Origin of the sequence: Bradyrhizobium lupini (assembly GCF_040939785.1) — a bacterium.
Taxonomy (GTDB): domain Bacteria; phylum Pseudomonadota; class Alphaproteobacteria; order Rhizobiales; family Xanthobacteraceae; genus Bradyrhizobium; species Bradyrhizobium canariense_D.
In genome coordinates this window covers 3,920,702-3,977,914 of sequence record NZ_CP162553.1, presented here as the reverse complement: position 1 = coordinate 3,977,914, position 57,213 = coordinate 3,920,702, and the positions used below count along the sequence as shown (strand labels likewise).

The following is a 57,213-nucleotide window of genomic DNA, read 5'->3' as shown; positions in this document are numbered from 1 at the left end:
GCGCGCGCGCAGGAGCCGGAGGGCTGACGCGCTCGCTCGAAACGCTCCAACCACTCACGCGTGCATGCCCGCCGTACTTCTACGGCTTGGGATTTTCACAGATGGCTAATCATAGGCAGCGATAGTCGCCGGAAACCAGGAGGGTTTCCATGTTCACCTACGAGACCGCGGACCAGAAAGAAGTTCGCCGCTTCCGCATCGCACAGTTCAACGGCCGGATGGCGACGGTGGCCGCTGGCGAGGCGACGGTGACCGGCTTCGTACGTTCGGTGCTGGAGCAGGAATCGAGCATGCCGCCCCGCTGGACCATCACGATCATTCCCAACGTGCCGAAGGACGAGCTCAAGCCGCTGCGGCCCTCGTCGCGCGCGCGTCCCTTCGCCGAAGATTATTTCTGAGCACGGTCGGAGCCGCGGGTCTTTTTCGAGAAATGCCTCACGCTTGGCCCTCGCCCGCTGCCGGGCGGCCCGACGCAAGGCCCTTCAGTCGATCGAATGCAGCAGCGCCGCACGGACGAGGTCCGCCGTGTTGCGCGCACCGAGCTTCCGCATCGCCTCGGCGCGATGGCTCTCGAAGGTGCGCGGGCTGATCTGCATCCGAAGCGCACCCTGCTTGTTCGAATAACCCTCGCTGATCAGCCTCAGCACCTCGCGCTCGCGCTTGGTCAGCCGCTTCTGGCCTGACAGGCCGAGGATTTCGGCGCTCGGCACGCGCTGCAGCTGTGGCGCGCGCGCGAACTTCGATTCGGCGCCCTCGGCCCTGGACGCGATCGGCAGGCCACCCGTGTGAGAACCGGCAAGCTGTTTGACGAGGCCACAAACCCGCTCGGTCTGCACTAGCGCATTCTCCACGACCCGCTGCAAATAGGCACGGTCGCCCGTCACCGGCGCGAGCTGATCGCTGTGATGCTTGATCTCGCCCATGTAGAGCAGGAGCGCCGTGAGGGGACCGTTGAGCTCGCGGGCGATGGCGGCTGCCATTTCGTCGGCCGCCTTGGCACGGGCGGCGTTCAGACGGACGGCATCGAGCTCTTCAGTTGGAGCGGCGTTGCTTTCGTACCATTCCGACGGCCGAGAATCAGTGGCCGTATCATTCTGTGACCCCATGTCACTCGTTTAGCGGAACCCAACGCGGTCTGTAGTTAACTTTTTTGCTCCGTAAGACTACGGTGAATTTGGCAGTTTTGTGCTGAAACCCCGGCACAGGCACACTTTATGCTTGAGTGGCAACGTCCCTCAACATTCTTAGGTTGCTGAACCTGCCCAATTGATAGACGGGTCGCTCGACGCCTTCTTAACGATCAGATCCGCGCCGATTACCTGCGGCCTTGGATTTTACGGATATATTAACGGCGGCTTGCTTCTCTATGTCGCAATTGAGAGCGCGCAAATGCCTCCATGCATGGGGTCGGTAGGCCTGCTGGAAACGTTGCGGAAGATTGCGTGCCATGAACGAGATCGACCAGCTATCGAACTTCCTGCAGAAGCTGACGCCGCTGTCGCGCAGCTGCCTGCTCAGCGAGCTCGAACGGCTTGAGCTGTGCGGCATCGACATGCCGGGCTCGTCCGACCTGCAGTCCCGGTTGCGCGCCGAATTTCGCAAGGACGGATCGAACCAGGCGCGCGCCACCAGTCCCTCGCGCCATTTCTTTGCGCCGCTCGAGCTGCTTCTGATCGACGGCGCGCCCGAGCATGCCAACATGGGGCGGATCTCGCGCAACACCCTCACCCCGATCTGGGAGTGGATCTGCCGCGACCTGCTGCCGACCATGGCACGCGACTACATCAAGGCGATCAACGACCAGGTCGCCGCCAACAACCAGAAGGAAGTGCTGAAGATCGCATCGACCTTCCAGACCAAGGTCGTCAAGGTTCTCGAAAGCACCCTCGCATCAGCGGAGAGCACCGAGTTCGCGCGCGGCAAGCTCGCGCAATACACGGCATCGCGCACCGCCTTCGAGGACGTGAAGAAGATCCAACATGTGCTGCGCGCCGGCGCCGCGCTGCCGAAGTTCAACGACAGGCTGCCCGAGAAGATCGCGAAGTTCGACGACGGCACGGTTGATCAGATCACCGCCCGATTGGACGCCTTCAAGAAGGCCCATCCCGAGGCGCTGCCGTTCGCGCTGACGCTGGTGGCGAGGCGGCTGAAGACGTTCTGGCAATTGGTGCGCCTTGCCACCAAGGCCGCAGCGAGCAAGAGCGCCGCCGATGTCGCCGCCGCGCCCTATGCCTGCGTCGTTCACATGGTGCTCGACCAGCTCGACGACAGGCGCCTCGCCTTGCGCATCGCGCTCCGGCACAACCGGGTGCTGATTGCGCGCGACCTGCTCGCCGAGATCTACGAGACCGAATATGCGCTCAAGGTGCAGATCGACGGCATCGAGCATTGCGAATGGGGCATTCGGCTCCAGCAATTGATGGACGCGATCGCGGCGCTGGTGTCCGCCGAGGTGAGCCGCTTCCCCTCCAATGTCGGCCACATTCTCGGTTCGCGCCGGTTGCGCAGCCACGACACGCTCGGTGGCAAGCTGTCCTATCTGGCCTGGAAGGGACGCGATGCGATTGAGGACGGCGCGGCCGCGTTGCGCAAGCTGATCGGCCAAACCTGATCCCGCGCTAATGCGCGCGCGGCAGGCACAGGAAGCGATCGAGAAATCGCCCTGACAGCACGAACCTGAACCACCAATACATTATTCGCCGCGACGTCATTGCTGCGATCCTCGACAGCCCACCACCGGCTGCCCAGAGCAATAGCGCACGTGCAGCAATCCGCTTGTGATGTGCTTCACATTGGCGCAAGCGCGCACCGACGCATTGTCGCAGAACCGTCACGAGCGAACCGGGAAAATGCGCGCGTCGCGCGAAATAGTGGCGCTCCATTATTCAATTGGACGAGGCGCGCGCGGCTTGGTCCAATTGCAGGACAGTGCGCGACCAGGCAGCCGCACGGCACGTCGCGGAAATCTCCAGTGATTGCCGCAACCCTGCGCCCGACGCGCGGGTAGACGTAAAAACTTCTCGACCGAGATCCAGACAATTTTAGACGTGATGGGCGCTTTAACGTTACCCAGATAATTCGACAATCGACTGAAGCCTTCCATATTTGAAACTGCTCACGTCGCTAACACACCGGCACGGAACGGGAGTGCTTGCGATGAACGACGAAATTGTAGAACTCGCCGTCCGAAGGCCGAAGACCTTCGGACGGCGAAAGGTGAAGCCGCGCGCATGCGTCGCCGACGGCAAGCGCCATCTTCGCGCGTTTCTCGCGGAAGTGCTGGAGGATCTCGGCTTCGTCACCACCGAATGCGCCAGTGCCGAGGAGCTGCAGAGCGTGCTGACAAGCGAATTGCCCGACCTGATCCTGCTCGGCATCGCCGCCGACGGCATCGAGCCCGGCAAATTTTTGGAGACGCTGGTGCGCGAGGCCTTCGACGGCAGGGTTCTGACTGTGGGCGCCCGCGAGTCGATCATCGTCAGGGCCGTGCAGCAGGTCGGCGAGGAATACGGCCTCAAGATGCTGCCGCCGCTGACAACGCCGTTTGCCGCGGAGACGCTGCGCGACCGTGTCGCGATGCTGTTGCCCGAGGAGCCGGCGCCGAGCCCCGCCGTGCATGTCGGCGAGGCCCTGCACGCCGGCTGGCTCGAGCTCTGGTACCAACCCAAGATCGACGCGCGCACGCTGATTCGCAATAGCGCCGAGGCGCTGGTGCGGATGCGGCATCCGACCTGGGGCGTGGTGCCGCCCGCCTATTTCATCCCCGAAGAGCACGACCCGAATATGCGCGACCTCTCCGAATTCGTGATCGAGCGCGCCATGCAGGACTGGCACTATCTGCTGGAGCAGCAGAGCCCGGTCGATCTCGCGATCAATTTGCCGGCGTCCTATCTGAAGGAGCCGCAAGCCGTGCGCGATCTCTGCCGGCGCATGCCGACGCATCCGGCGTTCGGCGGGCTGACGATCGAGATCGACAGCGAGGAGGCGATCCGCGATCTCGATCTCCTGGCCGAGGTCGCCCGCGAACTGCGTCTGCACAATATCGGCCTGTCGGTCGACAATCTCGGCGCCAACTGGCCGTCGCTGATGGACCTTGGAAAAATTCCATTCATCAAGCTGAAGGCCGACCGGCACTTCGTCACCGGCAGCGGCACTGATCGCCTCAAGCGCACGGTGTGCCGCCACATCGTCGAGCTTTCGCATGGCTATGGCGTGCGCGCCATCGCCGAGGGCGTCGAAAGCCGCGCCGACCTCGTCGCCGCCAACGAGCTCGGCTTCGACCTCGTGCAGGGTTTTCTGTTCGGCAAGCCGATGCCGCTGAAGAAGTTTGCGCGGAGCACGCTGACGCGGACGGTGATGGGGTGATTCAGTGCGCGAGCGGCGGATTACGCTGTTGCCGCGCACCCCTCAGCCGTCGAGCGCAGGGAGCTCGTTTCACCATTCGGGCTGTGTGCCTCGACCTGCTCGACGTGAAGCGCGAAGCCGGTCGCGCCGGAATGCCCAAGTCCCGCGCGGAGCCGCATGCTCGGAATCAGGTAATCGCCGCCATTCTGGCGCCGGTAGGGAATCGGCGGTGTGGTCGCAAGCGTTCGCATCCTCTCGCGCAAACGTTCGGCAGTCGCCTGGAAACCCGCTTCGTCCAGTTTGTCGGCCTTGTAGACGACGAACGGCGGAAGCACGTCATATCCCGGATAATAGAGGATGCCGTGATTGATCGGGAACAGCAGGTCGTCGATCGGCCCGTTGATCCCGCGCGCCGAATAATGCTCCTGCCAGCCGCCGGCGGTCACGATCAGCATCGCGCGTTTGCCCGCCAGCCTGCCTTCGCCGTAACGGTCGCCCCAGCGCTTGTCGCTGTGCTCGCCGACGCCATAGGCGAAACCGTAGGCGAACACGCGGTCGACCCAGCCCTTGAGGATGGCCGGCATGCTGAACCACCATAGCGGGAATTGCAGGATCAGGACGTCCGCCCACAGCAGCTTCTCGATCTCGGCCTTGACGTCCGCGGTGAGTGTACCCGACTCGAACGCCTGCTTGGAGGCGGCGGCCGGCGCCAGCCGCCCGTCCGGCGGCAGCAGCGGAAAATCGGCGCGGCCGACCTCGGATGTCCATCCCTCGGCGTAAAGGTCTGACACCCGCACCTCGTGTCCCTCAGCCTCGAGTTCTCTGACGGCAACGTCGCGGAGCGAGCCATTGAGGGAGCGCGGCTCGGGGTGAGCGAAGAGGATCAACACTTTCATGATCAGCACCTTGGTTGACGATTGCGAGCAGCAGGTAGCGCCTCCGACTGCAATCCGGTAGTTGTCGCCGATGGATAGGATCATGCCGAAATATGGATAAATCGGACGTGACGCTCGAACGCATGCGCAGCTTCGTGCGGGTCGCCGAGCGCGGAAGCCTGTCCGCGGTCGCGCGCGAGCTTGGTCTCGGCCAATCGACAGTGACGCGGCACCTTCGGGAACTGGAGCAGGCCGTCGGCGTGCCGCTGCTCACGCGGACCACGCGCAGCGTGACGATGACCGAGGAGGGGCGCCGCTATTACGCCGACTGCGTGCAGATCCTGCGCCTGGTCGAACTCGCCGGCGACGAGGCGCGCAGCACGCGCGGCGCGCCTGCCGGAACGGTGCGCGTCTCCTGCACCGCCGCCTTCGGCGTGCTCCACGTCAGCCGTCTGGTTTTCGCGTTCCAGGACCGCTATCCGGACGTGGCGGTGGATCTCAGCCTGACCGACGAGCGGATCGACCTCGTGCGGGAAGGTGTCGATATCGCTTTGCGTCTGGGGCCGCTCCCCGACAGCTCGATGAAGCTCAGGCTGCTTGGTCAGTCGCGGCGGGTGCTTGTGGCCGCACCGGACTATCTGGCGTCGCGCGGCAGGCCCGCGCGCCCGCAAGACCTCGCCAGCCACGAGGGTGTCAGGATGTCGAACATCGCCGGCAGCGACGTGCTCGTGCTGCACGGGCGCCGCGGCGGCCGTCATGTGGTCCCCTTCGCAGGGCGGCTGCGGGTGGATCACGGGCTTGCCGCACGCGAGGCGCTCGCGGCCGGTCGTGGCATTGCGCCGGCGCATCTTTGGCTCGTCGACGACCTGCTTGCCTCCGGCCAACTCGAGCGCGTGCTTGAAGACTACGCGCCGCCGTCCGTTCCGCTCAACATGCTGATCGTCCCGGAGCGGTCCGGCATCGCGCGGGTCCGGCTGCTGGTCGATTTTCTCGCCAAGGGAATCGCGCAGCTGCCGGGGATTGAAAAACCGCAACCGGGCAAGAGGTAAGGCCGCATCAATCCGGCCTCAGGCAAACCGCCGTGCGAAGAAGACGCAGGCGACCACCAGCGCGGTCGCGACGATCATGCTCCAGGCCACAGGTTCGTGCAGGAGCAGGCCTGCAAGCGCAAGGCCGAAGAACGGCTGGAGCTGCTGCAACTGGCCGACGCGGGCGATGCCGCCGATCGCAAGCCCGCGGTACCAGAAGATGAAACCGACGAACATGCTGAAGACCGAGACGTAGGCGAGTCCGATCCAGGCGGGCACACCGACGCCGCTCCATGTCGACGGCCAGGTTAGAATCGCGACCGGCACCATCAGCGGCAGCGACAGCAGCAGCGCCCAGGAGATCACCTGCCAGCCGCCGAGCCGGCGCGACAGCGCGGCGCCTTCGGCATAGCCGAGCCCGCACAGCACGATCGCCGCGACCATCAGCAGATCGCCGGTCAGCGATGCGGTGCCGTCGTTGGAGAGCGCAAAGCCGGCGACAGTGGCGCTGCCCAGAATTGCAAAGAGCCAGAACATCGGCTGCGGCCGCTCGCCGCCGCGCAGCACGCCGAAGATCGCGGTCGACAGCGGCAAGAGGCCAATGAAGACGATCGAATGCGCCGAGGTGATGTGCTGCAGCGCAAGCGCCGTCAGCAAGGGAAAGCCGACCACGACGCCGATGGCGACGATCGCGAGCGAGACGAGATCCTTGCGCTGCGGCCGCGCCTGACGGAGCAGGCCGAGCACGGCCACACCGATCAGCGCCGCGATGACCGCGCGCGCCGAGGTCAGGAACAGCGCGGAAAACCCGCCGACCGCCACGCGGGTCGCCGGCAGCGATGCGCTGAAGATGATGACGCCAAGAAGCCCGTTGCCCAAGCCGCTGCCGGAAGAGTGCATGCCCATCTCGCCTTGTCGGTGGTGATCCGAACTGGCGAGGCCAGCCGGTGTCGCGACGATTACCTGTAAGCCTCCCAAGGCCCAACAACAAAAAGCGCGAAAACAACCCCATGCACAGTAGCCGGGAGCTGCAAGATCAATGACTTACGCCGGGGCGGAATCGTGTTTCTAGACCGCGATCGTGATGCGGCGGGCGCTGAAGGCGAGCCGGGGATGATTGCCGACGAGCAGCAGGGCTGCGTGGGACACTTAATTCGCCTTGATGCCCGCTTCACTGATCAGCTTGCCCCATTTCGAGCCTTCGCTTTGGATGAAGCGGCTGAACTCCTCCGGTGAGGTCGGTGCAGGCTCTGCGCCAAGCGTCCGGATCTTCTCGACCACCGATGGATCCTTCAGGGCCTTTCCGAAGGCTTCGTTCAACCGGCCGACGATATCGGCTGGCGTGCCGGCCGGAGCAACCAGCCCGAACCAGCCAACGGATTCGAAACCCGCAATACCGCTCTCGGCGAGTGTCGGCACATCAGGCAAGGACGACAGACGCTGCGCAGACGACACACCGATGGCGTTGAGCTTACCTTCGAGGATCAGTTGCCTCGATGCGGGGATATCCAGTACCGCGAAGGGGACATGGCCTGCGAGAACATCGACCGTCGCCGGCGCGGTCCCGCGATAGGGGACCAGCTCCATGGCGATCCCGGTCTTCTGCGTGAACAGTGCCGCGGTCAAGTGCATGGCGGTCGAATTGCCGCCATGCCCGATCGACAACGCGCCCGGCTTGGCCTTGGCGAGCGCGATCGATTCCGCGACCGTATGCGCCGGCACGTTCGCTGACGCAACCAGCACGAAGGGAATTTTCGCGAGCAGGGTGATCGGCGCAAGATCCTTCGGATCGAACGGCATCGACGAATTGAGATGCGGATTGACCGTCAGGCTGCCTGCCGGCGCAATGCCGAGCGTATAGCCGTCAGGCTTGGCCTGCGCGACCGCGGCCATGCCGATGTTGCCTCCAGCACCCGCGCGGTTCTCGATCACGAGACCCTGTTTGAGCTCGGCAGTGACCAGCGGTTCGAGCGCGCGGATGACGGTATCGGCGCTGCCGCCGGGCGGAAAGGTCACGATGATCTTGATCAATTGCTCGGGATAGACCGCTCGGACCGCCTCCAGCGGCAGCACGGCGAAACTCGCGGCCGTCAGCACGGCCAAAATGCGGCGGCTTGCAACGTGAAACACGTTTCCCTCCTGGTGCGAGTCTTTTTTTGTTTTGTGAACCACGACTTTGTAAATCACCTGCCGGCGGACTTCGCCGCGAGACCGTCCGCTTCAAACCGCCTTACGCCGAAGCGCCGGTGATGCGCGTCAGCAAGCCTTGTGAGTCCGCTGGCGCGGCCTGCCCGCGCCAGGCGATGTGCTGATCGGGCCGCGCCAGCACCAGCTTCTCGGCATACGCGCCGTTCGCTTCGTCCGGCGCAATGTCGAGCAGCGCGAGCGGAATGCCGCGCTGCTCTGCGGCAGACTTCAATGGCGCTACATCGATCGCCGGATCGAACCGCAGCAAAGTGTAGCCGACGCCGAAGGCATCGTAGAGCGATCGCCCGTCCCGCAGAAACAGGTGCGGCGCGCGAGCGCCCGGCACGGTGGAGGGGGTGAAGCTGCCCATCGCGTAAGCGGGCGGCGTCTCGCCGTCATAGGCGATGATCGGCGAGGCATCGTAATAGTAGCCGAAGTTCAATCCGGCACAGCAATATTGCTGCACGTTGAGATCGTAGGCCGCCCTGGCCAGCGCTGCGCGCGCGGCGTGGCCGCGCGGCGTGTCGTCCTCGATCTCCGCGGAGACTCCACCACGCTGCGCCATCATCTTCATCGCATGGTCCATGGCAAAGCGCGACACCTGTTCGGTGATGGGCTGACGCTCCGCCTCGTAGGCATCCAGGATCGAAGCCGGCGCCCACCCGTTCAGATGCGCCGCCACCTGCCAGCACAGGTCGACGGCGTCCGCAATCCCCGCATTCATGCCGTAGCCCGCATACGGCATCCACAGATGCGCGGCGTCGCCGCAGATGAAGACTCTGCGGTCGCGGAAGCGATCGGCGACAAGCCGGCGGCCGACCCAGTCCTCCTTGCTGAGGACGCGGTATTCGAAGCGCTCGTCGACGCCGAGAATGGCGCGGATCGCCCAGTCCCGATCGACCGAATCAAATTCGGGCTCGTCTGGCTTCAGGTGATTATGGATCAGCCAGCGGTCCTGACCGTCGATCGCCACCGTCGTGCCTGAGCGTCGCGGGTTGAGCGAGAGCACCATCCAGGCCGGCTTGTGCGCGCCCATCAGCTCCTTGAGCTGCGGCGCTTCGATGAAGGTCGATTGCACGCGCTGGATCACCGGCGTGCCGGACAGGTTGGCGCCGATCGATCTGCGAACCAGGGAACGGCTGCCATCGCAACCGATCACAAAGGAAGCCTCGATGCGGAGCGAGCTTCCGCTGTCGAGGTCGCGCGCCAATGCGACCACATGGTCGTCATTCTGCTCGATGTCCGTGATTTCCGTGCGCGCCAGAATGGTGATGCGCGACTGAGCGGCGGCATGGCTGAACAGGATCGGCTCGAGATAGACTTGGTTGATCCGGTGCGGCGGCTCCGGCGTCGGCCACCAGGTGTCGGGGCCGCCGGTGGCGCTGTAGCGGCGTGCGCGCGAGGGAATGTCGATGCGGCACAGCTCGATGCCGGTCGCCGTGGTCCGGTAGGAGCAGTCGTTCGGGAAATCTGCGGGCAGGCCTGCGTCGCGCAGCTTTGCGGCGACGCCGAGCCGGCGGAAGATCTCCATCGAACGCGCCGAGACGTGATTGCATTTGACGCTGGGCGGATCGCCGGCATGGCGGATCTCCGCGACCACGACGTCGATCCCACGGGAAGCCAGATCCATCGCCGCGGTCAATCCGACGGGCCCGGCGCCCACCACCAGCACCTGTGTCCTCATGTTCGTTTCCAATCCCTTGGCGATCGCCGCTTCACCGACCACGGCATGCATTTTATTGCATGCTCGCTTATGTGATAAGCCGGAAAGAACTCATCAATTCATGAGCTTTGCCTATGAACGTCACCTTACGGCAATTGCAGGCCTTCACCGGCGTGTACCGTACGCGCAGCATCACGCGGGCTGCGCGCGAGCTGGGGATCACGCAATCGGCGGCGAGCCTGTTGATCCAACAGCTCGAAGCGCAGCTCGGCGTCAAACTGTTCGATCGCTCCACTCGTTCGGTGCAGCCGACGCGGGCCGCTGACGAGGCAGTTCATGCCGCCGAACGGATGCTGGGCGATGCGCTGGGCCTGTCGCGGCGCATGCGTGACCTCGCGCAGGCGCGCGCCGGCCGAGTCGCGTTTCTCGCCTCAGCCGGTACCGCATCGGCACTGCTGCCCTCGGTGCTGGCAAAATTCCGGGCAGGCTATCCCGACATCGAAATCGACATGCGCGACGTCGCCGCCGACGATCTCGTTCCACGTCTGATCGCGACGGATGCGGAGTTCGCGATCGGCAGCGTCGAGGGAGAATTCGCGGAGCTGACGATCGAGACGCTGACCCGCGGCCGCCTGAGCGCCATCGGCCGGCGCACCCCCGACTTCGCGGCACGGCGCTCACTGACATGGGACGAATTGGATCAGATGCCGACGATCGCGATGCGGCGCGAGACGCGGATACGCATGCAGATCGATCAGGCGCTGGGGAGCCAGGGCAAGCACCTCAACCCGACCTATGAAGTGACGCTGATCAACACCGCGCTCGCCATGACGGCGCAGGGCCTCGGCCTTGCTATCCTTCCTGCGACGATGCTGCCGGCCGATCAATTTCCAACTCTGATCGCAAAGCCGCTGATACGCCCTGCCATCACCCGCCCGGTGTCGCTGCTGCAGCGCCAGGGTCGGACGCTGTCGCCGGCCGCGCAGGCGTTCGTGGCGACGGCGCGGACGGTGCTGGCGGAGCGAGAGCCGGCAAGATCAGACTGATCTGCCGAGCTTTCTGGAAAGCCGTTTTATTGTGGCGGATGATGTTGGCGGAGAGGGAGGGATTCGAACCCCCGATAGGCTTGCACCTATGCCGCATTTCGAGTGCGGTGCATTCGACCACTCTGCCACCTCTCCTGAAGGCGCCAAGTAAGGAGCATGGCCCCTGTGGTTCGGGCGTTAATAGGCGAGGATGGCGGGCCAGACAAGGCTTGCGAGGGCGAAAATCGGGCCGGTTTTCCGGCTGGACCCACGATGTCACGGTGATGATCGGGGGCGATCGCGGATTTCGGCGGCGGTTTGCGCGGGAATGGGCCTGAGCCGTTCGCCACTGACCCGGCGCGAGCCCGATGCGGCACGTCGGTGCCCGAATCACCGGTCACCGCAAAAGGCGGGGTGGGACCGCCAGACGCGGTAAACACTGGCGGTCCCGGTGCCGCTCATTGAAATACTGGCTGGGAAGGGCGGCTTCGCCGGCCAGGTGAGGCGACGGTTTTGACCGTAGCGTGCGGGCGGTGCACCGCAACGCAATCCGGTCCTTAACCTAACCAGTCAAGGTTACTCCTTGTCGGACTTGGCCTTTTTCTTCCCGTTCTCCGTAGAATCGCGGTCTTTGTCTTTGTCCTTGCCGTTGTCCTTGCGGCGGTTGGTGAAGCGGGCATTGCCGAGGCCGGTGCCGATGGTGAGCACGCCCCAGCGATCGACGTCCTGCATGAACGGCACCTCGGAGAGGCCCTGAACCACGCCGTCATTGTGCATCAGGATCGCGGTGTCGTGCTCGCCGATCTGCGGAATGCCCTCGAGCAGGCTCGCCGGCAGGTTGAACTTGCTGCTCTCCCAATTGCCCGGCAGGTTCTGTGCGCCTTTCTCGATGGAGCCGTCCGCGTTGATCACGCCGGGACAGGCGATGCCGATGAACGGCGCCAGCTTGTAGCCTTCCTTCTCGGCCTCGGTGATCAGCCCCTTCAGCATCTTCGTCAGCCGCTTCACCGCGCCTTCGCGCGTCGGCTCGTCGTCGGCATGACGCCACAGCTCGGACTTCACGACCTTGGCTTTCGACAGGTCTTTTGCCTTTTTCCAGCTGGTCTCAACCAGGCCGCAGCGGATGTTGGTGCCGCCGATATCGACGGCGAGGATGCTGTCATGGGCCTCGAAGATCCACGACGGCGCCAAATGCAGCGCGCCGATCAGGCCGGCCTCGTCGGGATGATGGCGGATCGGCAGCATGTCGATCTTGAAGCCCTCGGCGATGAGGATAATCTCGGTGCGCGCGATCGCGAGCTCGCCGAGCCGGGAATCGCGAAAACCGCCGCCGACCACGATGCGCTCGGTCTTGGCCCAGGCCTTGGACTTGAGGAAGCGGCGGGTGACGTAAGCGAGCTCCTGGGCGAAGTCCTCGATGGCGCTATGCACCACCGCCCAGGCCTCGGTGTCGTCGCCGACCAGGATGGCGTCCAGCGTCTTCTTGCTGATCTCGTCCGACGGCTCCTTGCCGAACGGGTCCTCGCCGGACTTGCGCAGCGGCTTGCGCCAGCGCTCGAGGATCTCGCGGAACGCGCCCTTGCTGGCGCGGTCGCCGATGAAGCCATCCTCGTCCTTCATCTCGATGTTGAAGCTGTCGATATCCACCGACGGCAGCCGCTCCGCGCCGTGATGAGCGATGCCCGTCGTCGTCTTGACCAGCTCGTCTGTTGCCATGGTAAGCCCCTTGCCCGTGTGACTGAATTCGCCGGGACAACGGCGGGGGAACCTGTTGGTTGCGGCGCGGTCCGAAATTCGCCTGCGGGCCGGATCGGGCCCAAATGCTTCAAATCCGGCCGTTTTCGCCGGCTTTTCCTTGACTCCGGGGGATCAGCGGCTATAAATCCCGCAACCGGCGCGGGGCGTTTCTCGCGCCGCTTGTTTTTACGTGGGTTTTCAAAGGGATAACTCCCGCCCGCACAAAACTCGCATAAACCCATAACGACTGACAAAAAGCCGGCCCCGACAATATGTCGCGAGGCCGGGAATGAACACGAAGGAAAACAACGATGTTCGCAGTCATCAAAACCGGCGGCCGGCAGTACCGCGTCGTTCCGGATGATGTCCTGGAAGTAGGCAAGATCGAAGGCGAAGTCGGCTCGATCGTGCAGCTCAATGAAGTTCTCCTGGTCGGCGGCGACACGCCGATCCTGGGTCTGCCCACGGTCGCCGGCGCGTCCGTTGCGGTCGAGGTGCTCGACCACAAGCGCGGTCCCAAGGTCATCGCTTTCAAGAAGCGCCGCCGCAAGAATTCGCGCCGCAAGCGCGGCTATCGCGACGAGATCACCGTGCTGCGCATCTCGGAGATCCTGACGGACGGCGCCAAGCCCACCAAGGGGCCGCGTCCGAAGCGGGAGAAGGTCGCCAAGCCAGAGACCACGACCGAAGAGGCCGCCGCATAATTTGATCACGCGCCGTCACGAAGTGATGCGTGAGAAATTGTGAAATGATTCCGTCAAGGAATTGATCTAGAAATACGTAGAATTTCGGAGACGAGCCATGGCTCACAAAAAAGCAGGCGGTTCATCGCGCAACGGTCGCGATTCCAAGGGCAAGCGCCTCGGTATCAAGGCGTTCGGCGGGGAAGTTGTGATTCCCGGCAACATCATTGCGCGTCAGCGCGGCACCACCTGGCATCCCGGCCTTAATGTCGGCATGGGCACGGACCACACCTTGTTCGCCAAGATCGAGGGCCGCGTAACGTTCCAGGCCAAAGCCAACGGCCGCACCTTCATCTCGGTGCTCCCGCTCGCAGAGGCGGCTGAATAGACGGTGGATCAAATTTGGAGTCCGCCGGGTCCCAGACCGAACCGGCGGAGTCCTTGAGATCAAAAGAGATCGAAGGCTCCAGGGGAGGCGGGAAACCGGCCTCCCCTTTCGTTTGCGTGCTCACTTTTCACTTGAGTGACTTCGACGGAGCCGGACATGTTGCAGGATTTTTCGAGCGTGACCTTGCGGGAGGCGAGACCCAGCGTCGTCGCCACCGAGCGGCTGACGTTGCGGCGGCCGACCCTCGCCGACGTCAGGACCATCGCCCTCCTCGCCAACGATCCTCGCGTTGCCGAAAACACCAGGCGCCTCCCGCATCCCTATTCGCAGGACGACGCCGTCGCCTTCATCCGCGCCACCGCCGCGCCCGGCGGCGAGACGGTGTTCCTGATCGAGCATGACAGCGGCCCCATCGGCATGGTCGGCATCGACTGCTCGACGCCCGGCAATGCGGAGCTCGGCTATTGGCTCGGCGTCGAGCATTGGGGCCGCGGCTTTGCCACCGAGGCCGCGCGCGGCGCGATCGACTTCTTCTTCGAGGAGTTCGAGGACGATCATCTCTATGCAGGCGCGCGCGTCACCAACCCGGCCTCGCGCAACGTGCTGGAGAAGTGCGGCTTCCAGTGGAGCGGCGTCCAGCTGCATCGCTTCCTGGCGCTGGGCTCGTCCACGCCCGTCGACTGCTTCCGCCTCTCACGCGGCGTGTGGGCGTCGCTGAAGAGCTGGAGCAGTGCGCGGCGGGTGAGGTAGGACGGAGGCGGCTCAAACTGTCGTCCTGGCGAAAGCCAGGACGACGCTCGAATTTATTCCGCTGTAATCACGCTGGCGGATTCACATCCGCGTCCCCGCGCCCCAGATCGCGCTCACGCAAATAAATATAGAACCCGGCGCCGATGATGATGGCGGCGCCGACGATGGTGGCGATTTCGGGCACGTCGCCGAACACGACGAAGCCGAAGATCACCGCCCAGACGATCATCGAATATTGATAGGGCACGACGACGCTGGCCGGCGCGAGCTTGAGCGATCGGTTGACGCAGAACAGCGCCGTGACCGAGACGCATCCCGCCAGCGCGAAGATCACGAGGCTGCCCGATGTCGGCGGCACCCAGTGGAACGCCGACAGCACCGCGCCCAGCAAGAACGTGCCGACGAATTGCGACGACGCCATCACGATATCGGGCGTCTTGCGCAGGCTGCGCGTGATCAGCATCAGCGTTGCGAAGGAAAGACTGCCGCCAAGCGCGATCAGCGCCGGCAGGCTCACCGTCTGTGCCGAGGGCCGCAGCGCGATCAGGACGCCGCAGAAGCCGATCAGGATCGCCGTCCAGCGCCGCCAGCCGACCTTCTCGCCGAGAAACATCGCCGACATCGCGGTGACGAAAATGGGCCCGGCGAGATAATAGGTGATGACGTCGGCGAGCGGCAGGTAGACCGTCGCAAGGAAGAAGGCCGCCACTTCCAGCGTCGACAGCACGACGCGAAAGAGCTGGAGGCCCGACCGCTCCAGATGCAGGAACTGGTGACGCTGCCGCCAGACCAACGGCGACAGCAGCAGCAGCGCCGCGCAGGCGCGCAGGAACAGCAGCTGCCCCACCGAATAAGTCCCGACCAGGAACTTGCCCATGGCATCGCCAAACGAGAACATGAAGATCGACAGCACCATGAGCGCAATCCCGGCAAGGCGCGCCGAGCGTTCGTCATAGGCCGATAGATTCTTGAACAGGGGCATCGAGCGCCGTTGTAATGACGCAGGCCGTCACGACAAGCCCGCGTTGGACGAATTGAACGGATTGTCGCACTCTCCGCGTCGCGGTAGCGACAGGTGTCTCACAAGAGAGCCAGGAAAGAGCTTAGCCATGACCGACTTCGACCCGGCCCGCCATCGCATGATCCCCGCGCAACGCTGGTTTGAGGATTTCGTGGTCGGCGAGCGTTTCGTGCTGCCGAGCCGCACGCAGACGACGGCGGTGTTCGCGGCGTTCCAGACCGCGAGCGGCGATACGCACCCGGTGCATTACGACGTGGAGTATTGCCGCAGCCGCGGCATGCCGCATCTGCTCGCCCACGGTTTCCAGACGCTGATCCACACCGCGCCCGGCGCCGGCCTGTTTCCGTTCATGGTCGAGGACTCCTGGTCGGCTTCCTCGAGCAATCCAGCCGGTTCCTCAAACCTGTCTTCGCCGACGACACAATCTATCCCGCGCTCGAGGTCACCGAGCTGGTGCCGGGACGCTCGACCGGCGCGGTGACGCTCAAAAGCACCGTGTTCAACCAGCGCAAGGAGCTGGTGCTGGAGGGCACGCAGAAATTCCTGATCCGGCGCCGGCCAGCTGGTTAAGCAAGGCCACAAATCGCCGGGTTTCGGCCGATTTGCGGGTCCATCCGGGTTGCCGCGCGGGACCGGCTGGCCTACCTATGGCCCATGAAATTCCTAGACGAAGCAAAGGTCTATATCCGCTCCGGCGACGGCGGAAACGGCTGCGTGGCGTTCCGCCGCGAAAAATTCATTGAATTCGGCGGCCCCTCCGGCGGCAATGGTGGCCGCGGCGGCAATGTCATCATCGAGGTCGCCGACGGGCTGAACACGCTGATCGACTATCGCTACCAGCAGCACTTCAAGGCCCAGAAGGGCGAGAACGGCTCGGGCTCGGACCGCCACGGCGCCAATGGCAAGTCGATCGTGCTGAAGGTCCCCATCGGCACGCAGATCTTCGATGAAGATCGCGAGACCATGATCCACGATTTCACCACTGTCGGCGAAAAGTTCGTGCTGGCCGAGGGCGGCAATGGCGGCTTCGGCAACGCCCATTTCAAGACCTCGACCAATCGCGCGCCGCGCAATGCCAATCCGGGCCAGCCCGGCGAGGAGCGCTGGATCTGGCTGCGGCTGAAGCTGATCGCGGATGCCGGCCTCGTCGGCCTGCCCAATGCCGGCAAATCGACCTTCCTCGCCAAGGTCAGCGCGGCCAAGCCGAAGATCGCCGACTATCCCTTCACCACGCTGCATCCGCAGCTCGGCGTCGTGAATGCCGACGGCCGCGAATTCGTGCTGGCGGACATTCCGGGCCTGATCGAAGGCGCGCATGAAGGCGTCGGTCTCGGCGACCGCTTCCTCGCCCATGTCGAGCGCTGCCGCGTGCTGCTGCATCTCATCGATGCGACCTGCGAGCACGCCGGCAAGGCCTACAAGACGGTGCGAACGGAGCTGGACGCCTATGCCGGGCAGCTCACCGACAAGATCGAGATCGTCGCGCTGAACAAGATCGACGCGATCGAGCCGGACGAGTTGAAGAAGCAGAAGGAGCGGCTGAAGCGCGCCGCCAAGAAGACGCCGCTGCTGCTCTCCGCCGTCACCGGTGACGGCGTGCAGGAAGCGTTGCGCTCTCTTGCGGATGTGATCGGCGAGAGCCCGGTGTCTGCGAAAGCGAAGAGCGCGGCCGAAGCGGAGCCGTGGTCGGTTTGATTTTTCGTCGTCCCGGCGAAGGCCGGGACGACGCTGGAGTGTACGGCCGCAGACGCGTGCATCGCTGATAGCTTGTCTTCGCGCCCTCGATAGCGCAGCATCCCACAATCAAGAAACGGCAGGGATCACGCATGGCGCGCGCGAAGAACGTTCTCTGGATCATGTGCGACCAGCTTCGCTATGACTATCTCGGCTGCACCGGCCATCCCACGCTGAAGACACCGAACATCGACGCCATGGCGAAGCGCGGCGTGCTCTTCAGCAAGGCCTATGTGCAGTCGCCGATCTGCGGCCCCTCGCGGATGTCGTTCTACACCGGGCGCTACATGCGCTCGCACGGCTCGCACTGGAACGGCTGGCCGTTGCGGGTCGGCGAGCCCACCCTCGGCGATCACCTCAAGAAGCTCGGCGTGCGCTACGTGCTGGTCGGCAAGACCCACATGGCGCCCGATCTCGAAGGCATGAAGGCGCTCGGCATCCCGCCGGAATCGATGATCGGCGTGCACGTCGCCGAATGCGGGTTTGAGCCCTATGAGCGTGACGACGGCCTGCATCCCACGGGGCGGCCGCGTCCGAAATACGACGAATATCTGCGCCAGCAGGGCTTTGATGCGCCCAATCCCTGGGAGCATTGGGCCAATTCAGGCGCGGCCGAGGACGGCTCGCTCCAGAACGGCTGGCTGCTCGTGCATGCCGACAAGGCCGCGCGCGTGCCGGACGAGCATTCCGAGACGCCCTACATGACGCGACGCGCCATGGATTTCATCGGCGAGGCCGAGACCGACGGCAGGCCGTGGTGCCTGCATCTGTCCTACATCAAGCCGCACTGGCCCTACATCGCGCCCGAACCCTACGCCAGCATGTATTCGACATCGGACATGATCCCGGTGATCCGCTCCGAGCGCGAGCGGCAGAACCCGCATCCGGTGTTCGGCGCCTATATGGACATGCGCTACTCCCGCAACATGGCGCGCGACGATGCCCGCGAGAAGGTGATCCCGACCTATATGGGCCTGATCACCCAGATCGACGCCCAGATGGGCGTGCTGATGAAGTTCCTGGAGGAGCGCGACCTGCTGGACACCACCATGATCGTGTTCACCTCCGATCACGGCGACTATCTCGGCGATCACTGGATGGGCGAGAAGGATCTGTTCCACGAGCAGTCGGCGAAGATCCCGCTCATCATCATCGATCCCTCGAAGGAGGCGGATGCGACGCGTGGCACGCGCAACGATGCGCTGGTCGAAGCCATCGATCTCGCGCCGACCTTCGTCGACTATTTCGGCGGCAAGGTGCCGGGCCATATCCTCGAGGGACGCTCGCTGCTGCCGCTGCTGCGCGGCGAGAGTCCGCCGGATTGGCGCAAGGTGGCGTTCTCCGAATACGACTATGTCATGCAGGACGTGCGGCTGAAGCTGAATCAGCCGATCGAACGCTGTCGCCTGTTCATGGTGTTCGACGGCCGCTGGAAATACATCCACGCCTCAGGCTTCCTCCCGATGCTGTACGACCTCGAAACCGATCCGGAAGAGTTTCTGGATCGCGGCGACGATCCCGAGTGCGCCGGCGTCATCGCTCGACTGCAGGCCGAGCTGTTCGACTGGGCGCTGCATCCCAACGACCACATCACGACGCCGCGCGAGAAGATCGCCGCCTATGCCGACAACCAGCTCCAGGTGAAGGGCGGGATTTTGATCGGTGTTTGGGACGAAGCGGAGCTGGCGTCGATCAAGGACGGGATCGCGCAGCGCGCGAAGCTGTGAGTGAGCGGAAAGAGCCTCTCTCAGCTCGTCATGCCCGGGCTTGACCCGGGCATCCACGTCTTGCGTTAGGTGGCGGTGCACGTGGATGGCCGGGACAAGCCCGGCCATGACGGCGGAGAGCGGAGCGCAAACAGAAACTAATTCTCGATCTTGTACCCCGTCGCCTTCACGACCGGCTGCCAGAACGCGGTGTTGGCGGCGAGCTCCTTGGTCAGACCTTCCGCGCTGCTGCCCACCGGGATCAGACCGATCGCGGTGAGCTTCTCCTTCACCTCGGGCTTGGCGAGCGCGGCGCTTGCGGCCGCGCCGAGCTTGCTTGCGAATTCCGGCGAGCTGCCGGCGGGAAGCCACATGCCGTACCAGGCGTCGGCGACGAGATCGATGCCGCTCTCTTTCAAGGTCGGCACCTCTGAGGCAAAGGGCGAACGTTCCGCGCTGCTCACCGCGATGATCTTCACGCCCTTGGCGCGATGCTGCGCAAGCGCGTCGGCCAGCGTGGTGATCCCGAACGGAACATGGCCGCCGACGAGGTCGTTGAGGATAGCTGCGCTGCCGCGATAGGGCACGCGGCTCAAGGGAATGCCGAGGTCCTTCTCCAGCTTCGAGCCCATGAAATGCGGAATGGTGCCGCTGCTGGGTACGCCGAACGAGGTCCTATCCGGATGTGCCTTCAGCCAGGCCGCGAACGACTTGAAATCCACAGCGTCGACCGCCGGGCTGATCACCAGCGCAAATTCAAAGCGCGCCAGCAGCGAGACCGGGACGAAATCCTTTGCAGCATCGAAGCTCGGAATCGTCTCGACCATCGGCAGCAGGTACATCGTGGGTCCGGTCGTCACCAGCACCATGCTGCCGTCGGGGCTTCCCCCTTCACCGCCTTGATGCCGATCAGGCCGTCACCGCCGGTGCGGTTCTCGACCACGATGGTCCGCTGCAGTGCCGGCGCCATCTCCTGCGCGATCAGCCGGCACAGCGTGTCGCCGCCCGCGCCGGCCGCGAACGGGAAGATGATCTTGGTGAGCCCAGCCTGTGCGCGCGTCGCTCCCACCTGCGCCAGCAGCGGCAGGCTCAGACACCGGACCATGAATTTGCGGCGATCCATGGGTTTCCTCCACCGTTATGGTTGGCAGCATGAGAGCCGGACGGCCGCCCGGGGCAACCCGGCGTTCATCCTTTAGCATGCCGGCGCCTTGCGCGGGCCATCGTCCTGCTGCAAAAGCAGGGCCTCATCGGCGCCGCTCTCGCTCCGCCGTGTCCGATGCAGAGCAATCCGTCACACGCGCCAGCACTTGCACACATGGCCAGCCCCGAACTCAGTCAATTCCGCCGCATCGTCGTCAAGGTCGGCTCCGCGCTGCTGGTCGATTCCGACAAGGGCGAGGTGCGCGCGTCCTGGCTTGCCGCGCTCGCCGACGACATGGCCAAGCTGCATCGCGAGGGGCGTGACGTGCTCGTCGTCTCCTCCGGCTCGATCGCGCTCGGCCGCAGCCGCCTGAAATTGCCGCGCGGCCCGCTGAAGCTGGAGGAGAGTCAGGCAGCCGCCGCCGTCGGTCAGATCGCGCTCGCCCGCATCTGGTCGGAGGTGCTTGGCGCCCACGGCATCGGCGCCGGCCAGATCCTGGTGACGCTGCAGGACACCGAGGAGCGCCGCCGCTATCTCAACGCGCGCTCCACTATCGGCAAGCTGCTGGAGTGGCGCGCGATCCCCGTGATCAACGAGAACGACACGGTCGCCACCAACGAGATCCGCTACGGCGACAACGACCGCCTCGCCGCGCGCGTCGCCACGATGGCGAGCGCCGACCTGCTGGTGCTGCTGTCCGACATCGACGGGCTCTACGACGCCCCGCCGAAGAACAACCCGAACGCCAAGCTCATTCCCGTCGTCGACAGCATCTCCTCCGAGATCGAGGCTGTGGCAGGCGACGCCGAGTCCGAGCTGTCGCGCGGCGGCATGCGCACCAAGGTCGAAGCCGCCAAGATCGCGACCACCGGCGGCACGCATATGCTGATCGCCTCGGGCAAGATCGAGCATCCGTTGCAGGCGATCGCCGATGGCGGCCGCTGCACCTGGTTCCTGACGCCGGCCAATCCCATCACCTCGCGAAAACGCTGGATCGCGGGCTCGCTTGAGCCGAAGGGTACGCTGACGATCGACGCCGGCGCGGTCGCGGCCCTGCGCGCCGGCGCCAGCCTGCTGCCGGCCGGCGTGATCAAGGTCGAGGGCCAGTTCGCCCGCGGCGACGCCGTGATCGTGCGCGGCCCCGACACCAGCGAGGTCGGCCGCGGCCTGATCGCCTACGACGCCGACGATGCCGAGCGGATCAAGGGCCGCTCCTCCCCGGATGTCATGGCCATCCTCGGCATCAGCGGGCGGTCCGAGATGATCCACCGGGATGATCTGGTGGTGGGCGGGTAAGGGCCGACAGACGCCCAAACCGTCATGCCCGGGCTTATCGCGGGCATCCACGTTCTTTCTTGCTGGCGGCAAGGCGTGGATGGCCGGGACAAGCCCGGCCATGACGTCGGAGCTGGGCCAGTGGCCGAGGTGGCACAACACCGGGAGACCAGCCATACCCGCCCCGCCCTTCGCAAAAGCGGGATTTCCGTGCTAGGACACTGCCTTAGCAGAAGGTTGAAACTCCCATGGCCGCCCCCTCAAAGCCGTCGACGGCAATGCCGATCTTCAGGCGCTGATGACCGATCTCGGTACCCGTGCCCGCGCTGCCGCGCGTGGCTGGCGCTGGCGCCGCCGGAGCAGAAGAACCGGGCGCTCGAGGCCATGGCGCGGGCGATCCGCAACAATTCAGCTGCGATCCTCGCCGCCAATGCCGAGGACGTCACCGAGGCCCGCGCCTCCGGCAACGCCACCTCGTCCTTCATCGACCGCCTGACGCTGACGCCGGCGCGGGTGGAGGGCATGGCCGAGGGCATCGGCATCGTGCGCGGCATTGCCGATCCCGTCGGCATCGTCACCGAGAGCTGGCAACGGCCGAACGGCATGACCATCGAGCGCGTGCGCGTGCCGCTCGGCGTCGTCGGCGTGATCTTCGAGAGCCGGCCGAACGTTGCGGCGGACGCCGGTGTGCTGTGCCTGAAGTCGGGCAATGCCGTGATCCTCCGCGGCGGCTCCGACAGTTTCCGCTCCTGCCGCGCGATCCATGACTGCCTGGTGCAGGGCCTGCGCGAAGCGGGCCTTCCCGAGGCTGCCATCACGCTGGTGCCGACGCGCGACCGCGCGGCGGTAGGCCAGATGCTGTCGGGATTGAATGGCGCCATCGACGTGATCGTGCCGCGCGGAGGCAAGAGCCTCGTCGCGCGCGTCGAGCAGGAAGCGCGCGTGCCGGTGTTCGCGCATCTCGAAGGCGTCAACCACATTTACGTCGACGGCAGCGCCGACCTCGCCATGGCGAAATCGATCGTGCTCAACGCCAAGATGCGCCGCACCGGCGTCTGCGGCGCCGCCGAGACGCTGCTGGTCGATCGCGCCGCAGCCGGTAAAAACCTCAAGCCGCTGGTTGAGATGCTAATCGAGGCCGGCTGCGAAGTGCGTGGCGACGACGCCGTGCAAAAGATCGATGCGCGCGTCAAACCCGCGAGCGCGGACGATTGGGACACCGAATATCTCGATGCGATCATCGCAGCGAAGGTGGTGAACGGCGTCGACGGCGCGATCGCGCATATCCAAAATCACGGTTCGCACCATACCGATGCGATCGTGAGCGCCGACGAGACCGCTGCGAAAAAAATTCCTGAGCGAGGTCGATTCCGCGATCGTGCTGCACAACGCCTCGACGCAGTTCGCCGACGGCGGCGAGTTCGGCTTCGGTGCCGAGATCGGCATTGCCACCGGCAGATTCCACGCCCGCGGCCCGGTTGGCGCCGAGCAGCTGACGAGCTTCAAATATCGCGTTCACGGCACCGGGCAGACGCGGCCGTAGACGACGCAGGGCGCGGGGCATTGAGCAACAATTTCGTCGCGCCACGTTTCTTCGCGCAGGCCATACCGACCCATACCTCGGGCATGCGCATCGGCCTGCTCGGCGGCTCGTTCAACCCGCCGCACCAGGCCCATCGCGCGATCAGCCAGTTCGCGCTGAAACGACTCCAGCTCGATCGCGTGTGGTGGCTGGTGACGCCAGGCAATCCGCTGAAGGAGAACGGCGCGCTGCATGAGCTCGGCGCGCGCATGCAGGCGGCGCGCGAAATGGCCGACGATCCCAGGATCGAGGTGAGCTGTCTCGAATCCGTCATTCGCACGCGCTATACCATCGATACGATCAACACCTTGCGCCGCCGCCTCTCGGGCTTGCGCTTTGTCTGGATCATGGGCGCCGACAACCTCGCTCAATTCCATCGTTGGCAGCACTGGCGGCGCATCGCCGACCAGGTGCCGATCGCGGTCATCGACCGTCCGCCGCAGAGTTTTCGCGCCCTCGCCTCTCCCGCCGCCCAGGCGCTCAGGCGCTATCGGATGCCGGAGAATGAGGCCGCCTTGCTCGCGGACCGGCCCGCGCCAGCCTGGGTGTTCCTGACCGGAATGAAGCTGAATCTCTCGTCGACCGGCTTACGGAACCCGGACGGAAGCTGGAAAGGTACGAAGTGAGTCAGATTGTGCGAACGCCATGCGGTCTTCGGGCTCTCTGGCATATTGAAACCCTTAACCCCACATGATGTAGTGTAACCAGTGGGCGCCGGATTCGGCGTTCGCGATACAGTGAAAGGAATGGTCCCTGACCACATCTGTATTGTCCAAGACAGCCTCACCCAAGACGGCTTCACCGAAGTCTGTTTTACCCAAGGTTGCCAAGCCGACGCGTAAAACATCGACCAAAGCTGCGGCCTTGAAGGCGCAACCCGACGCCGACAAGACGCTGAGCCTGATCCTCTCCCGCCTCGACGACATGAAGGCGGAAGAGACTGTGACCATCGACCTTCGCGGCAAATCGGCCTACTCCGACTACATGATCGTCACCACCGGCCGGGTGAACCGGCACGTCGGCGCGATCGCGGAGAACGTCGCCAAAGGCCTCAAGGAAAACGGCATCAAGAACATCCACGTCGAGGGCTTGCCCAATTGCGACTGGGTGCTGATCGATTCCGGCGATGTGATCGTGCACGTGTTCAGACCCGAGGTCCGCGAGTTCTACAGTCTCGAGAGATTGTACACGCAGGGCCCAGGGGCGGCGAAGGCGATCTGAGAGGCTGCTGGCCGATTTCGAATCGGCTGACGCGCATGCTAGCGTCGTGCGCGCGCAGATCGCGCGCGGTCCAGAAAACGCGACCCTGAACATATCATGCGCATAGCCGTCATTGCGGTGGGCCGGCTGAAGCAGGGCCCCGAACGGGAGCTTGCCGAGCGCTATTTCGAGCGGTTCGACGAGGCCGGCCGCAAGCTCGATTCCGCGAGCTCGCCATCCACGAATTGCCCGAAAGCCGCGCGCGCGATACGGCGACGCGGATGGCCGAAGAGGCCGCGGCGATCTCCGCCCATATTCCCGAAAAGTCGGTGCTGGTGGCGCTGGACGAGCGCGGCCAGAATCTGGATTCGACCGTATTCGCACGGCATCTCGGGCGCTGGCGCGACGAGGGTGCCGGTCATACTATCTTCATGATCGGAGGGGCGGACGGACTTTCGCCCGAATTGCGCCGTAAGGCCAAGCTCGTGATCGCGTTCGGCTCTGCGACCTGGCCGCATCAAATGGTCCGCGTCATGCTTCTGGAACAGCTTTATCGGGCCGCCACCATTCTGGCGGGCCACCCCTATCACCGCGCGTGATCCGCGCCACAACGAGCACCTTTGCTTAAAGCGATGCGAGCGCCGATTTTCAACCTGCTGCTGATCGCCGGCGTTGCCGGCGCAAGCCTCGCGCAAGCTCAGACGCCTGCACCGCAGACTGCGGCCGTAGCGCCCGATGCGATCAAGCAGCGCGAGCAGGAGCTCGAAGCCGCGCGCGCCAGCAAGAAGAGCGCTGAGGAAGCGCAGGCCAAGCTCAAGGCCGAGATCACCTCGCTCGGCCAGGACCGCACCCAGCTCAATCAACAGTTGATCGACACCGCCGCCAATGTGCGCACCGTCGAGACCAAGATCGACGAGGCCGAAGCGCGGCTGCGATCGCTGAACGGCCGCGAACAGGCGATGCGCAGCTCGCTCGATTCACGCCGCGCCGACATCGTCGAGGTGCTGGCGGCCTTGCAGCGCGCCGGAAGGCGGACGCCGCCGGCACTTCTGGTACGGCCCGAGGATGCCCTGCAATCGCTGCGCACGGCGATGCTGCTCGGTGCCGTGGTGCCGGAGTTGCGCGGCCGTGCCGAGAAGATCGCGGGCGAGCTCGGCGAGCTCGTGGCCTTGCGCAAGACCATCGCGACCGAGCGCGACCAGCTTGCCTCCGACCGCGACAAGGTGCGCAACGACCAGACCCGGCTCGCGGCTCTGGTCGACGAACGGCAGCGTCAGCAGGCGTCGCGCGAAAAGGACCTCGACGCCGAGAACGCGCGCGCCGTTGCGCTCTCAAGACAGGTCGGCGATCTCCAGGGGCTGATCGCCAAGATGGAGCAGGATCTGCAAAGCGCCGCCAAGGCGGCCGAGAAAGCAGCTGAGGCCGCCAAGCAGGCCGAGGCCAAGGCGGCTGCAAACGCGGCCGCCAGCGCCAAGACCGGCCCCGGCACATTCAAGGATCGTTCCCGCACCACCCCTGCGATGGCCTTCGCCGCGGCCAAGGGCCTCCTGCCTCTGCCGGTTAACGGTAACAAGATCAGGGATTTCGGCGGTTCGGACGGGCTCGGCGGGGTCCAGAAGGGCATTTCGCTGGCGACGCGGCCCGGCTCCCAGGTCACGACGCCGTGTGATGGCTGGGTGGTCTATGCCGGCCCGTTCCGCAGCTATGGACAACTCTTGATCCTCAATGCCGGGGGCGGGTATCATGTGCTGATCGCCGGGATGGAGCGCATTTCGGTCAACATCGGACAATTCGTGCTCACGGGGGAGCCTGTCGCGACCATGGGGTCGACCTCTCAAGTCGCCTCCATTCTCGCCACGAACGCGAGTCAACCTGTGCTCTATGTCGAGTTCCGCAAAGACGGCACTCCAATCGATCCAGGCCCATGGTGGGCCGCAAATGAAGGCGAGAAGGTTCGCGGATGATGCGCAAGACTTCAGTTATCCTCCTCAGCGCGGCCACCGGTGCGGCGCTGACGCTGTTCGTGACGCAACCGCGCGCGGTCTTCATGGGCTCCAGCGCGCGAGCCGCCACTGCGGACACCTATCGCCAGCTCAATTTGTTCGGCGACGTGTTCGAGCGCGTGCGCTCGGACTATGTCGAGAAGCCCGACGACACCAAGCTGATCGAATCCGCGATCAGCGGCATGCTTACCGGTCTCGATCCGCATTCGAGCTACATGGACGCCAAGAGCTTCCGCGACATGCAGGTGCAGACCCGCGGTGAGTTCGGCGGCCTCGGCATCGAAGTCACGATGGAAGACGGCCTGATCAAGGTGGTCTCGCCGATCGACGACACCCCGGCCTCGCGCGCCGGTGTCATGGCCAACGACATCATCACCAATCTCGACGACGAGGCGGTGCAGGGCCTGACCCTGAACCAGGCGGTCGAGAAGATGCGCGGCCCGGTCAACACCAAGATCAAGCTGAAGATCATCCGCAAGGGCCAGGACAATCCGATCGACGTCACGCTGGTGCGCGACAACATCCGCGTCCGTTCGGTGCGCGCCCGCGTCGAGGCCGACGACATCGCCTATATCCGCATCACCACCTTCAACGAGCAAACCACCGAAGGCCTGAAGCGCGAGGTCGCCAACCTCTCGAATCAGATCGGCGACAAGCTGAAGGGCTACGTCATCGACCTCCGCAACAACCCGGGCGGCCTGCTCGAGGAAGCGGTCACCGTCTCCGACTCCTTCCTGGAGAAGGGCGAGATCGTCTCGACCCGCGGCCGCAATGCCGAGGAGACCCAGCGCCGTACCGCGCATACGGGCGACCTCACCAAGGGCAAGCCGGTCATCGTGCTGGTCAACGGCGGCTCGGCTTCGGCGTCGGAGATCGTCGCCGGCGCGCTGCAGGACCACAAGCGTGCGACCATCGTCGGCACACGCTCGTTCGGCAAGGGCTCGGTGCAGACCATCATTCCGCTCGGCTCCGGCAACGGCGCGCTGCGTCTGACCACGGCGCGCTATTACACGCCGTCGGGCAAGTCGATCCAGGCCAAGGGCATCGTGCCCGACATCGAAGTGCTGCAGGACGTGCCGGACGAGCTGAAGTCGCGTACCGACACCAAGGGCGAAGCTTCGCTGCGCGGCCATCTCAAGAACGACGGCGACGAGAAGACCGGCTCGCAGTCCTACGTTCCGCCGGACGCCAAGGACGACAAGGCGCTCAAGCTCGCCGACGATCTGCTCCACGGCATCAAGAACAGCGCGTCCGCGGCGCCCACGCCGGGCGGCGACAAGGCCACAACCGACAAGCCCAAAGCGGCGAACTAGGTCGGCGCATCGCGATCTGACGAAAAGGGCGGCTCCCGGAGCCGCCCTTTTTGCTTGGAACTCCTGATATCCCCCGGCCTATCCCGGCCTGCCGCCGCTTGACCCCGGCGTGGTATCGTCATTGCTGAGTGATTCGGGATCGCGCATGACTGAAACGGCCGATGATCTGAGCGCCCCGCTCGGACGGGACAAGCCGCGCCGGAAACGTCGGCTGCGGCTGCCGTTCACGGCCATGCAGCTGCTCGCGGTCCTGCTCGGACTGTTCCTGGTCACCTTTGCCGGCTTCGCCATCTTCAACAAGGATCCGCTCGGCGGCGAGCCAATGACACGGCTCGCGATCCGCGAACCCAATGCCGCAGACAAGGCTGGCGACGACAAGCCGGCCGCGGCCGGCCATGGCCAGGACAGCAAGCAGGAAAGCAAGCAAGAGACCAAGGACGCACCGAAGCAGGCGGGTGAGCAGAAGACCGTCACCATGATCGACGGTTCCACCGGCATGCGCCACGACGTGGTGATCGGCGGCGATGCCGCCGGCAAAAGCGAGACGGCGGCGGCCTCCGCACCGCCGCCCGTCATGGCCGGGATCGACCCAAAACTTCTTGAGAAATCGCGCTATGGCATGATCCCCGCGGTTTCCGGGGATCTGAAGCCGTTCAACGTCTATGCGGCGGATGCCGACCGCGCCAAGGCCGCCAAGATGCCGGTGGTCGCGATCCTGATCGGCGGCCTCGGCGTCGGCGCCGCCAAGACCACCGATGCCATCATGCGGTTGCCAGCGGCGGTGACGCTGGCCTTCACGCCCTATGGGTCCGATCCAGGAAAACTCGCCGAGCGCGCCCGCGCCCAGCGCCACGAGATCTTCCTCCAGATCCCGATGGAGCCCTATGACTTCCCCGACAACGATCCGGGACCGCAGACGCTGCTGACCTCGCTGAGTGCCGACCAGAACATGGACCGCCTGTACTGGCATTTGAGCCGGATGCAGGGCTATGCCGGCCTCACCAATTTCATGGGCGCCCGCTTCATCGCGACGGAGCCGGCGATGCAGCCGATCATCCGCGAGGCGGCCAAGCGCGGGCTCGGCTTCTTCGACGACGGCTCCTCGCCGCGCAGCATCGCGCCGCAAGCGGCCGGCAGCCAGGCGATGCCGTTCGGCAAGGGCGATATCGCGATTGACGCGGTGCCGACCCCGGCCGAGATCGACCGCGCCCTGACCAAGCTCGAAGCGGCGGCGCGCGAGCGCGGCGTGGCCGTGGGCACCGCCTCCGCCCTCCCGGTCTCGATCGAGCGCATCGGCGCCTGGACCAAGACATTGGGCGACCGAGGTATCCTTTTGGTGCCATTGACAACCGCGATGCTGAAATCAAAATCCAGCTAAATCAACGGATTGGTATGGTACAGGCCCGCGGGGCCTGCTTAAGCCTTACCGACAGCATGCGAGAGGTCTGGCGGAATGGCGCGTTACGAGGATCTGCCCTACCGGACCTGCGTCGGCGTGATGTTGCTCAACAAGGACGGACTGGTGTTCATCGGCCGCCGCGCTGGCGGCATCGAGCATGTCGACGACACCCATGTCTGGCAGATGCCGCAGGGCGGCGTCGATCCCGGCGAGGACAATTGGGAGGCCGCCAAGCGCGAGCTCTATGAGGAGACCAGCGTGCGTTCGGTTGAGCGGCTCGGCGAAGTTCCGGACTGGCTCACTTACGACATTCCGCGCACGGTCGCCGGGCGCACCTGGAAGGGCCGCTACCGCGGTCAGCGCCAGAAATGGTTCGCGGTCCGCTTCACCGGCAAGGATAGCGAGATCAACGTCGAAAAGCCCGGCGGCGGTCACAAGGCCGAGTTCGTGAGCTGGCGCTGGGAGCCGATGAAGAACCTGACCGGGCTGATCGTCCCGTTCAAGCGCCCGGTCTACGAGCGCGTGGTGAAGGAATTTTCCGCGCTGGCGCAGGATTAGTTCAAGTCGCCATTCCAGGTTGATGCTAGAGCCAGTTCCGTTCCGATAGAATCGGGACGGGGCTCTAGTTTTTTATTTTGACGCGTTTTCTTGACGCGAACCGGTATCCACTTCGCTCGAAAACGCTCTAATGCACAGCCTGAAATGACGACGAGAGATCCACGCGTGAGCACTGAAAAACCCTACCGTCCCAATGTCGGAATCGCGCTGTTCAATGCCGATGGCCGCGTGCTGATCGGGCACCGCTTCAAGGGCGACGGACCCGAGATCATCCTGCCGGGTCTGGACTGGCAGATGCCGCAGGGCGGCGTCGACGAGGGCGAGGATTTGCGCGATGCCGCGCTGCGCGAGCTCTGGGAAGAGACCAGCGTCAAGAGCGCATCCTATCTCGGCGAGACCGACTGGTTGACTTACGAATTCCCGCCATATGACGGGCCGCAGACACATCGACTGGCGAAATTCCGCGGCCAGCGCCAGAAATGGTTCGCGTTACGCTTCACCGGCAAGGATGACGAGATCGATCCGCTGACGCCGCGCAACGGGCAGCCCGCCGAGTTCGACGCCTGGCGCTGGGAGCGGCTCGACCGCGTCCCCGATGTCGTGGTGCCGTTCCGCCGCCACGTCTACAGCGCAGTGGCGCAGCAGTTTGCGCCGTTCGCGAACTAAAAACGCGAAAAACAACCCCATGCACAGTAGAACGGGGTTGAAATCATTAGAGAACTTTGCCCGGAAATTTGCGTGAGCCTAGTTGATCGGTCCCACCGTGAACGGGCCGATTGCGATGAGGTGGCAGTCGCTGTCGCGCTTGGCGCAGTCGGCGAGCGCGGAATTGACGGCGGTCTGCTCGTCCGCGGCCTTGAGGCCGAGGCCCGGCCGGCCCGCGGTGCCGACCGCGACGGCGTTCCAGCCCATGCCGTCGGCGAGCTTGCGCACGACCTCGTCGCGCGCATCTGCGATGATCGAGGCGTTCGACGCCGCATGGAAGAAGCCGGTGATCCGGAGCAGGGTCGGGATCGGCACGACGAAATTCTCGTCGACCGCAACGACCAGGCAGGCGACGCCGGCGATCGCACCGCACGATTCCAGTGAACGCCGCGCGGCATCGTCGGTGGACGATGCGCCCATCACCATGAAATATTGGCCGCCGGGGCCGAGCGCGACCGCGCGGGATTTTGCCGCGGGCACGAACATGTTCTCGAGCCGGACCTTGGCGGGATCGCGCACCATCGGAAAGTCTTTCGAGGCGAAGGCGCGCTCGGTCATGGCATCATGCCGGACGAACGGTTGCGGCGGCATCGGCGGTTTGCCGTGCGTGTAGACCACATTGTTGCCGACTGCATAGAGCTCGCAACGCCGCGGCGACTGCGCGGCATCGGCGCGCTTCTGGCACTGATCGAGTGCGGCGTTGCGCGCGGCTTCCTCGTTCGGCTGATTCAACGACGCGCCGGTGAACCCGCCGACATTGAGTGCGAACGCCTTGTAGTCGCCGGCAGCGGAATAGTCGCCGGCCAGGTAGTTGCGGATGCGCTCGTTGATGAAGGGGACGCTGTCGGCAGGAAACTTGCCGGCCATCGGTGAAGCCGATGGTGCCGGCATGGGCATCGGCGCTTTCGCCGCCATGGTGGATGACGGGCTTGGCGCTGCTGCCGCAGCCGCGTTGGGCATCGGACTTGATGCTGGGCTTGGCGCGGTCACTGCAACCGCCGGCGCCCTGGTCGTCTCGAGCTTGGTGAAATAGAGGAAGCCGCCGACGCCGATGGCGACGACGGAGACGACACCGACCACCAGCGGCCACATCCAGTTCGGCGCGGCCTCAGCCTTCGTCACCTTCTTGATCTGCGGCGTCGCGTAGCTACCGTCCCCGCGCCGCATCGCCACCATGTAGGCGTGCACCGGCGTCGGGATGTTCTTGACCTCCTGCGCGCCGATATCGGCGAACTGCACCGACAGCTTGTTGGCGACCTGCTCGTGCACGGCGCGGGAGACGCAGATGCCCCCGACCTCGGCGAGGCCCTCGAGCCGGGCGGCGATATTGACGCCGTCACCGAGCAGATCGCCGTCGCGCTCGACCACGTCACCGATGGTGATACCGATGCGGAACGACATCTGCCGGCTCGGCGGATAGGCCATGTTGCGGGTTCGCAGGGATTCCTGAATGTCGATCGCGCAGCGCACCGCATCGACTGCGCTTGGAAATTCCGCAAGCACGGCATCGCCCGCGGTGTTGAAGATGCGTCCGCCCGCCCTGGCAATGAAATCATCGACGACCTCGCGATAGGCGGCGAGACGCCGCAGCGTCTCCTCTTCGTCTTCCGCAACCAGTCGCGAGTAACCGGCAATATCGGCCGCGAAAATCGCTGCGATCTTGCGTTTCATCTGCGGTCGGCCCCCGGAACAAAGTTCGCGGGCGCAGAATGGCGCTATCGGCGGCGCCGTGCAACAAAGTTTCAGCGCCCGCCACTCCCGTGACGAGCGCTGAACTTATTCAGGAATTTTCAGTTCGGGCCCCGGCGCTGTGCACCGGGGCTTAGTGCATCGCCGTGCTGCTGAGCTGCTGCTGGATGCTCTTGAAGTGGTCGAGCCGGGCGATGGCTTGATCGAGCTCGTTGCCTTCGTGCTCCTTCAAGCCCTCTTCCATCTCCGAGATGGTCGCGGCGAACTGCGCGCGGTCGAGCTCGGCCAGCGAGGTCGCGACGTCGGCGAGTACGGTCAGGCCCTTCTCGGAGACTTCGGCGATACCGCCGAGCACGATGATCTTCTCGTGCTTGCCGCCGGTGGTCACGGTGAGAATGCCGGGCCGGATCGCGGCCACGACCGGCGCGTGTCCCGCCAGCACGCCGAAGTCACCTTCGACGCCGGGGATATCGACCTGGTCGACCTCGCCCGAGAAGGCGAGCTTTTCCGGCGAGACGAGATCGAAGTGGAAGGTGGCCATTGGAAACCTGCGAATGGTGAGTAGCGAATTGCGAATGGAGCGGGAGCGGCGCGACTATTCGCTACTCCCTGCTCGCCCTTCGCAGCTTAGGCCGCCTCGGCCGCCAGCTTCTTGCCCTTCTCGATCGCCTCTTCGATGGTGCCGACCATGTAGAAGGCGGCTTCCGGCAGGTGGTCGTACTTGCCTTCGCAGAGGCCGCGGAAGCCCTTGATGGTGTCCGCGAGGTCGACGAACTTGCCGGGCGAGCCGGTGAAGATTTCGGCGACGTGGAACGGCTGCGACAGGAAGCGCTCAATCTTGCGGGCGCGGGCCACCGTCAGCTTGTCCTCTTCCGAAAGCTCGTCCATGCCGAGAATGGCGATGATGTCCTGCAGCGACTTGTAGCGCTGCAGCACCTGCTGGACCTGACGCGCGGTGTCGTAGTGCTCCTGGCCGACGACGAGCGGCGAGAGCATGCGCGAGGTCGAGTCGAGCGGGTCCACCGCCGGATAGATGCCCTTTTCCGAGATCGCGCGGTTCAACACCGTGGTGGCGTCCAAATGCGCGAACGAGGTCGCGGGCGCCGGGTCGGTCAAGTCGTCGGCCGGAACGTAAATGGCCTGCACCGAGGTGATCGAACCCTTCTGCGTGGTGGTGATGCGCTCCTGCAGCGCGCCCATGTCGGTGGCGAGCGTCGGCTGGTAACCCACGGCGCTCGGGATACGACCGAGCAGCGCCGACACTTCAGAGCCGGCCTGGGTGAAGCGGAAGATGTTGTCGACGAAGAACAGCACGTCCTGGCCCTGGTCGCGGAAGTGCTCGGCGACGGTCAGACCGGTGAGGCCGACGCGGGCGCGAGCGCCGGGCGGCTCGTTCATCTGGCCGAACACCAGCGCGCACTTCGACTTGACGCTCGGATCCGGATTATGCGGATCGGCGTTGACCTTGGACTCGATGAACTCGTGATAGAGGTCGTTGCCCTCGCGGGTACGCTCGCCGACGCCGGCGAACACGGAGTAACCACCGTGCGCCTTCGCGACGTTGTTGATCAGCTCCTGAATCAGCACGGTCTTGCCGACGCCGGCGCCGCCGAACAGGCCGATCTTGCCGCCCTTGGCGTAGGGCGCGAGCAAGTCGACGACCTTGATGCCGGTGACGAGAATTTCAGCTTCGGTCGACTGGTCGGTGTAGCTCGGCGCTTCCTGGTGGATGGCGCGCATGCCTTCGGACTGGATCGGACCGGCTTCGTCGATCGGCTCGCCGATCACGTTCATGATGCGCCCGAGCGTGCCTGCACCCACCGGAACCGAGATCGGCTGACCGGTGTCGGTCACTTCCTGGCCGCGGACCAGACCTTCGGTCACGTCCATCGCGATCGTGCGCACGGTGGACTCACCGAGATGCTGTGCAACTTCCAGCACGAGGCGGATGTTGCCGTTCCTGGTTTCCAACGAATTCAGAATGGCCGGCAGATGGCCTTCGAACTGAACGTCGACGACGGCGCCCATGACCTGGGTGACACGACCGACCTGGGTAGCTGCTGTAGCCATGAAGCTCTCCTTCGAAATTCTTTACTTGAACGACCGTCGTTTGGTTCGTGCGTCAGACCGCCTCGGCGCCGGAGATGATCTCGATCAGCTCCTTGGTGATCTGGGCTTGACGGGTTCGGTTGTAGATCTGGGTTTGCTTGCGGATCATTTCGCCGGCGTTGCGGGTGGCGTTGTCCATGGAGCTCATCTGCGCGCCATAGAACGAGGCGTTGTTTTCCAGCAGCGCACGGAAAATCTGCACCGCGATGTTCCGCGGCAACAGGCCGGAGAGGAGTTCGTCTTCCTCCGGCTCATAGTCGTAGGACGTCGACGGCGCGGTCGCCGCCTTTTCTTCCACGGTCAGCGGAATGATCTGCTGCGCGGTCGGGACCTGGGCAATCACCGACTTGAACTGCGCGTAGAACAGCGTGCAGACGTCGAATTCGCCGTTGTCGAAGCGGGCCAGAACCTTCTTGGCGATGTCGTCCGCGTTGACGAAGCCGAGCTGACGAACGCCGCGCAGGTCGAGATGCTCGACGATCTGCTTGTCGTACAGGCGGCGGAGCTGCTCGTAGCCCTTGCGGCCGACGCAGAAGAATTTAACTTCCTTGCCCTGCGCCAACAGCGCCTGGGCGCGCTCGCGCGCGAGGCGCACGATCGAGGAGTTGAACGCGCCGGACAGGCCGCGCTCGCCGGTGCAGACCAGCAGTAGGTGAACCTGATCCTTGCCGGTGCCGGCCAGCAGCACCGGGGCGCCGGGCGAACCGGCGGCAGCGCTGGCGATGTTGGAGATCACCGCGCTCATCTTGTCGGCATAGGGCCGCGCCGCCTCGGCCGCTTGCTGGGCGCGGCGCAACCGGGACGCCGCGACCATCTGCATGGCCTTGGTGATCTTCTGCGTCGCCTTGGTGGAGGCGATGCGGACGCGCATGTCTTTAAGTGACGCCATTCTTCGTTCACCCCGGCGGTTCGACCCCTTGGATCAAGCCGCTAGCCTATCCCAGTCGTCATGCCCGGGCGTGTCCCGGGCATCCACGTCTTCGTTTCCATGCAGTGAGGCACGGAAGGCCGGGACAAGAAGCCCGGCCTTGCGACCGTTCTCTTATGCGAAGCTCTTGGCGAAACCTTCGACCACCGACTTCAGCTTGGCGGCGGTGTCGTCGGAGAGATCGCGGCTGTCGCGGATCGCGTTGAGGATCTCGACGTTCTTGCCGCGCAGCAGCGACAACAGACCGTCCTCGAACGCGCGCACCTTGTTGACCGGCAGCGGGTCGAGATAGCCGTTGGTGCCGGCCCAGATCACGCAGACCTGCTCTTCCATCTTCAGCGGCGCGAACTGCGGCTGCTTCAGGAGCTCGGTCAGACGCGAGCCGCGATTGAGCAGGCGCTGGGTCGAGGCGTCGAGGTCGGAGCCGAACTGCGCGAACGCCGCCATTTCGCGGTACTGCGCGAGCTCGCCCTTGATCTTGCCGGCGACCTTCTTGGTGGCCTTCGTCTGTGCCGAGGAGCCGACGCGCGACACCGACAGACCGACGTTCACCGCGGGGCGAATGCCCTGGAAGAACAGGTCGGTTTCCAGGAAGATCTGGCCGTCGGTGATCGAGATGACGTTGGTCGGAATGTAGGCCGACACGTCGTTGGCCTGGGTTTCGATGACCGGCAGCGCCGTCAGCGAGCCCGAACCCTGGTCCTTGTTCAGCTTCGCCGCGCGCTCGAGCAGGCGGGAATGCAGATAGAACACGTCGCCCGGATAGGCTTCGCGGCCCGGCGGGCGGCGCAGCAGCAGCGACATCTGGCGGTAGGCGACGGCCTGCTTGGACAAATCGTCATAGATGATGACGGCGTGCATGCCGTTGTCGCGGAAGTACTCGCCCATGGTGCAGCCGGTGAACGGCGCGATGTACTGCATCGGTGCCGGATCCGACGCGGTGGCGGCGACGATGATCGAATATTCGAGCGCGCCCTGCTCTTCCAGCACCTTCACGAACTGGGCAACCGTCGAGCGCTTCTGGCCGATCGCGACGTAGACGCAATACAGCTTGATGTTCTCGTCCGGCTGCGCGTTGAGCGGCTTCTGGTTGAGGATGGTGTCGAGCGCGATCGCGGTCTTGCCGGTCTGACGGTCGCCGATGATCAGCTCGCGCTGGCCGCGGCCGATCGGGATCAGGGCGTCGATCGCCTTGAGGCCGGTCGCCATCGGCTCGTTCACCGACTTGCGCGGAATGATGCCGGGCGCCTTGACGTCGACGCGCATGCGCTTGTCGGCCTGGATCGGGCCCTTGCCGTCGATGGGGTTGCCGAGCGCGTCGACGACGCGGCCGAGCAGGCCCTTGCCGACCGGCGCGTCCACGATGGCGCGGGTGCGCTTGACGGTCTGACCTTCCTTGATCTCGCGGTCAGCGCCGAAAATGACGATACCGACGTTGTCGGTTTCGAGGTTCAGCGCCATGCCGCGGGTGCCGTTCTCGAATTCGACCATTTCACCGGCCTGGACGTTATCCAGACCGAAAACGCGGGCGATACCGTCGCCGACGGACAGCACCTGTCCGACTTCGGAGACTTCAGCTTCCTGGCCGAAATTCTTGATCTGGTCCTTGAGGATCGCGGAAATTTCCGCGGCGCGGATGTCCATCAGCCTGCCTCTTTCATCGCGTGCTTGATCGAATTGAGTTTGGTGCGAAGCGAGCTATCGATCATTCGGCTGCCAAGCTTGACCACGAGGCCACCGATGATCGAGGGATCGACCTTCACGTTGAGCGCGACGTCCTTGCCGGTCACCGACTTCAGGGCAACCTTGAGGGCGTCGAGATTCTTGTCCGAGAGCGCCTCCGCCACGGTGACGTCGGCCGTGGCCTCGCCCTTGAACTTGGCGACCAGGGCGCGATAGGCGCGGATGACGTCAGCCACCGCGAACAGGCGGCGGTTGGCGGTCAGCACTTTCAGGAAATTGGCGGAGATGCCGGCGATGCCGGCCTTGTCCAGCACGGCCGAGAGGGCTCTGGACTGGGCATCGGCCGCGAACACGGGGCTCCGGACGAGGCGCTTCAAATCGGCGCTCTCGTTCAGCATGCCCTCGAATTTCTCGAGATCGGCCTTGACCTCGTCGACCACTTTCTGGTCGCGGGCCAGTTCAAACAAGGCCGTTGCATAACGGCCCGACACACCGGAAACGGACGTATCTTCTGCAGCCACAGACGTGCTCTTTTTGCTGTCAAACTCGCAAGGGAAAAACCGTCGCCACGAAGCGGCGCCTAGCGATCCAAGCCCTTGGAATTCAAGCGGGACTTCGATTTTCGACCCCGCACGGAAGTGCCGGGCTCGTTAAAATCGCGGCTTTGCTAACATAGCAGGCGCGCACGTGCAACATGACGCCAAATTAAAGGCATGACGTTCTGTCGCCAGTTCGTCGCACTCCACGACGACGCGACGACGACCTTGCATGCCGCGGAATTGCCACAGCGCTTAAGCCCACCCCTGAGCCGAGGCCGGCGATTGGTTCCTGCCCTCAGCGCATAGCGGCCATGAACACGGATCGCTGAGGCGTGATTCCGGCCCTCCCGGCTCCACTCGCCGAATACTTTCTGAATTCTAAATGCGGAAATCGATGACTTCGTTTTACAGTATTCGTAAGTAATATAGAGGTTAACAAATCGTTAAATTCCAATATTACGGAATGTCGGCCGAATATCCCTGCCGGTAACAAGATATTACAGGGCGACACAGAACGGATTTACTGCCCAATTCATGCCTCATTAGGAATCGAAACGCGATCCCGCTCGCAAACTTACGGGGGCTCCACTTGCCACATATGTGGCAATACTAGTTAGGGACCAATATATGCTTTGTTTGAAGACGCTGGGCTCAGTGACCCGGCCGCGTACGGCGATCGCCTTCGTTGCCGCAACTCTTCTCATCGGGGGAACTGCCACCGAAGCTTCCGCCAAATCCCGCCATCACCATCGCTATTCCCACCATCATCACCGCCACCACGCCCAGACCGATGCCAACACGACCTCCGATTGGCGTAACGCCAATGCATCGATGACGCCGTCGCAGGGCACCGGACGTTCCTTCTCCGGCATGGCTTCCTTTTACGGGAACGAGTCCGGCAGCAGGACCGCCTCGGGCCAGCGCTTCAACCAGAACGCCATGACCGCGGCGCACCGTTCACTGCCGTTCGGCACCAAGCTGCGTGTCACCCATGGCGGCTCGAGCGTCATCGTCACCATCAACGACCGTGGCCCGTTTATCCGCGGCCGTGTCCTCGACCTCTCCACGGGCGCTGCCCGTGCCATCGGCCTCACCGGCGCCGGCGTCGGCCGCGTCACCGCGGAAGTCGTCTCCTAAGACGCGCGACGCGTGAAACAAGCCCGCCGTCTTGGGGGACGGCGGGCTTTTTGTTTGTTCCTCCGCCGTCATTGCGAGGAGCGCAATGACGGGGAGAGAGCGGGGGGCCTACAAAAAGCTCTGCGGATCGACGTCGACTTCGAGCTTTTGATTGCCCTTCGGCTTCGGGCATACGGCAAGCCAGTTGCGCAAATAATCCGACAGGTCGAAGCCGCGCGCGGATTTCACCAGAATGCGGAAGCGGTAACGGCCCTTGATGACCGCGAGCGGGGCTTCCGCCGGGCCCAGCACCACCACGCGCTCGTCGCGCGGCGCGAGCGCGACGAGGTGGCGGCCAAAGCCTTCGGCGCTCGGCCGGTCGCCGGCGGAAATGATCAGGCTCGCGAGCCGCCCGAACGGCGGATAGAGCGTGCGTTCGCGCAAATCGATTTCGCTGTCGTAGAATGCTTCGCGGTCGCAGGCGATCAGCGCCTTCATCACCGGATGATCGGGCTGATGGGTCTGGAGATAGCCGACGCCGCGGCCCTGCTCGCGGCCGGCGCGGCCGATCACCTGGTTGAGCAATTGCCAGGTGCGTTCCGAGGCGCGCGGATCGCCATTGGACAGGCCGAGATCCGCATCGACCACGCCGACCAGATTGAGCCGCGGGAAATTGTGGCCCTTGGCGACGAGCTGGGTGCCGATGATGACGTCGACGCGGCCCTCCGCGATGTCATTCAGCTCGGAGCGCATCGTCTCGATCGAGGTGATGAGATCGCTCGACAGCACCATGGTGCGCGCCTCCGGGAAGAGCGCCGCCGCCTCCTCCTGCAAGCGCTCGACGCCGGGCCCGACCGCGACCAGCGATTCCTCCGCCGCGCAATGCGGACAGGTTTGCGGGCGCGGCATCGAGAAGCCGCAATGGTGACAGACGAGGCGCTGGCGGAAGCGGTGATCGACCAGCCAGGCATCGCAGATGGTGCAGGCGAAGCGATGGCCGCAGGCGCGGCACAGCGTCAACGGTGCATAACCGCGGCGATTGAGGAACAGTAGCGCCTGCTCGCGCCGCTCGATCGCGGTCCTGATCTCGGACGCCAGCCGCGGCGAGATGAAGCGGCCGCGCGCCGGCGGCTCGCGGCGCATGTCAATGGCCTCGATATGTGGCATGTGCTGGCCGCCGAAGCGCGACGGCAGAGCGATGCGCTGATAGCGGTTCTTGCGCGCATTGACCTCGGATTCGACCGACGGCGTCGCCGACGCCAGCACGATCGGAACCTTTGCGATATGCGCGCGCACCACCGCCATGTCACGGGCGTGATAATGCACGCCCTCGTCCTGCTTGTAGGCTTGGTCGTGCTCTTCATCGACCACGATGAGGCCGAGATTGGCGTAGGGCAGAAAGAGCGCTGAGCGCGCGCCGACCACAACCGGCGCGCTGCCCTCGGAGATCGCCGCCCAATTGCGCGCGCGGGTGCGCGGCGTCAGTTCGGAATGCCATTCCAGAGGGCGCACGCCAAAGCGCTGCGCGAAGCGATCGAGGAACTGGCCGGTGAGCGCGATCTCCGGCATCAGGATGAGCGACTGTTTTCCGCGGCGGATCGCCTCGGCGACGGCTTCGAAGTAAACCTCGGTCTTGCCCGAGCCGGTGACACCGTCGAGCAGCGCGACGTGAAAGCTGCCGTTGGCGGCGAGTGCGCGCATGGCATCGACCCCGGCGCGCTGAAGCGGCGAAAAATCCGGCCGGCTGAAATCCGGATCTGGGGCCGGCGGCGGCGGCGGCGGGGGCATCGGCTCGACCGAGAGCGTTCCTTCGTCGACGAGGCCGTCGATCACGCCGGCCGAAACCCCGGCCTCTCTGGCCGCCTCGGACTTGCCGTGCAGCAGCCGGTCCGACAGCACCTCGATCAGGCGCTGCCGCGCCGGCGTCAGACGTTTTGGCGGATCGCCGACCAGGCGCACGCCGGCGCGCACCCGCTCGGGGCCGAGGTTGTCGCCCATCCGCAGGCACATGCGCAGCACCATGCCGCGCGGGCTCAACGTGTAATTGGCGATCCAGTCCACGACCGCACGCAGCTCGGGCTTCAGCGGCGGGATGTCGAGCTTTTCGCTGACCTCCTTAAGGCGGTTGTGCAGGCGCGGATCAGGATTGGCGTTTTCGGCCCAGACCACCGCGAGCACCTCGCGCGGGCCGAGCGGCACGCCAATAATGTCGCCCGCCTTCAGCTCCATCCCGCGCGGCACCTTGTAGGAATAGGTCTGGTCGAGCGCGACCGGCACCAGCACGTCGACCATGCGGGTCGCGTTGGCGGAGACGGCGTTGCTGCGCGACGTGTGATCCATGGAGGGGAATCGGAACCCGAGGGCTTCAAGGCTAGCGCCCTGAGGCGGCCTTAGCGAACGATAAACGAGTGTGATGCGATATACTGAGTGGAATCACCACGTCCAGAGCGCATGAGCAAAGCGGCCGCCCCACAAATCGACCTCGCCAGCGCCGATCCTGATATCGCGCAGGAGATGACGCGCTGGCTGTCGCATCTCGGCGCGGAGCGGCGGCTGTCGCCGAAGACGCTGGAAGCCTATGCCCGCGATTTGCGGCAATGCCTGAATTTCCTCTGCGGCCATTGGGGCGAGCGAGTGACGCTAAAGCGTTTCGGCGCGCTGGAGGCCACCGATATCAGAGCCTTCATGGCGATGCGCCGCGCCGACGATATTGCCGGCCGCTCGCTGATGCGCGCGCTCGCGGGCCTGCGCTCGTTCGGCCGCTTCCTCGAGCGCGAAGGCAAGGGCAAGGTCGGGGCGCTCTCGGCGATCCGCGCGCCGAAAGTCGCAAAGAGCCTGCCCAAGCCGCTGCCGATGGCGTCGGCCAAACGTCTTGCGGACGCCGACGAGCGCGCCGGCGAGGACCGCGAGACCTGGATTCTTGCGCGCGACGCCGCCGTGATGGCTCTCCTCTACGGCTCGGGCCTGCGCATCTCCGAAGCGCTGGGGCTGACGCGCCGCGAGGTCCCGCGTCCCGGTGAAGGCGACGTGCTGATCGTGACGGGCAAAGGCAACAAGACCCGCATGGTGCCGGTGCTCCAGAACGTGCTCGCACTGGTGCAAGAATACGCTTCCATGTGCCCGTATCCGCTGCCGGCGGAGGGGCCGATCTTCGTCGGCGCACGCGGCGGGCCCTTGAGCCCGCGCATCATCCAGCTCGCGATGGAGCGGCTGCGCGGCGCGCTCGGCCTGCCCGACAGCGCCACGCCGCACGCCCTCCGGCATTCCTTCGCCACGCACCTGTTGTCACGCGGCGGCGATTTGCGCGCGATCCAGGAATTGCTCGGCCATGCCTCGCTCTCGACCACGCAGATCTATACCGGCATCGATGCCGAGCGGCTGCTGGAAGTCTATGCCAGCGCGCATCCGCGCCGATAGCGGCTCAGTTGGCGAGATACTCGATATCGTAGACGTAGTTCGAGCCGCGCCCGACCTCGACGCGGACCATCGGCCTGAACGTCTCCAGCCGCTCGTACAGCGGCGCCGTGACCTTCACCGGTTGGCCCGCGATGCGAACGAGATAGTCCGCTTTGCGGCGGCTACCTGACCTCCACGCACGATCGACACGGCCTTCGATCACAAGGCGGGACGTCAGGTGATCGAGAAACAGCATTCGTCCGGCATACCATGCAAGACCGCTGCCGAGCAGCACGATCAGGATCATCGAGGCGAACGCCTTCGCCTGGTCACGCCATGAGCCGTACAGCGGAGGTTGTCGCAGCTGCGAGCCGACGATAATCAGGCCCAGAACAACGAGGCCGACATGGACGTCGTTGACTGCGATGATCGAGCTCTTGTCATAAAACCGCAACAGGCCGATGTAGGTCAGGCCAAGCGCGAGGACAATCTTGCCGACGAACGGAAAGGCCGCGGTGTTGCGGGCCTTCAGCAGCGCAAACGCGGAGACGAGGATGGAAGGCCAGACGCAGGCTGCGATGAATTCCGCTGTGGTCATGGGACAGGACTAGATCAGCCCCGACGCGAAACCCTTAATTGCAACGGCCATCGCGGCTTGCCACTTGCGCCCGTCGCGCAGTTCGGTCAATCGTTGGTAAACAGGCAGGAGGGATTTATGAGCGCACATGAAAGCATGGAGCATGCCGAGCACGCCGAACACGCGTCCGGCTCGAACAAGAAGATCGCGCTCCTGATCGCGGTTCTGGCGCTGTTCCTGGCGATCTCCGAGACGCTCGGCAAGGGCGCCCAGACCGAATCGATCAGCAAGAACGTCGAGGCCTCCAACCTCTGGGCGTTCTTCCAGGCCAAGAGCATCCGCCGCACCGTGGTGCAGACCATGGCCGACCAGGGCAAGCTCATCCTCGGCGCGGCGAGCGACGAGGCCAACAAGGTGGCCGTGCAGAAGCAGATCGAGGACTGGCAGAAGACCGCGCAGCGCTACCGCTCCGAGCCGGAGACCGGCGAAGGCACCGAGCAGCTGGCCGAAAAGGCCAAGCACGCCGAGCATGAGCGCGACGAGGCGACTGCGAAATATCATCACTTCGAGCTGGCGTCCGCCGCCTTCCAGATCGGCATCGTGCTGGCCTCAGCCACCATCATCACCGGCATGCTGCCGCTCGCCTGGATCGCGGGCCTGCTGTCGCTTGCCGGACTTGGGATGACCATGCTCGGCGCATGGTCGCCGCATCTGCTGCATCTGCATTGAGGCGTTGACGCTACATACTCCGCTGTCATGCTCCGCGAAGGCGGGGCATCCAGTACGCCGCGGCCTCTCGATTCTAGCCTCACTGTCTCTGGAATACTGGATTGCCCGCCTTCGCGGGCAATGACACTGAACAAGTGGCGACGCTCAACGCGCTTCGTGCACGCTCTTGCGAAAGCGCTGGATCAGGCGGAGCGTGCGGGAGGACCAGCCTTCGCCGTTGCCGGCGATCAGCTCCTTGATGCGTCGCTTGATCGGATCGACCAGCTCGGCGGCCTTGGCACGCAGCTTCAGCACCAGATCATAGAGCCGCTCGAACCACGCCATCTCCATCAGCTTGTCGCGCGTCACGTCGAACACGAAGGCGGTGACGCCGACCCCGAGCAGCTTTGCGAACACGATGGTGAAGACCGCGCTGGTCCAGTATTCGTGCGTGAGCAGCCACAGGCCGACCAGCTTGAGCGGAAACAGCGGGATGATGGGCACGGCGAACACGATCAGCGTCATCGCCGGCGACAGCGCATCGACGCGGTCCGACAGCCATTGCTTGAACCGGGCGAGCGGGACAATTGCGACAACCCGCGCGACGATCGGTTCGAGATGGTCCCACAGCCAGGCTTCGATCAGGAAGATGATCGCAAGCAGGACCCAGACCGGTTGAAGCAGGCGGCGTAGCATGTGTTTCCCGCCCGATTCGGCGCTGGGCGCGACCTACATATGGATGGCCCGCTTGCCGACTGCAAGCGCGGCTTCCTTGATGGCCTCCGAGCGCGTCGGGTGCGCGTGGCAGGTGCGCGCGAGATCCTCCGCGCTGCCGCCAAACTCCATGAGAACGGCCGCCTCATGGATCATTTCGCCGGCTTCGCGGCCGATAATGTGCACGCCGAGCACGCGATCGGTCTTCGCATCTGCGAGAATCTTCACAAAGCCGTCGGTGGTCTGGTTGACCTTGGAACGGCCGTTGGCGGTAAAGGGAAACTTTCCGACCGTATAAGCCACGCCCGCCTGCTTCAGCTCCTCCTCGGTCTTGCCGACGGAGGATACTTCCGGCGTGGTATACACGACGCCTGGGATAACATCGTAGTTCACGTGGCCGGCCTGCCCGGCGATGATCTCGGCAACCGCGACGCCTTCATCCTCGGCCTTGTGCGCGAGCATCGGGCCCGCGACGACGTCGCCGATGGCATAGACGCCCTTCACGCTGGTCGCGAAATGCGGATCGATCTGCACGCGGCCGCGATTGTCGAGCGCAACGCCGGCTTCCTTCAGGCCAAGCCCCTCCGTGTACGGCACACGGCCGATACAGACGAGAACGACGTCGGCTTCCAGCGTCTCGGCAGCGCCGCCGCCGGCGGGCTCGACCGTCGCCTTCAGCGTCTTGCCGGACGTGTCCACGCCCGTCACCTTGGCACCCAGCTTGAACGCAAACCCCTGCTTCTCCAGGATGCGCTGGAATTGCTTGGCGATCTCGCCGTCCATGCCGGGCAGGATGCGGTCGAGGAATTCGACGACGACCACTTCGGCGCCGAGACGGTGCCAGACCGAGCCGAGCTCGAGGCCGATCACGCCGGCGCCGACGATCAGCAACTTGCCGGGGACCTTGTCCAGCGACAGCGCACCGGTCGACGACACGATGCGGGTCTCGTCGATCTCGATGCCCTTGAGCCGCGCGATGTCCGAGCCGGTGGCGATCACGATGCTCTTGGTTTCGACGACCTGCGACTTGCCGTCGGCGGAGATCTCGACCTTGCCGGTGCCGAGAATCTTGCCGGCGCCCTTGAGCACGTCGATCTTGTTCTTCTTCATCAGGAACTCGACGCCTTTGACGTTGCCGTCGATGCCCTGCTGCTTGAAGTTCATCATCGCAGGCAAATCGAGCTTCGGCGCGGAGACGCTGACGCCCATCTTGGCGAAGGAATGCCCGGCCTCCTCGAACATTTCGGAGGCATGCAGCAGCGCCTTCGACGGCATGCAGCCGACATTGAGGCAGGTGCCGCCGAGCGTCGCGTTCTTTTCCACCACGGCGACTTTCATGCCGAGCTGCGCTGCACGCACCGCGCAGACATAACCGCCCGGTCCGGTGCCGATGACGACGAGATCGTAGGTAGCCATGAGAGAAAGTCCCGTAAGTTTAGCGTTGAAGGATGTGTCAGCGTCCGCGCGGCGCGTCAGCGTCCGCCGGACACATCGAGAATGGCTGAGGTAACGTAGGAGGCATCGTCCGACATCAGCCAGACGATGGCATTGGCGACTTCATCGGCCGTACCGACGCGCTTCATCGGCACCATATGGGCCAAGCGATGGGCGCGGTCGGGCTCACCGCCGGCAGCGTGGATTTCGGTGTCGATCAGGCCGGGGCGGATGCCCGCGACGCGAATGCCCTCGCCGGCAACCTCATAGCCGAGGCCGATGGTGAAGGAATCGATCGCGCCCTTGGACGCGGCATAGTCGACATAGGTGTTCGGCGCGCCGAGCTTGGCCGCAACCGACGACAGATTGACGATGACGCCGCCCTGGCCGCCGTGCCTGGTCGACATCCGCTTCACGGCTTCGCGCGCGCAGAGGATGGAGCCGGTGACGTTGACCGCCATCACACGCTGGATGCGCTCGGCCGACATCTCGTCGACGCGCACGCCGCTGGTCCCGACGATGCCGCCATTGTTGACGAGCGCGCCGAGCGTGCCGAACGCGTCCGCGGCCTTGAACAGCGCCAGGATGTCGCTTTCCTCGGCGACGTCGCATTTCACCGCGATGGCCTTGCCGTTGCTGGCCGCGATCTCGGCGACCACCTCATCGGCGGCCGTCTTGTTGCTGGCATAGCCGACAACGATCCGGAAGCCGCGTGCCGCGGCGGCAATTGCGGTCGCACGGCCGATGCCGCGGCTGCCGCCGGTGATGACAACGACTTTATCCGTCACGCGCGCCTCCATAGTTCGACACGCGCCGTCGCGAAAGGCGACGGCGCTCGCAGAGCATCAGCGATCAGAGATCGAGCACCAGGCGCGCCGGATCTTCCAGGCTCTCCTTGACGCGGACAAGGAAGGTCACGGCTTCCTTGCCGTCGATGACGCGGTGATCGTAGGACAGCGCCAGATACATCATCGGGCGGACCTCGATCTTGCCGCCGACGACCATCGGCCGCTCCTGGATCTTGTGCATGCCGAGGATGCCGGACTGCGGCGCGTTCAGGATCGGGGTCGACATCAGCGAGCCGTAGATGCCGCCATTGGTGATGGTGAAGGTGCCGCCCTGCATCTCGTCGATCTTGAGCTGGCCGTCGCGGGCGCGGCGGCCGAAATCGGCGATGCCCTTCTCGATGTCCGCGATCGACTTGTTGTCGCAGTCGCGCACCACGGGCACGACGAGGCCCTTGTCGGTGCCGACGGCGACGCCGATGTGATAGTAGTTCTTGTAGATCAGATCGGTGCCGTCGATCTCGGCGTTGACGGCCGGGATGTCCTTCAGCCCCTGGACGACGGCCTTGGTGAAGAAGCCCATGAAGCCGAGCTTCGAGCCATGCTTCTTCTCGAACGCATCCTTGTAGTGGGAACGCAGCGCCATGACGTTGGTCATGTCGACCTCGTTGAAGGTCGTGAGCATCGCGGCGGTGTTCTGCACGTCCTTGAGGCGGCGCGCGATGGTCTGGCGCAGCCGGGTCATCTTGACGCGCTCTTCGCGGGCGGCGTCATCGGCCGGCGACGGTGCGCGGACCTGAACCGCTGCGGCCGGCTGGTTGACGGGGGTCGGCGCCGAGGCCGCACGCTCGATCGCGGCGAGCATGTCGCCCTTGGTGACGCGCCCGTCCTTGCCGGAGCCGGGAACGGTCGAGGCGTCGACGCCGGTCTCGGCCGAGAGCTTCCGCACGGAGGGAGCGAGCGGCGCATCGGCCGGTGGCGCCTTCGCCGCGGCGGGAGCAGCAGCGGCCGCAGGAGCGGCAGCCGCGGGCTTCGCGGGCGCAGCTGCCGGCTTGGCAGCGCCGGCGGCGCCTTCGGTAATCTGGCCGAGCAGCGCGCCGACGGCGACGGTGGCACCATCGGCGGCGATGATCTCGCTCAGCGTGCCGGCTGAGGGCGCCGGGACTTCGATGGTGACCTTGTCGGTCTCGAGCTCCACCAAGGGCTCGTCGACGGCGACGGGATCGCCGGCCTTCTTGAACCAGCGGCCGATGGTGGCCTCGGTGACGGATTCGCCGAGGGTCGGCACACGAATTTCAGTCATGGTCTTTTCCTTAAGGAGATCGCCAATGCGGAGATAGGTGCAGATGTCAGCGCCCGCGGATGCGGGCGATCCAGTACGCCGTGACAGTCGTGATAGAGACGGGCGGCGCGGAATACTGGATCCCCCGCCCCGGTGCGCAATTGCGCACAAGGCGGGGCATGACGAGGTGTAAAAACTTCTCAGCTCAATGCTTCGTCCAGGAACGCCTTCAGCTGCGCCTGATGCTTCGACATCAGACCCGTGGCGGTCGCGGCGGAGGCGGCGCGGCCGACATAACGCGGACGCCGGCTCGCACCGTTCACCTGGTTCAGCACCCACTCCAGATAGGGCTCGATGAAGTGCCAGGCACCCATGTTGCGCGGCTCTTCCTGGCACCACACCACTTCGGCCTTCTTGAAGCGCGACAGTTCGGCCACCAGCGCCTTGAGCGGCACCGGATAGAGCTGCTCGACGCGCATCAGATAGATGTCGTCCATGCCGCGCTTCTCGCGCTCCTCGTAGAGGTCGTAATAGACCTTGCCCGAGCAGAGCACGATGCGGCGGATCTTCTCGTCGGGAACGAGCTTGATCGCTTCGCTCGGCAGCATCTGGGCGTCGTCATAGAGGATGCGGTGGAAGGTCGTTCCCTTCGCGAGCTCCTCGAGACGCGACACCGCCCGCTTGTGACGCAGCAGGGACTTCGGCGTCATCACGATCAGCGGCTTGCGGATCTCGCGATGAAGCTGCCGGCGCAGCACGTGGAAGTAGTTCGCCGGCGTGGTCGGATAGACCACCTGCATGTTGTCTTCCGCGCACATCTGCAGATAGCGCTCCAGACGCGCCGAGGAGTGCTCCGGTCCCTGGCCTTCATAGCCGTGCGGCAGGAGGCAGACGAGGCCGGACATGCGCAGCCATTTGCGCTCACCCGAGGAGATGAACTGGTCGAACACGACCTGCGCGCCGTTGGCGAAGTCGCCGAACTGCGCTTCCCACAGGGTGAGCGTGTTCGGCTCGGCGAGCGAATAGCCGTATTCGAAGCCGAGCACGGCTTCTTCCGACAGCAGCGAGTTGATGACCTCGTAATGGCCCTGCTCGTGACCGAGATGGTTGAACGGCGTGTAGCGGCTCTCGTCTTCTTGATCGATCAGGACCGAGTGGCGCTGCGAGAAAGTGCCGCGCTCCGAATCCTGTCCGGACAGGCGGACATGGTGGTTCTCGTTGAGCAGCGTGCAGAACGCCAGCGCTTCGCCGGTCGCCCAGTCGATGCCCGTGCCGCCGTCGATCGCCTTGGCGCGGTTTTCGAGGAAGCGCTGGATGGTGCGGTGGACGCGGAAACCGTCCGGCACCTTGGTGATCTTGCGACCGATGTCCTTCAGGGCGGCGATGTCGACGCCGGTGACGCCACGCCGCGCATCTTCTTCCTGATCGGCGATCTTGAAGCCGGCCCATTTGCCGTCGAGCCAGTCGGCCTTGTTGGGCTTGTAGCCGGAGCCGGCTTCGAGCTCGGCATCGAGCCGCGCGCGCCAGTCGGCCTTGGCCTTCTCGACCTCGCCCTCGGTCAGCACGCCTTCGCTGATGAGGCGGCGGGCGTAGAGCTCGAGCGTCGACGGATGGGCCGCGATCTTCTTGTACATCACCGGCTGGGTGAAAGCCGGCTCGTCGCCCTCGTTATGGCCATGCCTGCGGTAGCAGAACATGTCGATGACGACGGGCTTGTGGAATTTCTGCCGGAACTCGGTCGCGACCTTGGCCGCGAACACGACGGCTTCCGGATCGTCGCCGTTGACGTGGAAGATCGGCGCGTCGATCATCTTCGCCACGTCGGACGGGTAAGGCGACGAACGGGAATAACGCGGATAGGTGGTGAAGCCGATCTGGTTGTTGACGATGAAGTGCACGGAGCCGCCGGTGCGGTAGCCCTTCAGGTCCGACAGGCCGAAACATTCCGCGACCACGCCCTGGCCGGCGAACGCGGCGTCACCGTGCATCAGCAGCGGCATCACCGAGATGCGCATATCCGGCGGATCGCCGTGCTGATCCTGCTTGGCGCGGACTTTTCCGAGCACCACGGGATCGACGATCTCCAGATGCGAGGGGTTGGCGGTCAGCGACAGATGGATGCGGTTGCCGTCGAACTCGCGATCCGAAGACGCGCCGAGGTGATATTTGACGTCGCCCGAGCCTTCGACCGCATCAGGATTGGCCGAACCGCCCTTGAACTCGTGGAACAGCGCGCGATGCGGCTTGCCCATCACCTGGGTCAGGACGTTGAGGCGGCCGCGGTGCGGCATGCCCAGCACGACCTCCTTCACGCCGAGATTGCCGCCGCGCTTGATGATCTGCTCGAGCGCGGGGATCAGCGATTCAGCACCGTCCAGGCCGAAGCGCTTGGTGCCGGTGAACTTGGTGTCGCAGAATTTCTCGAAACCTTCGGCTTCGACCAGCTTCATCAGGATGGCACGGCGACCTTCGCGGGTGAACGAGATTTCCTTGTCCGGCCCCTCGATCCGCTCCTGGATCCACGCCTTCTGCGCCGCGTTGGTGATGTGCATGAACTCGACGCCGAGCGTCTGGCAGTAGGTACGCTCGCAGATCGCGGTGATCTCGCGCAGGCTGGCGTATTCGAGACCGAGCACATGGTCGAGGAAGATCTTGCGGTCGAAATCGGCCTCGCTGAAGCCGTAGGTCCGCGGATCGAGCTCTTCGCGATTGCGCTGGGCTTCGATGCCGAGCGGATCGAGCTTGGCGTGGAAGTGCCCGCGCATGCGGTAGGACCGGATCAGCATCAGGGCCCGGACCGAGTCGCGCGTGGCCTGGAGCAGGTCTGCGGAGGAGAGGCCGCCGCCCTTGTCGCCACCCTTGGCCTGCGCCTTGGCAGCGATCTTGGCTCCGACCGTCTTCTCGACTTCCGCCCAATTGCCGTCGAGCGCGGAGGTCAGATCATCCTGCGGGGTCAGCGGCCAGTTGGCGCGCTCCCAGGACGGGCCTTGGGCGTTCTTGCTGATGTCACCCGGCTGGTCGTTGAGGCTCTTGAAGAAGTCCTGCCACTCGGCATCCACCGAGGACGGGTCCTTCTCGTAGCGGGCGTAGATTTCGTCGATGTAGGTGGCGTTGGTGCCCTGCAAAAAGGAGGAGAGGGCAAAGGCTGCGTTCGCGTCTTGGCGAGACATACTTGAGTTCCTGGCGATTTCGGTTCGCGCATAACAAACGGCGCTGGCGCTGGGCTCCCCGGCAGAGGACCAGCGCGACAGGCACCATTTACCCTATTTGCTGCGAAACTTCGCCCGGAAAATTACGAAGGTGTGAATCAAGCTTTCAATTTTTCGGCAAGCGTGTGGCCGAGGCGCGCGGGAGATGGCGACACTGAAATTCCAGCCGATTTCATCGCGTCGGTCTTGGAACCGGCGTCGCCCTTGCCGCCCGAAATGATCGCACCGGCATGGCCCATGCGACGGCCGGGAGGGGCCGTGACACCGGCAATGAAACCGACCATCGGCTTCTTACGGCCGCGCTTGGCCTCGTCCTTGAGGAACTGGGCGGCGTCCTCCTCGGCGGAACCGCCGATCTCGCCGATCATGATGATCGACTCGGTCTTGGGGTCGCCGAGCAGCATTTCCAGCACGTCGATAAACTCGGTTCCCTTGACCGGGTCGCCGCCGATGCCGACCGCGGTGGTCTGGCCGAGGCCTTCCTGGGTGGTCTGGAACACGGCTTCGTACGTCAGCGTGCCGGAGCGGGAGACGATGCCGACGCTGCCGGTCTTGAAGATGTTGGCCGGCATGATGCCGATCTTGCACTCGCCGGCGGTCATGACGCCCGGGCAGTTCGGCCCGATCAGGCGCGACTTGGAGCCGGCCAGCGAACGCTTCACCCTGACCATGTCGATGACCGGGATACCTTCCGTGATGCAGACGATCAGCGGGATCTCGGCGTCGATGGCTTCGCAGATCGCATCGGCCGCGCCCGGCGGCGGCACATAGATCACCGATGCATCGGCACCGGTCTTCTCACGCGCCTCGCGCACGGTGTCGAACACCGGCAGCCCCAGATGCGTCGCGCCGCCTTTGCCCGGCGAGGTGCCGCCGACCATCTTGGTGCCATAGGCAATCGCGGCCTCCGAATGGAAGGTGCCGTTCTTGCCGGTAAAGCCCTGGCAGATGACCTTGGTGTTCTTGTCGATCAGGATGGACATGAGGTCTGCTTTCGCGAAACTAACGAGTGAGAGGTCAGTGGATGCGGCGGTAGACGCCGGTGAGCACGTCGGCCCAGCCTTCCGCGTCCGGCGAGAACTGGATCTTCAACGAATAGGAATCGTCGTCGATGATTTCATAGACGTGGCGCGCATTGCCGCGGAGCGAGCCGCGCACCAGCGTCAGCGTCTTGCCGACCCACCCGCCGGAGGCGGGCGAAGGCGGCGTGTAGCCGAGCGAATCGTACCAGAATAATTTGTAGGTCCGGTCTTCGCGGTCGAAGGTGAAGATGCCGTGGGTGGCGAAGCTCTGCTTGCCGTCGCGGGTCTGGACCGAGTCCTGGATCAGATAGAAGCCATTGAGATCCATGTGGGCCACAACGCGAGAAGTCGCCGTTCCACCCTCCGTCCACCGCGACGGAAAGACCACCTCTTCGCCATTCCATTCACCGGCGAACGCGGCAAGACGCGCGTGCTCCGGCAGCGGGGATGATGCAGCGAGATGGTCTTGGGTCATGGCCTCAGCCTCCCTTGACGGCCTTCACGATCTTCTGCGCGGCGTCGTCGAGATTGTCAGCCGGCACGACGTTCAGGCCGGATTCACGGATGATCTTCTTGCCCAGCTCGACGTTGGTGCCTTCGAGGCGAACCACCAGCGGCACGCTGAGGCCGACTTCACGAACGGCGGCCGTGACGCCCTCGGCGATCACGTCGCACTTCATGATGCCACCGAAGATGTTGACCAGGATGCCCTTCACGTTGGGATCCGCGGTGATGATCTTGAAGGCGGCCGCGACCTTTTCCTTGCTGGCGCTGCCGCCGACGTCGAGGAAGTTCGCCGGCGCCATGCCGTAGAGCTTGATGATGTCCATCGTCGCCATCGCGAGACCGGCGCCGTTGACCATGCAGCCGATATTGCCGTCGAGGGTGACGTAGTTGAGGTCGTATTTGGACGCCTCGATTTCCTTGGCGTCTTCCTCGGTCTCGTCGCGCAGCGCGAGCACCTCCAGGGTGACGAAACAGGGCGTTGTCGTCGAACGACACCTTGGCGTCGAGCACGCGGAGTTGGCCCTGCTTGGTCACGACGAGCGGGTTGATCTCCAGCATCGACATGTCCTTCGCGACGAAGGCCGCGTAGAGCTGCGCGGTGAGCTTCTCGGCCTGCTTGGCGAGATCGCCGGAGAGTTTCAGCGCGTTCGCGACGGTGCGGCCGTGATGGCCCATGATGCCGGTCGCGGGATCGATCGAGAAGGTCACGATCTTCTCAGGCGTGTTGTGCGCGACGTCCTCGATGTTGACGCCGCCCTCGGTCGACACCACGAAGGAGACGCGGGAGGTCTCGCGGTCGACCAGGATCGAGAGGTAGAATTCCTTGTCGATGTCTGACCCGTCCTCGATGTAGAGGCGGTTGACCTGCTTGCCGGCGGGTCCGGTCTGGATGGTGACGAGCGTTGCGCCGAGCATCTGCTTGGCGAATTCGGAAACTTCCGCGGCCGACTTGGCGATGCGGACGCCGCCCTTGTCGCCGGCCGAGGCTTCCTTGAACTTGCCCTTGCCGCGGCCGCCGGCGTGGATCTGGCTCTTCACGACCCAGACCGGGCCCGGGAGTACCTTTGCCGCCGCGTCCGCATCAGCGGCCTTCAGGACCGGAACGCCCTTGGAGATCGCGACACCGAACTCGTTCAGCAGCGCTTTGGCCTGATATTCATGGATATTCATATGGTCGCTCCCTGAACCCGCGGGCGGTGACCTCGTAGGCCCACCTCAGTCTCGTGGCTGGCATACCATATACCACAGGAACTGCAACCCGGATTCTCTGACATCGATCTCTGGACTGCCGATCCGGAGCCCGCCCCCGTCCTCTACAAGAGTTGCAGCGCGGGCCCGGAAGTGAAACCGCCGAAGACCGGTTTTTCGATCTTCGGCGGGGAATGTTGGGTTTAGCGGCCCAGAAGATCGGGCGCGATCTTCTTGCAGGCGTCAACCAGACCCTGCACTGCGCCGACCGACTTGTCGAAGGCTTCGCGGTCCTTGCCGACGAGCTCGATCTCGACGACGCGCTCGACGCCCTTGGAGCCGATCACGACGGGCACGCCGACATACATGTCCTTCACGCCGTATTCGCCGTTCAGGTAGGCGGCCGAGGCCAGCACGCGCTTCTTGTCACGCAGATAGCTCTCGGCCATCGCGATCGCGGAAGCCGCCGGAGCATAGAAGGCCGAGCCGGTCTTGAGCAGATTGACGATCTCGGCGCCGCCATTGCGGGTGCGGTCGACGATCTCGTCGAGGCGCGCCTGCGAGGTCCAGCCCATCTTGACGAGATCGGGCAACGGGATGCCGGCGACGGTGGAGTATTTTACCAGCGGCACCATGGTGTCGCCATGGCCGCCCAGCACGAAGGCGGTGACGTCTTCGACCGAAACGTTGAACTCGTCGGCCAGGAAGTAGCGGAAGCGCGACAGAATCCAGCACGCCGGCCATGCCGACGACCTTCTTGTGCGGCAGGCCGCTGGCCTTCTGCAGGGCCCAGACCATCGCGTCGAGCGGGTTGGTGATGCAGATGACGAAGGCGTCGGGAGCGTACTTCTTGATGCCGGCGCCGACCTGTTCCATGACCTTGAGGTTGATGGAGAGGAGGTCGTCGCGGCTCATGCCGGGCTTGCGCGGCACGCCGGCGGTGACGATGCAGACCTTTGCGTTGTCGAGCGCCTCGTAGGAGTTGGCGCCGGTATAGTGCGCGTCAAAGCCGTCGACCGGCGAGGACTGCGCGATGTCGAGCGCCTTGCCCTGCGGCACGCCCTCGGCGATGTCGAACATCACCACGTCGCCCAGCTCTTTCAGGCCGATGAGATGAGCCAGCGTTCCGCCGATCTGACCGGAGCCAATCAAAGCAATCTTGTCGCGCGCCATGTGAGCCTGTCCTTTAGACACGTAAGGAGGGGAAAACTGAGACGGGTGGTTATCCCTTTCGCCTCCCCCGTTCAAGTCACGGGTTGCCCAATTGTCGGGCTTGCCGCCTATTCAAGCGCAACCTCGTCATTCCGGGGCTTGGGGAAGCGCCGAGCCCGGAATGACAGCGCTGGCAAATAGGACTTAAGTCTCGACCAAGCCCTTGGTCGAGCCGCTGGCGGTGGAATCCTTGCGGCCGTGAGGCAGCGCCAGATAGGATTCCGAGCTCATTTCGATCAGGCGCGACGCGGTGCGCTTGAACTCGTTGGCCTCGTTGCCCTCATTGGCAAGATAGAGCGAGATCGGGTTGGCATCGGCGGAGGCCATCAGCTTCACGGCATTGTCATACAGCGTGTCGATCAACGTAATGAAACGCTTGGCGGCGTTGCGCTGGGAGAAATCCATCACTGGAATATGGTCGACCAGGATGGTGTGATAGTCGTGCGCCAGCCTGAGATAGTCGGATGCCCCGAGCGGCTTGTCGCAGAGATCGGCGAACGTGAAGCGCGCCACGCCGTGGGCCGAGCACGGCACGTGCAGGATGCGGCCCTTGATCGAAATATCGCGCGACTTGCATTTGGCGCCGCCTGACATCTTCGACCAGGCGCGGTCGAGCGCGGCGTCCGCCTCGGTGTCTGCCGGCGTCAGCCACATCGGTACGCCCTGAAGTTTTTCCAGCCGGAAGTCGGTGCGCGCGTCGAGCCGCAGCACGTCCATGTGGTCGGTGATCTGCCTGATGAAGGGCAGAAACAGCGAACGGTTCAGGCCGCCCTTGTAGAGGTCGTCAGGCGCGACGTTGGAGGTCGCGACCACCACGGTGCCGAGCTCCAGCAGCTTTGCGAACAGGCGGCCCAGGATCATCGCGTCCGCGATGTCGGTGACGTGGAATTCGTCGAAACAGAGCAGCCAGCTCTCCTCGAAAATCGCATGCGCGGTCAGCGCGATGACGTCGCCGTCGCCAATCTCGCCGCGCGCGATGCCCTGGCGATAATCGTAGATGCGCTCGTGCACCTCGGCCATGAATTCGTGGAAATGGGCGCGCCTCTTGTGCTCGACTGTCGAGTGCTGGAAGAACAGATCCATCAGCATGGTCTTGCCGCGGCCGACCTCGCCATGGACGTAGAGCCCGTGCGGCGCCTCGTCCTTGTCGCTGCTGAACAGGCGGCTGAGCAGGCCCTGCTTGCGCGGCGGCTTGTAATCGGCGAGCAGCTGGTCGAGCGCGGCATAGGCGTCGGCGATTTCAGCCTGCGCAGCGTCGGGCTCGATCGCGCCGGACGCGATCTGGGCCTGATAGGCCTCGCGGAATGAGGAACTGGGGGTCGAGAGCATGCTCTTTACCGCCAGAGATGAGCGGAAATTGCAAGCCGTGAATTGGGGCGGGGCGCTATGCATTCCGTGTCCCGGACGCGCTGCGGCACGCAGTGACGCCGCGCAGAGCCGGGACCGACTGTTTCGTACAGGACCGTTCGTCTATCGCCGCGTAATGGGCCCCGGCTCTGCAGCGCACCGCTTCGCGCTGCGCAGCGTCCGGGGCACGAGAGCTTCGCTACTCACACAGCTCGTAGGCGTCCTCGACCACATACGGGCCGCCGCCGGTTGAGGCGCGGGACGAGAACAAAACAAAACGTTCGGCCGTGAATGCCTTGCTGGGAAAATAGCCACGCAGCGAGAGATAATCGGCGACGTCACGGTCGGTGGCGTCGTGCAGCCGGGCCAGCGTGACATGCGGGATGAACTTGCGGCCTTCGGGGTCGAGGCCGATCCGCTGCATCAGGCGCTCGAGCTCGGCCTGCAATTCCATCAGCGGCTTGCTCGGCACGATGGTGGCGACCACCGCGCGCGGCTTGCGTCCGCCGAAACTCTGCAAACCCTGCACCTTCACCTCGAACGGCTTACGGTCGACGCGAAACAGCATCGAGGCGATTTCGTTGGCGGACATGCCATCGATATTGCCGATGAAGCGCAGGGTGACATGGTAATTTTCGGGATCGATCCAGCGGGCGCCGGGAAGGCCGCCCCGCAAATTGGAAAGCGACTGGCCAATCTCGGCCGGAATTTCCAGACCAGTGAACAAACGCGGCATCGTTTCGCACTCCCGATGCTTGGGCATGATCCCAGGGCAAGATCATATCCAAATTTTAGAGCCGGCGACGAATCACCGGTACCCTAATTCCTATCGCAGTTGTGTGACCCTGCGAAGCATCGCGCGCCTTACTCCGGTAAAACCCTGGGAATTACGGTTAGCGCTGCCTGGTTTTCAACGCCGTTGCTCAGCGATGGTGCCAAGGAATGCCTCAACCGTAGGCAAGATATTCTTGACGATGATATCGACGCCGGCCGCGGTCGGATGAATGCCGTCGGCCTGGTTGAGCTTGGCATCGGCCGCGACACCATCGAGAAAAAACGGATAGAGCGGCACGCCGAATTTTTTCGCCAGATCCGGATAAATCGAATTGAAGCGCGCAGCATAATCCGCGCCGTAATTCGGCGGCGCCAGCATGCCGCACAGCATCACCGCGATCTTGCGCGCCTTGAGGCGCTGGACGATCTCGGTCAGCGCGGTGCGGGTCAAATCGGGATCGATGCCGCGCAACGCATCATTGGCGCCGAGCTCGATGATCACACCGTCGGTTCCGTCAGGGACCGACCAGTCGAGCCGGTCACGGCCCCCGAGGAGGTGTCGCCGGATACCCCGGCATTGGTCATGCCGACCTCTATGCCTTTGTCTTGTAAAGCTTTTTGAAGCTTTGTGGGGAACGCTTCCTGGGCCGGGAGGCCAAGACCCGCGCTCAGGG

General features: G+C 64.5%; 48 protein-coding genes, 1 tRNA gene and 6 pseudogenes (2 of these 55 only partly in view). 25 read left to right on the top strand and 30 right to left on the bottom strand.

Annotation, left to right across the window (positions count from 1 at the left end; genetic code table 11):
* On the top strand, positions 1–27 hold the final stretch of the coding sequence (locus AB3L03_RS18770) for an Hpt domain-containing protein (RefSeq protein WP_018459876.1). 351 nt of this gene lie to the left of the window's left edge; only the last 27 of its 378 coding nucleotides appear in the window; its start codon lies beyond the left edge, outside the window; it ends in the stop codon at positions 25–27.
* Between the two features lie 122 nt (positions 28–149).
* Positions 150–398, top strand: coding sequence for a hypothetical protein (locus AB3L03_RS18765; protein ID WP_018459875.1), 249 nt, complete (start codon positions 150–152; stop codon positions 396–398).
* An 84-nt stretch (positions 399–482) separates the two neighbouring features.
* Here the strand turns inward: AB3L03_RS18765 and AB3L03_RS18760 are convergent, their stop codons facing one another.
* The gene (locus tag AB3L03_RS18760) at positions 483–1,106 is read right to left on the bottom strand and encodes a helix-turn-helix transcriptional regulator (protein ID WP_018459874.1); all 624 of its coding nucleotides are present in this window, start codon (positions 1,104–1,106) and stop codon (positions 483–485) included.
* A gap of 341 nt (positions 1,107–1,447) precedes the next feature.
* On the opposite strand from AB3L03_RS18760, the gene AB3L03_RS18755 reads away from it, so the two are divergent.
* Together AB3L03_RS18755 and AB3L03_RS18750 are read left to right on the top strand one after the other, a co-directional pair.
* Positions 1,448–2,611 carry a hypothetical protein gene (locus tag AB3L03_RS18755; protein WP_368506860.1) on the top strand — a complete coding sequence of 388 codons (1,164 nt, stop codon included), beginning with the start codon at positions 1,448–1,450 and terminating at the stop codon, positions 2,609–2,611.
* A gap of 545 nt (positions 2,612–3,156) precedes the next feature.
* Entirely contained in the window at positions 3,157–4,365 is a 1,209-nt protein-coding gene (locus tag AB3L03_RS18750) for an EAL domain-containing protein (protein WP_085348260.1), read from the top strand.
* 20 nt (positions 4,366–4,385) lie between these two features.
* Here AB3L03_RS18750 and AB3L03_RS18745 read toward each other — a convergent pair whose 3' ends face one another.
* Positions 4,386–5,240 (bottom strand): NAD(P)H-dependent oxidoreductase, encoded by an 855-nt coding sequence (locus AB3L03_RS18745; protein WP_368506859.1) that lies wholly within the window; start codon positions 5,238–5,240, stop codon positions 4,386–4,388.
* A 92-nt stretch (positions 5,241–5,332) separates the two neighbouring features.
* Here AB3L03_RS18745 and AB3L03_RS18740 point away from each other — a divergent pair, with 92 nt between their 5' ends.
* Positions 5,333–6,268 (top strand): LysR family transcriptional regulator, encoded by a 936-nt coding sequence (locus tag AB3L03_RS18740; protein WP_368506858.1) that lies wholly within the window; start codon positions 5,333–5,335, stop codon positions 6,266–6,268.
* 18 nt (positions 6,269–6,286) lie between these two features.
* On the opposite strand, the gene AB3L03_RS18735 is transcribed toward AB3L03_RS18740, so the two are convergent.
* The 3 genes from AB3L03_RS18735 to AB3L03_RS18725 all read right to left on the bottom strand — a co-directional run bounded on the left by AB3L03_RS18735 (position 6,287) and on the right by AB3L03_RS18725 (position 10,118).
* Positions 6,287–7,147: a DMT family transporter gene (locus AB3L03_RS18735; RefSeq protein ID WP_026233895.1), complete on the bottom strand. Its 861-nt coding sequence runs from the start codon at positions 7,145–7,147 to the stop codon at positions 6,287–6,289.
* 249 nt (positions 7,148–7,396) lie between these two features.
* On the bottom strand, positions 7,397–8,377 hold the full coding sequence (locus AB3L03_RS18730; protein WP_368506857.1) for a Bug family tripartite tricarboxylate transporter substrate binding protein: 981 nt from the start codon (positions 8,375–8,377) through the stop codon (positions 7,397–7,399).
* Positions 8,378–8,477: 100 nt separating this feature from the next.
* Positions 8,478–10,118 (bottom strand): FAD-dependent oxidoreductase, encoded by a 1,641-nt coding sequence (locus tag AB3L03_RS18725; RefSeq protein WP_368506856.1) that lies wholly within the window; start codon positions 10,116–10,118, stop codon positions 8,478–8,480.
* A 113-nt stretch (positions 10,119–10,231) separates the two neighbouring features.
* On the opposite strand from AB3L03_RS18725, the gene AB3L03_RS18720 reads away from it, so the two are divergent.
* A complete protein-coding gene (locus AB3L03_RS18720; RefSeq protein WP_018459865.1) occupies positions 10,232–11,143 on the top strand; it encodes a LysR family transcriptional regulator in 912 nt (303 codons plus the stop codon).
* Between the two features lie 45 nt (positions 11,144–11,188).
* Here the strand turns inward: AB3L03_RS18720 and AB3L03_RS18715 are convergent.
* A tRNA-Ser gene (locus tag AB3L03_RS18715) sits at positions 11,189–11,278 on the bottom strand.
* A 420-nt stretch (positions 11,279–11,698) separates the two neighbouring features.
* The gene (locus AB3L03_RS18710; protein ID WP_018459864.1) at positions 11,699–12,838 is read right to left on the bottom strand and encodes an ROK family protein; all 1,140 of its coding nucleotides are present in this window, start codon (positions 12,836–12,838) and stop codon (positions 11,699–11,701) included.
* 332 nt (positions 12,839–13,170) lie between these two features.
* Between AB3L03_RS18710 and rplU the strand changes: the two genes are divergently transcribed.
* The 3 genes from rplU (at position 13,171) to AB3L03_RS18695 (ending at position 14,680) form a co-directional block, all read left to right on the top strand.
* Complete coding sequence (rplU, locus tag AB3L03_RS18705; protein WP_007604396.1) at positions 13,171–13,563, top strand: 50S ribosomal protein L21; 393 nt, start codon at positions 13,171–13,173, stop codon at positions 13,561–13,563.
* A 97-nt stretch (positions 13,564–13,660) separates the two neighbouring features.
* Complete coding sequence (gene rpmA / locus AB3L03_RS18700) at positions 13,661–13,930, top strand: 50S ribosomal protein L27 (RefSeq protein WP_018459863.1); 270 nt, start codon at positions 13,661–13,663, stop codon at positions 13,928–13,930.
* A gap of 156 nt (positions 13,931–14,086) precedes the next feature.
* Entirely contained in the window at positions 14,087–14,680 is a 594-nt protein-coding gene (locus AB3L03_RS18695; protein ID WP_027566431.1) for a GNAT family N-acetyltransferase, read from the top strand.
* Between the two features lie 67 nt (positions 14,681–14,747).
* Here the strand turns inward: AB3L03_RS18695 and AB3L03_RS18690 are convergent, their stop codons facing one another.
* On the bottom strand, positions 14,748–15,662 hold the full coding sequence (locus AB3L03_RS18690) for a DMT family transporter (protein WP_368506855.1): 915 nt from the start codon (positions 15,660–15,662) through the stop codon (positions 14,748–14,750).
* Between the two features lie 127 nt (positions 15,663–15,789).
* Between AB3L03_RS18690 and AB3L03_RS18685 the strand changes: the two are divergent.
* The 3 genes and pseudogenes from AB3L03_RS18685 (at position 15,790) to AB3L03_RS18675 (ending at position 19,162) form a co-directional block, all read left to right on the top strand.
* Positions 15,790–16,271, top strand: a pseudogene (locus AB3L03_RS18685) (MaoC family dehydratase).
* Positions 16,272–16,355: 84 nt separating this feature from the next.
* Positions 16,356–17,396 carry a GTPase ObgE gene (obgE, locus tag AB3L03_RS18680; protein WP_018459859.1) on the top strand — a complete coding sequence of 347 codons (1,041 nt, stop codon included), beginning with the start codon at positions 16,356–16,358 and terminating at the stop codon, positions 17,394–17,396.
* A gap of 131 nt (positions 17,397–17,527) precedes the next feature.
* Positions 17,528–19,162, top strand: a complete 1,635-nt coding sequence (locus tag AB3L03_RS18675; protein WP_018459858.1) for an alkaline phosphatase family protein — start codon at positions 17,528–17,530, stop codon at positions 19,160–19,162.
* A 137-nt stretch (positions 19,163–19,299) separates the two neighbouring features.
* Here AB3L03_RS18675 and AB3L03_RS18670 read toward each other — a convergent pair whose 3' ends face one another.
* Together AB3L03_RS18670 and AB3L03_RS18665 are read right to left on the bottom strand one after the other, a co-directional pair.
* Positions 19,300–20,010, bottom strand: coding sequence for a tripartite tricarboxylate transporter substrate-binding protein (locus tag AB3L03_RS18670; RefSeq protein ID WP_368506854.1), 711 nt, complete (start codon positions 20,008–20,010; stop codon positions 19,300–19,302).
* Positions 19,998–20,264, bottom strand: a complete 267-nt coding sequence (locus tag AB3L03_RS18665) for a hypothetical protein (RefSeq protein WP_368506853.1) — start codon at positions 20,262–20,264, stop codon at positions 19,998–20,000. Before AB3L03_RS18665 ends, AB3L03_RS18670 begins: the two co-directional genes overlap by 13 nt.
* 195 nt (positions 20,265–20,459) lie before the next feature.
* Between AB3L03_RS18665 and proB the strand changes: the two genes are divergently transcribed.
* From proB to AB3L03_RS18615, 10 genes and pseudogenes are all read left to right on the top strand, one after another.
* Positions 20,460–21,581, top strand: a complete 1,122-nt coding sequence (proB, locus tag AB3L03_RS18660) for a glutamate 5-kinase (RefSeq protein WP_085348678.1) — start codon at positions 20,460–20,462, stop codon at positions 21,579–21,581.
* Positions 21,582–21,858: 277 nt separating this feature from the next.
* Positions 21,859–23,103, top strand: a pseudogene (locus AB3L03_RS18655) (glutamate-5-semialdehyde dehydrogenase).
* Positions 23,104–23,186: 83 nt separating this feature from the next.
* The gene (locus AB3L03_RS18650) at positions 23,187–23,768 is read left to right on the top strand and encodes a nicotinate-nucleotide adenylyltransferase (RefSeq protein ID WP_018459854.1); all 582 of its coding nucleotides are present in this window, start codon (positions 23,187–23,189) and stop codon (positions 23,766–23,768) included.
* Between the two features lie 238 nt (positions 23,769–24,006).
* Positions 24,007–24,363, top strand: a complete 357-nt coding sequence (gene rsfS, locus AB3L03_RS18645) for a ribosome silencing factor (RefSeq protein ID WP_007598906.1) — start codon at positions 24,007–24,009, stop codon at positions 24,361–24,363.
* A 179-nt stretch (positions 24,364–24,542) separates the two neighbouring features.
* Positions 24,543–24,941, top strand: a pseudogene (gene rlmH, locus AB3L03_RS18640) (23S rRNA (pseudouridine(1915)-N(3))-methyltransferase RlmH); the annotation flags it as partial.
* A gap of 33 nt (positions 24,942–24,974) precedes the next feature.
* On the top strand, positions 24,975–26,306 hold the full coding sequence (locus tag AB3L03_RS18635; protein WP_018459851.1) for a murein hydrolase activator EnvC: 1,332 nt from the start codon (positions 24,975–24,977) through the stop codon (positions 26,304–26,306).
* The gene (locus AB3L03_RS18630; protein ID WP_018459850.1) at positions 26,303–27,658 is read left to right on the top strand and encodes a S41 family peptidase; all 1,356 of its coding nucleotides are present in this window, start codon (positions 26,303–26,305) and stop codon (positions 27,656–27,658) included. The genes AB3L03_RS18635 and AB3L03_RS18630 overlap by 4 nt, the downstream gene beginning before the upstream one ends.
* Positions 27,659–27,803: 145 nt before the next feature.
* Positions 27,804–29,036 (top strand): divergent polysaccharide deacetylase family protein, encoded by a 1,233-nt coding sequence (locus AB3L03_RS18625; RefSeq protein WP_018459849.1) that lies wholly within the window; start codon positions 27,804–27,806, stop codon positions 29,034–29,036.
* Positions 29,037–29,111: 75 nt separating this feature from the next.
* Positions 29,112–29,615, top strand: a complete 504-nt coding sequence (locus AB3L03_RS18620; RefSeq protein ID WP_018459848.1) for an RNA pyrophosphohydrolase — start codon at positions 29,112–29,114, stop codon at positions 29,613–29,615.
* Between the two features lie 165 nt (positions 29,616–29,780).
* The gene (locus AB3L03_RS18615) at positions 29,781–30,281 is read left to right on the top strand and encodes an RNA pyrophosphohydrolase (protein ID WP_018459847.1); all 501 of its coding nucleotides are present in this window, start codon (positions 29,781–29,783) and stop codon (positions 30,279–30,281) included.
* A gap of 78 nt (positions 30,282–30,359) precedes the next feature.
* On the opposite strand, the gene AB3L03_RS18610 is transcribed toward AB3L03_RS18615, so the two are convergent.
* The 6 genes from AB3L03_RS18610 to AB3L03_RS18585 all read right to left on the bottom strand — a co-directional run bounded on the left by AB3L03_RS18610 (position 30,360) and on the right by AB3L03_RS18585 (position 37,250).
* Positions 30,360–31,991, bottom strand: a complete 1,632-nt coding sequence (locus AB3L03_RS18610) for an adenylate/guanylate cyclase domain-containing protein (protein WP_018459846.1) — start codon at positions 31,989–31,991, stop codon at positions 30,360–30,362.
* A 151-nt stretch (positions 31,992–32,142) separates the two neighbouring features.
* The gene (locus AB3L03_RS18605; protein WP_018459845.1) at positions 32,143–32,550 is read right to left on the bottom strand and encodes a F0F1 ATP synthase subunit epsilon; all 408 of its coding nucleotides are present in this window, start codon (positions 32,548–32,550) and stop codon (positions 32,143–32,145) included.
* Positions 32,551–32,636: 86 nt separating this feature from the next.
* Complete coding sequence (gene atpD, locus AB3L03_RS18600) at positions 32,637–34,079, bottom strand: F0F1 ATP synthase subunit beta (RefSeq protein WP_007598896.1); 1,443 nt, start codon at positions 34,077–34,079, stop codon at positions 32,637–32,639.
* Between the two features lie 52 nt (positions 34,080–34,131).
* Positions 34,132–35,007 (bottom strand): F0F1 ATP synthase subunit gamma, encoded by an 876-nt coding sequence (locus AB3L03_RS18595; protein WP_026233891.1) that lies wholly within the window; start codon positions 35,005–35,007, stop codon positions 34,132–34,134.
* 153 nt (positions 35,008–35,160) lie between these two features.
* Positions 35,161–36,690 carry a F0F1 ATP synthase subunit alpha gene (atpA, locus tag AB3L03_RS18590; protein ID WP_018459843.1) on the bottom strand — a complete coding sequence of 510 codons (1,530 nt, stop codon included), beginning with the start codon at positions 36,688–36,690 and terminating at the stop codon, positions 35,161–35,163.
* A complete protein-coding gene (locus AB3L03_RS18585) occupies positions 36,690–37,250 on the bottom strand; it encodes a F0F1 ATP synthase subunit delta (RefSeq protein WP_027566412.1) in 561 nt (186 codons plus the stop codon). The genes atpA and AB3L03_RS18585 overlap by 1 nt, the downstream gene beginning before the upstream one ends.
* Positions 37,251–37,895: 645 nt before the next feature.
* On the opposite strand from AB3L03_RS18585, the gene AB3L03_RS18580 reads away from it, so the two are divergent.
* The gene (locus tag AB3L03_RS18580; protein WP_085348687.1) at positions 37,896–38,405 is read left to right on the top strand and encodes a septal ring lytic transglycosylase RlpA family protein; all 510 of its coding nucleotides are present in this window, start codon (positions 37,896–37,898) and stop codon (positions 38,403–38,405) included.
* Positions 38,406–38,513: 108 nt separating this feature from the next.
* Here AB3L03_RS18580 and AB3L03_RS18575 read toward each other — a convergent pair whose 3' ends face one another.
* The gene (locus AB3L03_RS18575; protein ID WP_085358289.1) at positions 38,514–40,724 is read right to left on the bottom strand and encodes a primosomal protein N'; all 2,211 of its coding nucleotides are present in this window, start codon (positions 40,722–40,724) and stop codon (positions 38,514–38,516) included.
* 111 nt (positions 40,725–40,835) lie between these two features.
* Between AB3L03_RS18575 and AB3L03_RS18570 the strand changes: the two genes are divergently transcribed.
* A complete protein-coding gene (locus tag AB3L03_RS18570) occupies positions 40,836–41,801 on the top strand; it encodes a tyrosine recombinase XerC (protein ID WP_085383877.1) in 966 nt (321 codons plus the stop codon).
* Between the two features lie 4 nt (positions 41,802–41,805).
* Here AB3L03_RS18570 and AB3L03_RS18565 read toward each other — a convergent pair whose 3' ends face one another.
* On the bottom strand, positions 41,806–42,378 hold the full coding sequence (locus AB3L03_RS18565; RefSeq protein ID WP_085358291.1) for a hypothetical protein: 573 nt from the start codon (positions 42,376–42,378) through the stop codon (positions 41,806–41,808).
* A gap of 117 nt (positions 42,379–42,495) precedes the next feature.
* On the opposite strand from AB3L03_RS18565, the gene AB3L03_RS18560 reads away from it, so the two are divergent.
* Entirely contained in the window at positions 42,496–43,086 is a 591-nt protein-coding gene (locus AB3L03_RS18560) for a DUF4337 domain-containing protein (protein WP_026233888.1), read from the top strand.
* A gap of 144 nt (positions 43,087–43,230) precedes the next feature.
* Here AB3L03_RS18560 and AB3L03_RS18555 read toward each other — a convergent pair whose 3' ends face one another.
* The 12 genes and pseudogenes from AB3L03_RS18555 to AB3L03_RS18500 all read right to left on the bottom strand — a co-directional run.
* A complete protein-coding gene (locus AB3L03_RS18555) occupies positions 43,231–43,761 on the bottom strand; it encodes a hypothetical protein (protein ID WP_368506852.1) in 531 nt (176 codons plus the stop codon).
* A 33-nt stretch (positions 43,762–43,794) separates the two neighbouring features.
* On the bottom strand, positions 43,795–45,195 hold the full coding sequence (lpdA, locus tag AB3L03_RS18550; protein ID WP_368506851.1) for a dihydrolipoyl dehydrogenase: 1,401 nt from the start codon (positions 45,193–45,195) through the stop codon (positions 43,795–43,797).
* A gap of 56 nt (positions 45,196–45,251) precedes the next feature.
* Positions 45,252–46,001, bottom strand: a complete 750-nt coding sequence (locus AB3L03_RS18545) for an SDR family oxidoreductase (RefSeq protein WP_026233887.1) — start codon at positions 45,999–46,001, stop codon at positions 45,252–45,254.
* Positions 46,002–46,065: 64 nt separating this feature from the next.
* The gene (gene odhB, locus AB3L03_RS18540) at positions 46,066–47,301 is read right to left on the bottom strand and encodes a 2-oxoglutarate dehydrogenase complex dihydrolipoyllysine-residue succinyltransferase (RefSeq protein WP_368506850.1); all 1,236 of its coding nucleotides are present in this window, start codon (positions 47,299–47,301) and stop codon (positions 46,066–46,068) included.
* Between the two features lie 179 nt (positions 47,302–47,480).
* Complete coding sequence (locus AB3L03_RS18535) at positions 47,481–50,450, bottom strand: 2-oxoglutarate dehydrogenase E1 component (RefSeq protein WP_247475298.1); 2,970 nt, start codon at positions 50,448–50,450, stop codon at positions 47,481–47,483.
* Between the two features lie 137 nt (positions 50,451–50,587).
* A complete protein-coding gene (gene sucD, locus AB3L03_RS18530) occupies positions 50,588–51,472 on the bottom strand; it encodes a succinate--CoA ligase subunit alpha (protein WP_247475297.1) in 885 nt (294 codons plus the stop codon).
* A 34-nt stretch (positions 51,473–51,506) separates the two neighbouring features.
* Complete coding sequence (locus AB3L03_RS18525; RefSeq protein WP_007604324.1) at positions 51,507–51,986, bottom strand: DUF1579 family protein; 480 nt, start codon at positions 51,984–51,986, stop codon at positions 51,507–51,509.
* A 4-nt stretch (positions 51,987–51,990) separates the two neighbouring features.
* Positions 51,991–53,188, bottom strand: a pseudogene (gene sucC / locus AB3L03_RS18520) (ADP-forming succinate--CoA ligase subunit beta).
* A 221-nt stretch (positions 53,189–53,409) separates the two neighbouring features.
* Positions 53,410–54,379 (bottom strand): annotated as a pseudogene (mdh, locus tag AB3L03_RS18515) (malate dehydrogenase).
* Between the two features lie 183 nt (positions 54,380–54,562).
* Entirely contained in the window at positions 54,563–55,747 is a 1,185-nt protein-coding gene (zapE, locus tag AB3L03_RS18510) for a cell division protein ZapE (protein WP_247475296.1), read from the bottom strand.
* 217 nt (positions 55,748–55,964) lie between these two features.
* Positions 55,965–56,501, bottom strand: a complete 537-nt coding sequence (thpR, locus tag AB3L03_RS18505; protein WP_007598862.1) for an RNA 2',3'-cyclic phosphodiesterase — start codon at positions 56,499–56,501, stop codon at positions 55,965–55,967.
* A gap of 174 nt (positions 56,502–56,675) precedes the next feature.
* A pseudogene (locus AB3L03_RS18500) lies at positions 56,676–57,213 on the bottom strand (GDSL-type esterase/lipase family protein) (it continues 97 nt past the right edge of the window).

Bases quoted from the DNA above. Each gene is read 5' to 3' on its own strand.
- AB3L03_RS18650 (WP_018459854.1), top strand. From the start codon at position 23,187: ATGCGCATCGGCCTGCTCGGCGGCTCGTTCAACCCGCCGCACCAGGCC.
- AB3L03_RS18690 (WP_368506855.1), bottom strand. From the start codon at position 15,662: ATGCCCCTGTTCAAGAATCTATCGGCCTATGACGAACGCTCGGCGCGC.
- AB3L03_RS18605 (WP_018459845.1), bottom strand. From the start codon at position 32,550: ATGGCCACCTTCCACTTCGATCTCGTCTCGCCGGAAAAGCTCGCCTTC.
- AB3L03_RS18570 (WP_085383877.1), top strand. From the start codon at position 40,836: ATGAGCAAAGCGGCCGCCCCACAAATCGACCTCGCCAGCGCCGATCCT.
- obgE (WP_018459859.1), top strand. From the start codon at position 16,356: ATGAAATTCCTAGACGAAGCAAAGGTCTATATCCGCTCCGGCGACGGC.
- AB3L03_RS18735 (WP_026233895.1), bottom strand. From the start codon at position 7,147: ATGCACTCTTCCGGCAGCGGCTTGGGCAACGGGCTTCTTGGCGTCATC.
- atpA (WP_018459843.1), bottom strand. From the start codon at position 36,690: ATGGACATCCGCGCCGCGGAAATTTCCGCGATCCTCAAGGACCAGATC.
- AB3L03_RS18675 (WP_018459858.1), top strand. From the start codon at position 17,528: ATGGCGCGCGCGAAGAACGTTCTCTGGATCATGTGCGACCAGCTTCGC.
- AB3L03_RS18625 (WP_018459849.1), top strand. From the start codon at position 27,804: ATGACTGAAACGGCCGATGATCTGAGCGCCCCGCTCGGACGGGACAAG.
- odhB (WP_368506850.1), bottom strand. From the start codon at position 47,301: ATGACTGAAATTCGTGTGCCGACCCTCGGCGAATCCGTCACCGAGGCC.
- AB3L03_RS18670 (WP_368506854.1), bottom strand. From the start codon at position 20,010: ATGGTGCTGGTGACGACCGGACCCACGATGTACCTGCTGCCGATGGTC.
- AB3L03_RS18760 (WP_018459874.1), bottom strand. From the start codon at position 1,106: ATGGGGTCACAGAATGATACGGCCACTGATTCTCGGCCGTCGGAATGG.
- AB3L03_RS18635 (WP_018459851.1), top strand. From the start codon at position 24,975: ATGCGAGCGCCGATTTTCAACCTGCTGCTGATCGCCGGCGTTGCCGGC.
- AB3L03_RS18580 (WP_085348687.1), top strand. From the start codon at position 37,896: ATGCTTTGTTTGAAGACGCTGGGCTCAGTGACCCGGCCGCGTACGGCG.
- sucD (WP_247475297.1), bottom strand. From the start codon at position 51,472: ATGTCCATCCTGATCGACAAGAACACCAAGGTCATCTGCCAGGGCTTT.
- AB3L03_RS18555 (WP_368506852.1), bottom strand. From the start codon at position 43,761: ATGCTACGCCGCCTGCTTCAACCGGTCTGGGTCCTGCTTGCGATCATC.
- AB3L03_RS18720 (WP_018459865.1), top strand. From the start codon at position 10,232: ATGAACGTCACCTTACGGCAATTGCAGGCCTTCACCGGCGTGTACCGT.
- AB3L03_RS18565 (WP_085358291.1), bottom strand. From the start codon at position 42,378: ATGACCACAGCGGAATTCATCGCAGCCTGCGTCTGGCCTTCCATCCTC.
- AB3L03_RS18610 (WP_018459846.1), bottom strand. From the start codon at position 31,991: ATGAAACGCAAGATCGCAGCGATTTTCGCGGCCGATATTGCCGGTTAC.
- rplU (WP_007604396.1), top strand. From the start codon at position 13,171: ATGTTCGCAGTCATCAAAACCGGCGGCCGGCAGTACCGCGTCGTTCCG.
- AB3L03_RS18595 (WP_026233891.1), bottom strand. From the start codon at position 35,007: ATGGCGTCACTTAAAGACATGCGCGTCCGCATCGCCTCCACCAAGGCG.
- proB (WP_085348678.1), top strand. From the start codon at position 20,460: ATGGCCAGCCCCGAACTCAGTCAATTCCGCCGCATCGTCGTCAAGGTC.
- AB3L03_RS18765 (WP_018459875.1), top strand. From the start codon at position 150: ATGTTCACCTACGAGACCGCGGACCAGAAAGAAGTTCGCCGCTTCCGC.
- rpmA (WP_018459863.1), top strand. From the start codon at position 13,661: ATGGCTCACAAAAAAGCAGGCGGTTCATCGCGCAACGGTCGCGATTCC.
- AB3L03_RS18630 (WP_018459850.1), top strand. From the start codon at position 26,303: ATGATGCGCAAGACTTCAGTTATCCTCCTCAGCGCGGCCACCGGTGCG.
- lpdA (WP_368506851.1), bottom strand. From the start codon at position 45,195: ATGGCTACCTACGATCTCGTCGTCATCGGCACCGGACCGGGCGGTTAT.
- AB3L03_RS18750 (WP_085348260.1), top strand. From the start codon at position 3,157: ATGAACGACGAAATTGTAGAACTCGCCGTCCGAAGGCCGAAGACCTTC.
- zapE (WP_247475296.1), bottom strand. From the start codon at position 55,747: ATGCTCTCGACCCCCAGTTCCTCATTCCGCGAGGCCTATCAGGCCCAG.
- AB3L03_RS18745 (WP_368506859.1), bottom strand. From the start codon at position 5,240: ATGAAAGTGTTGATCCTCTTCGCTCACCCCGAGCCGCGCTCCCTCAAT.
- AB3L03_RS18575 (WP_085358289.1), bottom strand. From the start codon at position 40,724: ATGGATCACACGTCGCGCAGCAACGCCGTCTCCGCCAACGCGACCCGC.
- thpR (WP_007598862.1), bottom strand. From the start codon at position 56,501: ATGCCGCGTTTGTTCACTGGTCTGGAAATTCCGGCCGAGATTGGCCAG.
- AB3L03_RS18560 (WP_026233888.1), top strand. From the start codon at position 42,496: ATGAGCGCACATGAAAGCATGGAGCATGCCGAGCACGCCGAACACGCG.
- AB3L03_RS18525 (WP_007604324.1), bottom strand. From the start codon at position 51,986: ATGACCCAAGACCATCTCGCTGCATCATCCCCGCTGCCGGAGCACGCG.
- AB3L03_RS18665 (WP_368506853.1), bottom strand. From the start codon at position 20,264: ATGGATCGCCGCAAATTCATGGTCCGGTGTCTGAGCCTGCCGCTGCTG.
- AB3L03_RS18755 (WP_368506860.1), top strand. From the start codon at position 1,448: ATGAACGAGATCGACCAGCTATCGAACTTCCTGCAGAAGCTGACGCCG.
- AB3L03_RS18695 (WP_027566431.1), top strand. From the start codon at position 14,087: ATGTTGCAGGATTTTTCGAGCGTGACCTTGCGGGAGGCGAGACCCAGC.
- AB3L03_RS18535 (WP_247475298.1), bottom strand. From the start codon at position 50,450: ATGTCTCGCCAAGACGCGAACGCAGCCTTTGCCCTCTCCTCCTTTTTG.
- atpD (WP_007598896.1), bottom strand. From the start codon at position 34,079: ATGGCTACAGCAGCTACCCAGGTCGGTCGTGTCACCCAGGTCATGGGC.
- AB3L03_RS18740 (WP_368506858.1), top strand. From the start codon at position 5,333: ATGGATAAATCGGACGTGACGCTCGAACGCATGCGCAGCTTCGTGCGG.
- AB3L03_RS18620 (WP_018459848.1), top strand. From the start codon at position 29,112: ATGGCGCGTTACGAGGATCTGCCCTACCGGACCTGCGTCGGCGTGATG.
- AB3L03_RS18725 (WP_368506856.1), bottom strand. From the start codon at position 10,118: ATGAGGACACAGGTGCTGGTGGTGGGCGCCGGGCCCGTCGGATTGACC.
- AB3L03_RS18710 (WP_018459864.1), bottom strand. From the start codon at position 12,838: ATGGCAACAGACGAGCTGGTCAAGACGACGACGGGCATCGCTCATCAC.